The sequence below is a fragment of the Marinobacterium mangrovicola genome (assembly GCF_004339595.1).
In the GTDB taxonomy this organism is placed as follows: Bacteria; Pseudomonadota; Gammaproteobacteria; order Pseudomonadales; family Balneatricaceae; genus Marinobacterium_D; species Marinobacterium_D mangrovicola.
Window position 1 is genome coordinate 57,672 of sequence record NZ_SMFU01000013.1, and the last position, 57,671, is coordinate 115,342.

51 protein-coding genes, 2 tRNA genes and 1 other RNA gene (2 of these 54 cut by a window edge) are annotated in these 57,671 nt (G+C 54.7%); 16 read left to right on the forward strand and 38 right to left on the reverse strand.

What is annotated here, in order from left to right:
- A protein-coding gene (locus CLV83_RS19930; RefSeq protein WP_341540390.1) for a prepilin peptidase crosses the window boundary here: on the forward strand, nt 1-148 show its end. 725 nt of this gene lie to the left of the window's left edge; 148 of the gene's 873 nt are visible here — the last part of the coding sequence; the start codon falls outside the window, past its left edge; it ends in the stop codon at nt 146-148.
- Nucleotides 149-273: 125 nt separating this feature from the next.
- Here CLV83_RS19930 and CLV83_RS19935 read toward each other — a convergent pair whose 3' ends face one another.
- The 21 genes from CLV83_RS19935 to mraZ form a co-directional block, all read right to left on the reverse strand.
- A complete protein-coding gene (locus CLV83_RS19935) occupies nt 274-486 on the reverse strand; it encodes a DNA gyrase inhibitor YacG (protein WP_132296887.1) in 213 nt (70 codons plus the stop codon).
- A 58-nt stretch (nt 487-544) separates the two neighbouring features.
- The gene (gene coaE / locus CLV83_RS19940) at nt 545-1,174 is read right to left on the reverse strand and encodes a dephospho-CoA kinase (protein WP_243642453.1); all 630 of its coding nucleotides are present in this window, start codon (nt 1,172-1,174) and stop codon (nt 545-547) included.
- Complete coding sequence (locus CLV83_RS19945; RefSeq protein ID WP_132296890.1) at nt 1,171-2,157, reverse strand: Nudix family hydrolase; 987 nt, start codon at nt 2,155-2,157, stop codon at nt 1,171-1,173. Before CLV83_RS19945 ends, coaE begins: the two co-directional genes overlap by 4 nt.
- Nucleotides 2,158-2,175: 18 nt before the next feature.
- Nucleotides 2,176-3,390 carry a bifunctional glutamate N-acetyltransferase/amino-acid acetyltransferase ArgJ gene (argJ, locus tag CLV83_RS19950; RefSeq protein WP_132296893.1) on the reverse strand — a complete coding sequence of 405 codons (1,215 nt, stop codon included), beginning with the start codon at nt 3,388-3,390 and terminating at the stop codon, nt 2,176-2,178.
- 83 nt (nt 3,391-3,473) lie between these two features.
- A complete protein-coding gene (secA, locus tag CLV83_RS19955) occupies nt 3,474-6,230 on the reverse strand; it encodes a preprotein translocase subunit SecA (RefSeq protein ID WP_132296896.1) in 2,757 nt (918 codons plus the stop codon).
- A gap of 245 nt (nt 6,231-6,475) precedes the next feature.
- A complete protein-coding gene (gene lpxC / locus CLV83_RS19960; protein ID WP_132296899.1) occupies nt 6,476-7,393 on the reverse strand; it encodes a UDP-3-O-acyl-N-acetylglucosamine deacetylase in 918 nt (305 codons plus the stop codon).
- A gap of 180 nt (nt 7,394-7,573) precedes the next feature.
- Nucleotides 7,574-8,758: a cell division protein FtsZ gene (gene ftsZ, locus CLV83_RS19965; protein WP_132296902.1), complete on the reverse strand. Its 1,185-nt coding sequence runs from the start codon at nt 8,756-8,758 to the stop codon at nt 7,574-7,576.
- A 65-nt stretch (nt 8,759-8,823) separates the two neighbouring features.
- Entirely contained in the window at nt 8,824-10,092 is a 1,269-nt protein-coding gene (gene ftsA, locus CLV83_RS19970; RefSeq protein WP_132296905.1) for a cell division protein FtsA, read from the reverse strand.
- Nucleotides 10,082-10,906, reverse strand: a complete 825-nt coding sequence (locus CLV83_RS19975; protein ID WP_243642454.1) for a cell division protein FtsQ/DivIB — start codon at nt 10,904-10,906, stop codon at nt 10,082-10,084. The genes ftsA and CLV83_RS19975 overlap by 11 nt, the downstream gene beginning before the upstream one ends.
- A gap of 5 nt (nt 10,907-10,911) precedes the next feature.
- Nucleotides 10,912-11,868 carry a D-alanine--D-alanine ligase gene (locus CLV83_RS19980; protein WP_132296908.1) on the reverse strand — a complete coding sequence of 319 codons (957 nt, stop codon included), beginning with the start codon at nt 11,866-11,868 and terminating at the stop codon, nt 10,912-10,914.
- Nucleotides 11,861-13,267 (reverse strand): UDP-N-acetylmuramate--L-alanine ligase, encoded by a 1,407-nt coding sequence (gene murC / locus CLV83_RS19985; RefSeq protein WP_132297398.1) that lies wholly within the window; start codon nt 13,265-13,267, stop codon nt 11,861-11,863. The genes CLV83_RS19980 and murC overlap by 8 nt, the downstream gene beginning before the upstream one ends.
- 44 nt (nt 13,268-13,311) lie before the next feature.
- The gene (gene murG, locus CLV83_RS19990; protein WP_132296911.1) at nt 13,312-14,388 is read right to left on the reverse strand and encodes an undecaprenyldiphospho-muramoylpentapeptide beta-N-acetylglucosaminyltransferase; all 1,077 of its coding nucleotides are present in this window, start codon (nt 14,386-14,388) and stop codon (nt 13,312-13,314) included.
- The gene (gene ftsW / locus CLV83_RS19995; protein WP_132296914.1) at nt 14,378-15,682 is read right to left on the reverse strand and encodes a putative lipid II flippase FtsW; all 1,305 of its coding nucleotides are present in this window, start codon (nt 15,680-15,682) and stop codon (nt 14,378-14,380) included. The genes murG and ftsW overlap by 11 nt, the downstream gene beginning before the upstream one ends.
- The gene (gene murD / locus CLV83_RS20000) at nt 15,673-17,028 is read right to left on the reverse strand and encodes a UDP-N-acetylmuramoyl-L-alanine--D-glutamate ligase (RefSeq protein ID WP_132296917.1); all 1,356 of its coding nucleotides are present in this window, start codon (nt 17,026-17,028) and stop codon (nt 15,673-15,675) included. The genes ftsW and murD overlap by 10 nt, the downstream gene beginning before the upstream one ends.
- Before the next feature lie 9 nt (nt 17,029-17,037).
- On the reverse strand, nt 17,038-18,120 hold the full coding sequence (gene mraY, locus CLV83_RS20005) for a phospho-N-acetylmuramoyl-pentapeptide-transferase (RefSeq protein ID WP_132296920.1): 1,083 nt from the start codon (nt 18,118-18,120) through the stop codon (nt 17,038-17,040).
- 6 nt (nt 18,121-18,126) lie between these two features.
- Nucleotides 18,127-19,500: a UDP-N-acetylmuramoyl-tripeptide--D-alanyl-D-alanine ligase gene (locus tag CLV83_RS20010; protein WP_132296923.1), complete on the reverse strand. Its 1,374-nt coding sequence runs from the start codon at nt 19,498-19,500 to the stop codon at nt 18,127-18,129.
- Complete coding sequence (locus CLV83_RS20015; protein ID WP_243642455.1) at nt 19,497-20,993, reverse strand: UDP-N-acetylmuramoyl-L-alanyl-D-glutamate--2,6-diaminopimelate ligase; 1,497 nt, start codon at nt 20,991-20,993, stop codon at nt 19,497-19,499. Before CLV83_RS20015 ends, CLV83_RS20010 begins: the two co-directional genes overlap by 4 nt.
- A complete protein-coding gene (locus CLV83_RS20020) occupies nt 20,990-22,732 on the reverse strand; it encodes a peptidoglycan D,D-transpeptidase FtsI family protein (protein ID WP_132296926.1) in 1,743 nt (580 codons plus the stop codon). Before CLV83_RS20020 ends, CLV83_RS20015 begins: the two co-directional genes overlap by 4 nt.
- A complete protein-coding gene (gene ftsL / locus CLV83_RS20025) occupies nt 22,722-23,111 on the reverse strand; it encodes a cell division protein FtsL (RefSeq protein ID WP_132296929.1) in 390 nt (129 codons plus the stop codon). Before ftsL ends, CLV83_RS20020 begins: the two co-directional genes overlap by 11 nt.
- A complete protein-coding gene (gene rsmH, locus CLV83_RS20030; protein ID WP_132296932.1) occupies nt 23,108-24,046 on the reverse strand; it encodes a 16S rRNA (cytosine(1402)-N(4))-methyltransferase RsmH in 939 nt (312 codons plus the stop codon). Before rsmH ends, ftsL begins: the two co-directional genes overlap by 4 nt.
- Nucleotides 24,047-24,064: 18 nt before the next feature.
- Nucleotides 24,065-24,520 (reverse strand): division/cell wall cluster transcriptional repressor MraZ, encoded by a 456-nt coding sequence (gene mraZ, locus CLV83_RS20035; protein WP_132296934.1) that lies wholly within the window; start codon nt 24,518-24,520, stop codon nt 24,065-24,067.
- Between the two features lie 404 nt (nt 24,521-24,924).
- On the opposite strand from mraZ, the gene CLV83_RS20040 reads away from it, so the two are divergent.
- Nucleotides 24,925-25,758, forward strand: coding sequence for a tetratricopeptide repeat protein (locus tag CLV83_RS20040; RefSeq protein WP_132296936.1), 834 nt, complete (start codon nt 24,925-24,927; stop codon nt 25,756-25,758).
- Between the two features lie 88 nt (nt 25,759-25,846).
- Here CLV83_RS20040 and CLV83_RS20045 read toward each other — a convergent pair whose 3' ends face one another.
- On the reverse strand, nt 25,847-26,572 hold the full coding sequence (locus CLV83_RS20045) for a hypothetical protein (RefSeq protein ID WP_132296938.1): 726 nt from the start codon (nt 26,570-26,572) through the stop codon (nt 25,847-25,849).
- Nucleotides 26,573-27,027: 455 nt separating this feature from the next.
- Here CLV83_RS20045 and CLV83_RS20050 point away from each other — a divergent pair, with 455 nt between their 5' ends.
- The 5 genes from CLV83_RS20050 (at nt 27,028) to CLV83_RS20070 (ending at nt 33,291) form a co-directional block, all read left to right on the forward strand.
- Complete coding sequence (locus tag CLV83_RS20050; RefSeq protein WP_165900367.1) at nt 27,028-27,933, forward strand: HNH endonuclease; 906 nt, start codon at nt 27,028-27,030, stop codon at nt 27,931-27,933.
- Nucleotides 27,934-28,000: 67 nt separating this feature from the next.
- On the forward strand, nt 28,001-28,588 hold the full coding sequence (locus tag CLV83_RS20055) for a hypothetical protein (protein ID WP_165900368.1): 588 nt from the start codon (nt 28,001-28,003) through the stop codon (nt 28,586-28,588).
- A 695-nt stretch (nt 28,589-29,283) separates the two neighbouring features.
- Nucleotides 29,284-29,859, forward strand: a complete 576-nt coding sequence (locus tag CLV83_RS20060; protein WP_132296944.1) for a recombinase family protein — start codon at nt 29,284-29,286, stop codon at nt 29,857-29,859.
- Between the two features lie 174 nt (nt 29,860-30,033).
- Nucleotides 30,034-32,085 carry a DEAD/DEAH box helicase family protein gene (locus tag CLV83_RS20065; RefSeq protein WP_132296946.1) on the forward strand — a complete coding sequence of 684 codons (2,052 nt, stop codon included), beginning with the start codon at nt 30,034-30,036 and terminating at the stop codon, nt 32,083-32,085.
- A 183-nt stretch (nt 32,086-32,268) separates the two neighbouring features.
- Nucleotides 32,269-33,291, forward strand: coding sequence for a hypothetical protein (locus tag CLV83_RS20070; RefSeq protein WP_132296948.1), 1,023 nt, complete (start codon nt 32,269-32,271; stop codon nt 33,289-33,291).
- Nucleotides 33,292-33,480: 189 nt separating this feature from the next.
- On the opposite strand, the gene CLV83_RS20075 is transcribed toward CLV83_RS20070, so the two are convergent.
- The 3 genes from CLV83_RS20075 to rsmI all read right to left on the reverse strand — a co-directional run bounded on the left by CLV83_RS20075 (nt 33,481) and on the right by rsmI (nt 36,233).
- Complete coding sequence (locus CLV83_RS20075) at nt 33,481-34,902, reverse strand: site-specific integrase (protein WP_132296950.1); 1,422 nt, start codon at nt 34,900-34,902, stop codon at nt 33,481-33,483.
- 73 nt (nt 34,903-34,975) lie between these two features.
- Nucleotides 34,976-35,330: RNase P RNA component class A (rnpB, locus tag CLV83_RS20080), an RNA gene on the reverse strand.
- A gap of 72 nt (nt 35,331-35,402) precedes the next feature.
- On the reverse strand, nt 35,403-36,233 hold the full coding sequence (rsmI, locus tag CLV83_RS20085; protein WP_132296952.1) for a 16S rRNA (cytidine(1402)-2'-O)-methyltransferase: 831 nt from the start codon (nt 36,231-36,233) through the stop codon (nt 35,403-35,405).
- Nucleotides 36,234-36,267: 34 nt separating this feature from the next.
- Between rsmI and CLV83_RS20090 the strand changes: the two genes are divergently transcribed.
- From CLV83_RS20090 to CLV83_RS20105, 4 genes are read left to right on the forward strand one after another with little or no spacing between them, the layout of a single operon-like run.
- Complete coding sequence (locus CLV83_RS20090) at nt 36,268-38,094, forward strand: penicillin-binding protein activator (RefSeq protein ID WP_132296955.1); 1,827 nt, start codon at nt 36,268-36,270, stop codon at nt 38,092-38,094.
- Nucleotides 38,095-38,105: 11 nt separating this feature from the next.
- A complete protein-coding gene (locus tag CLV83_RS20095; protein WP_132296958.1) occupies nt 38,106-38,465 on the forward strand; it encodes a YraN family protein in 360 nt (119 codons plus the stop codon).
- Nucleotides 38,466-38,484: 19 nt separating this feature from the next.
- Nucleotides 38,485-39,072 (forward strand): SIS domain-containing protein, encoded by a 588-nt coding sequence (locus CLV83_RS20100; RefSeq protein WP_104004229.1) that lies wholly within the window; start codon nt 38,485-38,487, stop codon nt 39,070-39,072.
- 2 nt (nt 39,073-39,074) lie between these two features.
- Nucleotides 39,075-39,650 carry a BON domain-containing protein gene (locus CLV83_RS20105; RefSeq protein ID WP_132296961.1) on the forward strand — a complete coding sequence of 192 codons (576 nt, stop codon included), beginning with the start codon at nt 39,075-39,077 and terminating at the stop codon, nt 39,648-39,650.
- A gap of 15 nt (nt 39,651-39,665) precedes the next feature.
- Here CLV83_RS20105 and CLV83_RS20110 read toward each other — a convergent pair whose 3' ends face one another.
- The 10 genes from CLV83_RS20110 to CLV83_RS20155 all read right to left on the reverse strand — a co-directional run bounded on the left by CLV83_RS20110 (nt 39,666) and on the right by CLV83_RS20155 (nt 47,144).
- Nucleotides 39,666-40,082, reverse strand: a complete 417-nt coding sequence (locus CLV83_RS20110) for a ClpXP protease specificity-enhancing factor (protein ID WP_132296965.1) — start codon at nt 40,080-40,082, stop codon at nt 39,666-39,668.
- 82 nt (nt 40,083-40,164) lie between these two features.
- Complete coding sequence (sspA, locus tag CLV83_RS20115; protein ID WP_132296968.1) at nt 40,165-40,797, reverse strand: stringent starvation protein SspA; 633 nt, start codon at nt 40,795-40,797, stop codon at nt 40,165-40,167.
- Nucleotides 40,798-40,895: 98 nt separating this feature from the next.
- Complete coding sequence (locus CLV83_RS20120) at nt 40,896-41,669, reverse strand: cytochrome c1 (protein WP_132296971.1); 774 nt, start codon at nt 41,667-41,669, stop codon at nt 40,896-40,898.
- Nucleotides 41,669-42,925: a cytochrome b gene (locus CLV83_RS20125; protein ID WP_132296974.1), complete on the reverse strand. Its 1,257-nt coding sequence runs from the start codon at nt 42,923-42,925 to the stop codon at nt 41,669-41,671. The genes CLV83_RS20120 and CLV83_RS20125 overlap by 1 nt, the downstream gene beginning before the upstream one ends.
- On the reverse strand, nt 42,925-43,521 hold the full coding sequence (gene petA / locus CLV83_RS20130) for a ubiquinol-cytochrome c reductase iron-sulfur subunit (protein WP_132296977.1): 597 nt from the start codon (nt 43,519-43,521) through the stop codon (nt 42,925-42,927). The genes CLV83_RS20125 and petA overlap by 1 nt, the downstream gene beginning before the upstream one ends.
- Before the next feature lie 283 nt (nt 43,522-43,804).
- On the reverse strand, nt 43,805-44,197 hold the full coding sequence (gene rpsI, locus CLV83_RS20135) for a 30S ribosomal protein S9 (RefSeq protein WP_132296980.1): 393 nt from the start codon (nt 44,195-44,197) through the stop codon (nt 43,805-43,807).
- 13 nt (nt 44,198-44,210) lie between these two features.
- Nucleotides 44,211-44,642, reverse strand: coding sequence for a 50S ribosomal protein L13 (rplM, locus tag CLV83_RS20140; protein WP_104004237.1), 432 nt, complete (start codon nt 44,640-44,642; stop codon nt 44,211-44,213).
- A 192-nt stretch (nt 44,643-44,834) separates the two neighbouring features.
- Complete coding sequence (gene zapE, locus CLV83_RS20145; RefSeq protein ID WP_132296983.1) at nt 44,835-45,944, reverse strand: cell division protein ZapE; 1,110 nt, start codon at nt 45,942-45,944, stop codon at nt 44,835-44,837.
- 91 nt (nt 45,945-46,035) lie between these two features.
- The gene (locus CLV83_RS20150) at nt 46,036-46,686 is read right to left on the reverse strand and encodes an LrgB family protein (protein ID WP_341540392.1); all 651 of its coding nucleotides are present in this window, start codon (nt 46,684-46,686) and stop codon (nt 46,036-46,038) included.
- Between the two features lie 56 nt (nt 46,687-46,742).
- The gene (locus CLV83_RS20155) at nt 46,743-47,144 is read right to left on the reverse strand and encodes a CidA/LrgA family protein (RefSeq protein ID WP_243642458.1); all 402 of its coding nucleotides are present in this window, start codon (nt 47,142-47,144) and stop codon (nt 46,743-46,745) included.
- A gap of 139 nt (nt 47,145-47,283) precedes the next feature.
- On the opposite strand from CLV83_RS20155, the gene CLV83_RS20160 reads away from it, so the two are divergent.
- Nucleotides 47,284-47,360, forward strand: a tRNA-Pro gene (locus tag CLV83_RS20160).
- A 187-nt stretch (nt 47,361-47,547) separates the two neighbouring features.
- Nucleotides 47,548-47,624 (forward strand) — tRNA-Pro (locus tag CLV83_RS20165).
- 356 nt (nt 47,625-47,980) lie between these two features.
- On the opposite strand, the gene aceF is transcribed toward CLV83_RS20165, so the two are convergent.
- From aceF to pdhR, 3 genes are all read right to left on the reverse strand, one after another.
- Nucleotides 47,981-49,942, reverse strand: a complete 1,962-nt coding sequence (gene aceF, locus CLV83_RS20170) for a pyruvate dehydrogenase complex dihydrolipoyllysine-residue acetyltransferase (RefSeq protein ID WP_132296989.1) — start codon at nt 49,940-49,942, stop codon at nt 47,981-47,983.
- Between the two features lie 42 nt (nt 49,943-49,984).
- Nucleotides 49,985-52,633 carry a pyruvate dehydrogenase (acetyl-transferring), homodimeric type gene (gene aceE, locus CLV83_RS20175; protein WP_132297407.1) on the reverse strand — a complete coding sequence of 883 codons (2,649 nt, stop codon included), beginning with the start codon at nt 52,631-52,633 and terminating at the stop codon, nt 49,985-49,987.
- Nucleotides 52,634-52,926: 293 nt separating this feature from the next.
- The gene (gene pdhR / locus CLV83_RS20180; RefSeq protein ID WP_132296992.1) at nt 52,927-53,688 is read right to left on the reverse strand and encodes a pyruvate dehydrogenase complex transcriptional repressor PdhR; all 762 of its coding nucleotides are present in this window, start codon (nt 53,686-53,688) and stop codon (nt 52,927-52,929) included.
- Between the two features lie 207 nt (nt 53,689-53,895).
- On the opposite strand from pdhR, the gene CLV83_RS20185 reads away from it, so the two are divergent.
- The 3 genes from CLV83_RS20185 to CLV83_RS20195 all read left to right on the forward strand — a co-directional run.
- Nucleotides 53,896-56,742 (forward strand): FAD-binding and (Fe-S)-binding domain-containing protein, encoded by a 2,847-nt coding sequence (locus tag CLV83_RS20185; protein WP_132296995.1) that lies wholly within the window; start codon nt 53,896-53,898, stop codon nt 56,740-56,742.
- Between the two features lie 29 nt (nt 56,743-56,771).
- Nucleotides 56,772-57,260 (forward strand): universal stress protein, encoded by a 489-nt coding sequence (locus tag CLV83_RS20190; protein WP_132296998.1) that lies wholly within the window; start codon nt 56,772-56,774, stop codon nt 57,258-57,260.
- Between the two features lie 85 nt (nt 57,261-57,345).
- Nucleotides 57,346-57,671: the 5' portion of an AEC family transporter gene (locus CLV83_RS20195; RefSeq protein ID WP_132297001.1), read on the forward strand. 568 nt of this gene lie beyond the right edge of the window; the window shows 326 of its 894 coding nt (coding positions 1-326); its start codon is at nt 57,346-57,348; the stop codon falls past the right edge of the window.

Here is a 57,671-nt window from a genome sequence, read left to right on the forward strand (position 1 = left end):
TGTTGTTCTGGCTCTGGTACTGATGGCAACCAAGCGTCACCAAATGGCCAACCCTCTTCCCTTTGGGCCCTATCTGGCGATTGCCGGCTGGATAGCCCTGATCTGGGGAGAACAGATCAACGGTTGGTATCTGAGAATGCTGCTGTAGAAAGGGGCTCTCCGCCCCATCGTGCCGGGCACGACAGCGAATAGAAATCACAGCGGATAATCCCCATGGGAAAGCAGCCACCGCATAATTTTGTAGGAGGCCCACAACCTTTTGGGCCACCCGATTTAATGCCGAGTCGGAGTAAAAGGCTGCTCTTCCGGGTCCAGGCCGGTGCTGTAATCCTCCAGTGAGGGCTCTGCGGCGATCTGATAACCTTCGCTCGCCCACTCTCCCAAATCGATCATACGGCAGCGTTTACTGCAGAATGGGCGAAACTTGTTTTCCGGGCTGTAAACAGTTTCTTTGCCACATTGCGGACATTTAATCGCTTTACTCATATTTATAGTTGCTCCGCTTTGCTCTCGGTTTACAGACTAGCGTTTTACAGACTTCAGGTTACACAGGCTCGAGACCGACATAATCGCTCAGCTGACGATGCAGGGATTCCACCTGCGCTCTCAAATGCTCCAGGCTACCGCCGTTGTCGAGCAGGTAATCCGCCCTTCGGGTTCGTTCCACTCTGCTGCACTGGGATGCCAGGATCTTTGCCACCTGGTCGGCACTCACCTGATCCCTTTCAATAGTGCGGTCGATCTGAGTTTGCTTATCCACATCGACCACAATCACCCTGTCCACCAAATCGACCTGGCCCGACTCGATCAGCAGCGGTGACACCAGCATAACGTAGGGTGCGCCGGACGCTTCCAGACGCTCCCGAATCCGGTGGTTAATCAGTGGATGCAGCAGCTGCTCCAGCCATTCACGCTCGGAGGGTTCTGCGAATACACGCTCCCGCAATACCCTGCGATTGAGAGCACCGTCACCTTGAATCACTGCTTTCCCGAAATGCTGAGCGATAGACTCAAGCGCGGGCTCTCCAGGTTCAACCACCTCACGCGCTATCAGGTCCGCATCAACAACGGGCACGCCGAGACCGGCAAACATATCAGCCGCAGCACTTTTACCGCTACCGATTCCTCCGGTCAGGCCGACCTTTAAGGGCTTGCGGCCATCCACGTCACTCACCTTGGCCACCAATCCGAAATCGAAGCGATGCCCTGAGCTCCCTGTTCCCAGGCAAAAGGCAAATCTTGTCCAGTCACACCACCTAGCGCATAGACTGGAATTACGGCTTTCTCGGTAAGATCAAAAAAGCGCGGCCAGCCCAGCGTCTTGGCACCCGGGTGCGAAAGCGTCTGCTGCACAGGGGAGAGGGTTGTGAAGTCCAGGCCAAGCTCCGCAGCCCGGCGCAACTCAGATTCATCGTGACAGGATGCACTGAGCCACTCGCCTTTAAACTGCTTACGCGTTTCAAGAGCATTTAGCCGGGATGAGGTCAGATGCAGTCGCTCAGCTCCCAGCTCATTTGCCAGCTCAACACTGGCATTAAGAATCAGGGCCAAGCCCTGTTCTTCACACCAAGGTTTCAGCTGCTGAAAAAGCTCCCCCAACGACCGCTCATCAAGCTCAGGATCGCGCAGCATAAACTGGACAGCTCCGGGCTCCAGTTCCGCCCCTTCGATGGCTGAGCTGATTCGTTGCTTGAGTGACTCTGCGGTCTCCTTACCAAGACTACCGGCAATCCAGAGTCTCGAAGGCAACTGCGCCGCACTCACGATCGGCCGGTTGGCCGCCGGGAACTCATAGTCATTCAGCTGAGCCGGGCTAACCCAGCGCACCGGCTGCCCTTCGCGACCATGCGCTTTACCAGCAAAACCATCGACCTGCCACACATCAAGCAGCACCGACTTGTCCGGGTAATGATGGCTGATACGGATCAGCGGACGTGCCGTCTTCACCTGAATACCCAGCTCTTCATCCAGCTCCCGCGCAAGCGCGGCCTGCACAGGTTCGCCCGGCTCCACCTTGCCACCGGGAAACTCCCAGAGGCCACCTTGATGCTTGTCGCTCGAGCGTTTGGCGATCAGGATCTGGTCGGCCGCGTCAGTGATCACTGCCGCGGCCACATGGATCAAACGCTTTTCAGGCTGCTCACTCAACTCTCTCATCTCACAAAACAACCGCGATCAGCTGCGGTAGTCCGCATTGATATGCACGTAGTCAGTAGAGAGGTCAGTGGTCCAGACCGATTCGCGCACTTCACCACGGTTCAGAACCACATGGATCAGAATCTCTTCACCATTCATGACCGCCTGCCCCTGCTCTTCGGTATAGCTCGCAGCGCGCCCACCCTTTTCAACGATGCAGACATCGTTCAGGTAGATCTCGATAGCGTTGAGGTCCAGGTTCTCCACGCCAGCGCGGCCTACACAGGCCAGAATCCGGCCCCAGTTTGGGTCGGAAGCGTAAAGCGCTGTCTTTACCAGCGGAGAATGAGCAATGGTGTAAGCCACATCCAGCGCCTCACGAACACTGACAGCCTTCTCAACACGCACCTCGACGAACTTCGTGGCGCCCTCACCGTCGCGCACAATAGACTGCGCAAGATGCAGCATCAACCGGTTCAGGGCGCTGACAAACTTTTCGGCCGCCTCGCCGCTGCTTTCAACTTTCACACCACTACGACCGGTCGCAGCAAGAATGCAGGAGTCGTTGGTAGAAGTGTCGCCGTCTACGGTAATGCGGTTAAAGGATTGCTCAGTTGCCGCTGTCAGCCAATCCTGAAGCAGTGCCTGATCGACTTCAGCGTCTGTGGCCACATAACCCAGCATGGTCGCCATATTGGGCATGATCATGCCGGCGCCCTTGGAGATTCCCGTCAGGGTGACGGTTTTGCCTTCGTGCTCAAACTGTTCGCAACCCGCTTTGGCGCGTGTGTCAGTCGTCATAATGCCGTGAGCGGCATTAAGCCAGTTATCTTCGTTTAGATCAGCTTTGGCAGCATCCAAAGCTGAGACAATCTTATCCACCGGCAGAGGCTCGCCTATTACACCGGTCGAAAACGGCAGAATCGCTTCGACAGTAACACCGGCGCGCTCCGCCAGCGCTTCACAGCAGGCAGTCGCGTCACGCATCCCCTGCTCACCGGTACCGGCATTGGCGTTACCGGTGTTCACCAGCAGGTAGCGTGTGGCGCTGGCGGCAAGATGTTTCTTGCTCAACACAACCGGCGCTGCACAGAAAGCATTTTTGGTGAACACGCCTGCCACCGTTGCGCCTTCGCAGAGTTCCATCAATACGATGTCGCGTCGCCCCGGCTTCTTGATACCGGCGGATGCCACGCCAATCCGAAAGCCATCGACAGATTTAAGTTCAGGCAGGGTATCGGGACCAACAGCCATGGTGCTTCCTCGCTGATTGTGGGTAAAACGCCGGCAATTGCCGGCGTAAGTTTTTCGCGTCTACAGTGCATCAGGCTCTAAGGTCAGAGACGGCCATGGCACTGCTTGTATTTCTTGCCTGAGCCACAGGGGCAGGGGTCATTGCGCCCCACCTTAGGCTGATCGCGGACGACCGTCTGCTGTGCTTCAGCCACGGCCTGTTCACTCTCGTTTTCCGGCTCGTTCTGCTGCTCCGCTTCCACCGCTGAGCGCTGCTCATGCTGGAAGTTCATCTGCTGACGCTCAGCCTGTTCACGACGCTCCTGCTCCATCGCTTCTACATCTTCCGGCTGGCGGACTTTAACGTGGCTGAGGATACGGACCACATCGCGCTTGATGTTATCAAGCAGATTCTGGAACAGGTTAAACGCCTCGCGCTTGTACTCCTGCTTCGGGTTCTTCTGCGCGTAACCGCGCAGATGAATCCCCTGACGCAGCAGATCCATGGTCTGCAGGTGCTCTTTCCACAGGGTATCGAGTACCTGAAGCATCACCTGCTTCTCGAACATGCGCATGGTTTCGGCGCCAACCTGCTCCTCTTTCGCGCGATATTCGCCCAGAATGGTTTCCTGGATGCGCTCACGCAGAGGCTCTTCGTGCAGGCTGTTATCCTCATCCAGCCACTGCTGCACGGGCACCTTCACAGCAAAGTCTGTTTCGAGAGATTTTTCCAGACCAGCCACGTCCCAGGTTTCGGACAGGCTCTGCGGCGGGATAAATTCGCTGATCAGGTTATCGACAACCTCTGCACGCACCGCATCGACGGTTTCAGAGATATCATCCGCGGCCATGAGCTGATTACGCTGATCATAGATTGCCGAGCGCTGATCGTTGGCCACATCATCGTATTCAAGCAGCGTTTTACGGATATCGAAGTTACGGCCCTCGACCTTACGCTGGGCTTTCTCGATGGCGTTGCTGACCATCTTGTGTTCGATCGCCTCGCCCTTTTCCATGCCCAGAGCCTGCATGAACTGACGTACACGCTCGGAGGCGAAGATACGCATCAAGTCATCTTCCAGGGAGAGGAAGAAACGAGAGGAACCCGGGTCACCCTGACGACCGGCACGGCCACGCAGCTGGTTATCGATACGGCGTGATTCATGGCGCTCGGTACCGATGATATGCAGACCACCCGCCTGGATAACGACCTCGTGGCGCTGACGCCACTCTTCGGTCGCCTTGTCCACGGCGGCCTGATCACTGCCTTCAGCCAGGGCATCAAGCTCAGCCTCAAGCTTGCCACCCAGCTTGATATCGGTACCACGACCCGCCATGTTGGTGGCGATGGTGACCGCGCCGGGACGACCCGCCTCGGCGATAATATCCGCCTCACGTCCATGGTTCTTGGCGTTAAGCACGTTGTGCGGTACGCCCTCTTTTTTCAGCATGGCCGAAATCAGTTCGGAGGACTCCACCGACGCGGTACCGACCAGCACCGGACGGTTAGTCTCACGACAGTGTTTGACCTCTTTGGTGATCGCCTCGTACTTCTCCTGCATGGTGAGGTATACGAGGTCGTTGTAATCGATACGGGCAATCGGACGGTTGGTGGGGATAACCACCACGTCGAGGCCATAGATCTGACGCAGCTCGAACGCTTCGGTATCGGCGGTGCCGGTCATACCAGAGAGCTTTTCGTAGAGTCGGAAATAGTTCTGGAAAGTGGTGGAGGCCAGAGTCTGGCTTTCCTGCTGGATCTGAACCCCTTCTTTCGCTTCCACCGCCTGGTGTAGACCTTCGGACCAGCGACGACCCGGCATGATACGACCGGTGTGCTCATCGACGATCACCACCTGACCGTTCTGAACGATGTAATCCTTATCGCGCTGGAACAGGTAATGGGCACGCAGTCCCGCCAGCACGTGGTGCAGCAGGTTCAGGTTTTGCGGTGCATACAGGCTCTCACCCTCTTTCAGCATACCCGCCTCGATCAGCAAGTCCTCGACCAGCTGGTGACCCGCTTCGGTCATTTCAACGCTGCGGTTTTTCTCATCAACGGAGAAGTGCTCCTCGATCACCTGCTCAGTGTCTTTCGGGTCGATCTCACCGTGGAACTGTTTCAGCTGCGGAATCAGCTGGTTGATCGCCTGATAGGTCGCGGAACTGTCTTCGGCCGGGCCGGAAATAATCAGCGGCGTACGCGCTTCATCGATCAGGATGGAGTCAACTTCATCGACCACCGCGTAGTGGAAATCACGCTGCACCTTATCCTTGATGCTGAACGCCATGTTGTCGCGCAGGTAGTCGAAACCGAATTCGTTATTGGTGCCGTAGGTGATATCGGCGTTGTAGGCTGCACGCTTCTCTTCCGGACTCTGCCCGGAAAGGATCACCCCGACGCTGAGACCCAGGGCTTCATACAGCGGACGCATCCACTCGGCATCACGGCTGGCCAGGTAGTCGTTGACGGTTACTACGTGGACGCCACGAGCCGGCAGTGCATTAAGGTAAACCGCCAGTGTACCCACCAGGGTCTTACCCTCACCGGTTTTCATCTCAGCGACCTTGCCATCATTGAGACTCATACCGCCGACCAGCTGCACGTCGAAGTGACGCATGCCCATAATACGCTTGGACATCTCACGCACATTGGCGAAAGCTTCCGGCAGCAGCTTGTCCAGGTCTTCCCCATCAGCCAGCCGCTTGCGGAAGCTTTCAGTCAGTGCCTTGAGCTCTTCGTTGGAGAGTTTTTCGAACTCCGGCTCCAGCGCATTGATCTGTTTGACGATCCGTCCCATCCGTTTGAGTTCGCGATCGTTCTTACTTCCGAAAACTTTCTTAAGTAGTGATGTCAGCATAATTCGACTTTTAACCGGTTGAATGCAAAGCGGGTCGGGCTCATCCCGAGAGGGGCCTGCATGACAGGATTAACGCAGCATTCTACCTATATTGGGCCTCAGATTAGAATGCCAAGGGGCAATAAATAGTTTCAGATGGGTAACGAAGGGAGATACAGCGTAAAGCAGGAGACACAGGGGCGGTTTTCGCGACCGGAGAAACCGGTCGCGAACCCTGGGAAGAGCAAAAACGGGTCTATTCAGAATCAGACAGCCGCCGCTGCCGGGCGCTGATAGGAGATCGGCGCGGTCGCTTCGCTATCTTCGAAGGTGACGATCTCGTAGGCATCTTCATTAGCCAGCAGTTCACGTACCAGCTGGTTGTTCAGGTAGTGCCCGGACTTGTAGCCGTAGAATTCGCCAATCAGGCTCTTACCGAGCTGATACAGGTCACCCACCGCATCAAGGATCTTATGCTTGACGAACTCATCGTCATAACGAAGACCTTCATCGTTCAACACGCGGTAATCATCCACCACAATGGCGTTATCGAAGCTGCCGCCCAGCGCCAGGTTCTGCGAGCGCAGGTATTCGATATCGCGCATAAAACCGAAGGTACGCGCACGAGACACCTCTTTCACGAAGGAGGTGCTGGAGAAATCCAGGGTCGCTTCGCGGTTACCACTGGCAAACGCGGGGTGATCAAACTCAATGCAGAAGCCGACCTTGAACCCGTTAAACGGCTTGAAGGTCGCAGTCTTGCCATCGCTGCTGACGCTGACCTCTTTCTTGATTCGGATGAACTGCTTGGGCGCATCCTGCTCAAAAATGCCAGCCGACTGAATCAGGAACACGAACGGAGCCGCGCTACCGTCCATGATCGGCACCTCTTCCGCGCTCAGTTCCACAATGACGTTATCGATACCCAGGCCCGCCAGAGCGGACATCAGGTGTTCGATCGTCGCGACGCGCACTCCATTGCACGACAAGTTACTCGATAGCATCGTATCAACGATATTCAGACCACTGGCCTTCACCTCGGCTACCGGATCCAGATCGGTACGACGGAATACGATGCCCGTGTTAACCTCAGCGGGCTTCAGTGTCATGTAGACCTTCTGCCCGGTGTGAAGACCGATGCCGGTAGCTTTGATGCTGTTTTTAAGAGTGCGCTGTCTGATCATTCGTCGTGCCGTTATTTTATTCGGTCAAAATTAACGGGCTAGTGTAACAAAACCCTGCTAGCCCCACCACTTTCGATCACTCTTTACCCAACTGTTTTCCGAACTCTTATTCAAACTCTGCTCTTAAAACAAAGTCTGCTCTTAAAACAAAGTCTGCTCTTCAAACAACGTCTGCGCCGCTCAATCCGCCTGGCGACGCAGGAAGGTCGGGATATCCAGTGCACCGTAGTCGCTGTCGCCCCGGCTTTTTTCACCGGACTGACGCTCAGACGGCTTGTCTACCAAGGCTTCTTCACGCTGACGTCGCAGAATGGTGGGCAGTTCGATCTGGTCAAGATCCAGGGATCCGTCCGCTTTGCGGCCGTTACCTGATTTGGAGTGAACCACTTTCAGCTCCTGTTCCGCATCGCGGTCCAGGCCTGTCGCTACTACCGTGACCTTAATATCTTCGCCCAGTTCCGGATCGATGACGGTTCCGACCACAATAGTGGCATCTTCAGAGGCGTACTCCTCGACAATGTTACCCACTTCGGTGAACTCACCCAGGCTCAGATCTTCACCGGCCGCGATATTCACCAGAATGCCGCTGGCACCCTTGAGATCGATATCTTCCAGCAGCGGGCTGCGGATCGCCGCTTCAGCTGCTTCCTGAGCACGATTGTCTCCGCGGGCGACCGCGGTGCCCATCATCGCCATACCCATCTCGGACATGACGGTGCGCACGTCAGCAAAGTCGACGTTGATCATACCCGGACGAGTGATCAGGTCAGCGATGCCCTGAACAGCGCCCTTGAGGACGTTGTTGGCTGCATTGAAGGCGTTGATCAGCGAGCAGTTCTTACCCAGCACCTGCATCAGTTTTTCGTTCGGGATAATGATCAGCGAGTCCACGTTTTCACGCAGCTCCAGGATCCCCTGCTCGGCGATCTTCATGCGCTTCTTGCCTTCGAACGGGAACGGCTTGGTGACCACCGCCACGGTCAGAATACCGAGTTCGCGGGCGATCTCCGCCACGATCGGTGCCGCACCGGTACCGGTGCCGCCACCCATACCTGCGGTGATAAACACCATGTCGGCGCCATTCAGGGTTTCCGCGATACGCTCACGGTCTTCCAGTGCTGCGGTACGACCCACTTCAGGGTTAGCACCTGCACCCAACCCCTTGGTCAGCTCACCACCGATGTGCAAAGACACCCGCGATGCCATGCGGCCCAGCGCCTGGGCGTCGGTGTTGGCGCAGATAAACTCAACACCTTCCACCGTATTATCAACCATGTGCTGCACAGCGTTACCACCGCCGCCGCCAACGCCGACAACTTTGATAACTGCACTCTGCTGGATATTTTCAATCAGTTCGAATTCCATATTCTTTCCTCCCGTCAGGGCCTGCGACTACCTTCCGGCTCCTGACATTAACCGTTTCAAAAAATTCAGAAATTACCCTGCAACCAGGTCTTGATGCGTTGCAAAAAGCCCAGCCCTGGCTGATTCGCTCTCGTCACATCGGCCTCCTGTTGAATCAGTTGCGGCGCCGCCGGACCGTGGTCCGCACGGGCGTAATGCAACAGACCTATGCCGGTTGCATAGATCGGGTTGCCCAGCAGATCTTCCATGCCTCTCACTCCCTGTGGACGGGCCAGCCGCACCGGCATATGGAAGATCTCTTCCGCCAGTTCAACAGCCCCCTCCATTTTCGACGTACCGCCAGTCAGAACGATGCCCGCCGCCGCCAAATCCTCAAACCCGCTACGACGCAGCTCCGCCTGCACCAGCGTGAACAGCTCCTCATAACGCGGCTCCACCACTTCGGCCAACGCCTGGCGGGAAAGATCCCGTGCCGGACGGTCTCCCACGCTTGGCACCTTGATCATCTCCTCCGGGCGCGCCAGCTGGGCCAGCGCACAGGCGTACTTGATCTTCAGCTGCTCAGCATTAAGGGTCGGGGTCCGCAACGCCATGGCAATATCGTTGGTCACCTGATCGCCAGCGACGGGAATCACCGCCGTATGACGGATAGCACCGCCAGTGAATACAGCGATATCGGTGGTACCACCGCCGATATCCACCATGCACACACCCAGATCCTTCTCATCATCGGTCAATACCGAGTAGCTGGATGCCAACTGCTCAAGTACCACCGCATCGACCTCGAGACCGCAGCGTCGGATACACTTCTCGATGTTCTGCACCGCATTAATCGCGCCGCATACGAGGTGAACCTTGGCTTCCAGTCGCACACCGGACATGCCCAGCGGCTCGCGAATCCCCTCCTGATGGTCGATCAGGTATTCCTGCGGCAGGATATGCAGGATCTTCTGGTCCGCCGGAATCGCCACAGCACGGGCCGCATCGATCACCCGCTCCAGGTCGTACTCCGACACCTCGCGATCCTTCACCGCAACGATGCCGTGGGAGTTATGGCTGCTGATATGGCTGCCGGCGATCCCCACGGTAACCGAGTGGATCTTGCAACCCGCCATCAGCTCCGCTTCTTCCACAGCACGCTGAATCGAATGCACGGTCGACTCGATGTTCACCACCACACCGCGCTTGAGTCCTCGCGACGGATGCGAACCCACTCCGACGATTTCGATCGCGCCGGTATCGGTTATCTCGCCCACCAGACACACCACCTTCGACGTGCCTATATCCAGTGCGACGATCATGTTGCTCTGGCTTACTTCCCCTCTATCCTGCATTTTCACTCTTCTCTTCGGCTCGCCAGCGTACGGCGATGCCGTTGGTATAACGAATGTCGACCTGCTCAATATCGCCAGCTCTTTCGGCCAACTGGAGCTGATAAACAGTCAGAAAGCGCTTCAGTCGCGGTATCAACTTGTCGCGACCGGCAACCACTCGGATGCCGTTATCCAGTTCGATGTTCCAGGCGCCTCGCGGCTCCAGGGTCAAACCAGTGAGTTTCATACCCCGCGCCGCAAACATGCGGTTAAGGTCGTGGAACTGCTCCATGATCCTGACCGTTTCATGGGCCGGTCCGTTCAACATCGGCAGGCTGGCATACTCGGGTTTCAGCTCCGGCCAAAAAATATCGCCCTGATTGTTGAGCAGTCCCTTATCACTCCAGCGCGCAACGGGAACTTCCTCCACCAGGTTCACCTTCAGCGCCGGAGGCCACTGACGGCTGATGGTCGCGTCATGAACCCAAGGGTTAGCGATCACTTGCTCACGCAGAGGTTCCAGATCCAGCTCAAGCATCGGCCGGTCCAGCGTTGCCGCGATCTCATTGGCGATCGCCTGCTTATCCAGATGCCGCGAGGCCCCCTCGATCTGAATCTCAGCCACCGGACCATCCAGCCAGCGCCAAAGATCCCGGGTCGCGGAGCTGAGAATTCCGCAGAACACCACCAGCAGCGTGATCAGCACCAGCGGCCGCCAGTACCAGTCACCATCTGCAGGCGCAGGTGCCGGTTCCGCTGCGCGAACAGCACCGCGCGCGGGCGCTGTTTCTAGCGCCTCCGGCGTACGGTTCTTCCACGGCAGCGTCATCAGCATGGTTGTTACCCCTGATCCCTGTTGGCGCCACGCAGTATGCGCACCACCAGTTCTTCAAAGCTGATACCGGCCCGCTTCGCAGCCATCGGCACCAGGCTGTGATCGGTCATCCCCGGTGCCGTATTCACTTCCAGCAGTTGGAAACAACCCTGCTCGTCAAGCATCACGTCGACACGTCCCCAGCCGCGGCAGCCCACAACCTGAAAGGCGTTTTCGACCAACTCTTTCAGTTCAGCCTCTTCGTCACTGCTCAGTTGCGTGTCGAACAGATAACGGGTGTCATCCGCTTCATACTTGGCATTGAAGTCGTAAAACTGGTGCGGCGTTTCAAGACGGATGATCGGCAGCGCCTGACCATCCAGCACCGCGACCGTGTATTCAGGACCGCTCACCCAGCTTTCCGCCAACACCGTGCTGTCATATCGCTGGGCATCGGTCACTGCTGCTACCAGCTCTTCCTCTGAGGTCACTCGCGCCATGCCGATGCTCGAGCCCTCATGGACCGGCTTGATCATCAGTGGAAAACCGAGCTGTTCTTCAACCTGCTTAAGGTCCGTATCGCTGTTGATAACGGCAAAAGCAGGGGTAGAAAGGCCTGCACCGCTGCACAGTTGCTTGGTACGCAGCTTGTCCATACCGATACCGGACGCGGTCACGCCACTGCCGGTATAAGGCTTGCCCAGCATCTCCAGCACGCCCTGGATCGTGCCATCCTCGCCACCGCGGCCATGCAGAATCAGGAAAGCGCGATCAAAATCTGCACTTACCAGTTGCTGCAGCGGGTCATGTCCTTCTCCACCCAGGTCGATGCCAAAGGCGTTCACTCCTGCGGCCTTCAACCCACGCAACACTTCCGCGCCGCTTTTGAGCGACACCGGGCGCTCGGCGGAAAGGCCGCCATATATCACTGCGACCCGACCAAACTGTTCAGCCTCAGCCGAATCGATGCGGAACTCACTCATGCGCACCTCCTGTGGATGACAGATCCCGCTTCGACAGATCATGGGAGATAGTCGTTACATTCCCCGCGCCCTGGGTCAGCAGCAGGTCGCCGGGCTGAAGCAGGGTTCGCAACGCATCCGGCAGCTCGTCGATATTTTCGATAAACACCGGCTCCTTGCCCCGCTGACGGATACTGCGGCACAGACTGCGGCTGTCAGCGCCTGGAATAGCCTCTTCACCCGCGGCGTAGACATTAAGCATCACCAATTGATCGACACCCTGGAGCACCTGCACGAAGTCCTCGTAAAGGTCACGGGTACGGGTATAACGGTGCGGCTGGTACACCATCACCAGGCGACGGCCCGGCCAGCCCTCGCGCACGGCGTTGATCACCGCCTGCACCTCACGAGGGTGGTGGCCATAATCATCGACAAGCGTTACCTCACCACCATCAACGGGTACCTCTCCGAGTACCTGGAAGCGACGCCCCACACCCTGAAACTGCTCCAGCGCCCGACAGATCGAGGCATCGTCGACACGCTCATCACTGGCAACGGCGATAGCCGCCAGCGCATTCAGCACGTTATGACGGCCCGGCATATTCAGCGTGACCTGCAGGTCTGCCTGCCCATCCGGGCGACGAACCCGGAAGCGGCTGCGAAACCCATCCTGCTCCAGATCCAGCGCCTGAAAATCGGCCTCGTCATGAAAGCCATAGGTCAGTACCGGACGGCCCACATCGGGCATTAGCTCCCGCACCACCGGATCATCGGTACACATCACTGCCAGGCCATAAAACGGCAGGTTGTGCAAAAAACTGATGAACGTCTGCTTCAGCTTGTTGAAGTCGCCATCGTAGGTGTCCATATGATCGGCATCGACGTTGGTAACGATCGCCACCATCGGCTGCAGATGCAGGAAAGACGCATCGCTTTCATCCGCCTCTGCCACCAGATAACGGCTGCTTCCCAACTGAGCATTGGTACCGGCACTGGTCAGACGACCACCGATAACGAAGGTGGGATCCTTACCCGCTTCCGCCAGGATCGATGCCACCAGACTGGTGGTGGTGGTCTTACCATGCGTTCCGGCTACGGCAATGCCATGGCGGTAACGCATCAGTTCCGCCAGCATTTCGGCACGGCGAACCAGCGGTATTCGGGACTCACGAGCAGCAACCACTTCCGGGTTGTCACCACCTACTGCCGTAGAGGTCACAACCACATCAGCACCATCGACATTTTTCTCGCCGTGGCCGATAAAGACCTGCACACCGAGACTCTCAAGATGCTTGGTGACCGCAGACTCACGCATGTCCGAACCGGTGATTCGGTAGCCCTGGTTCTGCAATACCTCGGCAATACCGCACATACCAACACCGCCAATCCCGACAAAATGGATCTGACGGATACGCCGCATTTCTGGCACTTCGTACTGCTTGATAGCTGCCGCTTCTGCCGGTTTCACTTCATTACCTCCACGCAGACCCGCGCCACCGTTTTACTGGACTCGGGTCTCGCCTGTGCCCTGGCGGCACTGGCCATTTTCAAAAGATTGTCTCGGTCGCCTAATTTTTTAAGCAGTTCCAGCAAGCTATCGCCGGTCAGCTCCGACTGGCGCACTCGAATACCGGCGCCCGCGTCGCTGAGAAAGCCTGCATTAGCGCTCTGGTGATCGTCGATAGCATGGGGCAGCGGCACCAGAATCGATGCGATTCCGGCGATCGCCAGCTCACTGACCGTCAGCGCGCCAGCACGACAGAGCACCAGATCGGCCCAGGCATAGGCCTCGTCCATTCGATCGATAAAAGGGACCACCCGGGCTTCAACGCCCTCTTTTTTGTAGGCAGCACTTAGCTCATCAATATTGCGCTTGCCGCTCTGGTGCCAAATCTCCGGCCGTTCGTTAACGGGCAGTTTTGCCAGGGTTGGTGGCAGCAGATCGTTGATCGGCTTGGCCCCCAAGCTTCCGCCCACAACCAACAGACGAAGCGGCCCCGTGCGCCCCGCAAAACGGGTTTCAGGCGACGCCACATTAAGGATCGGTCCACGTACCGGGTTGCCGACCACCTCGCCACGATCCTTGCCGTTGAAAGCACCGGGAAACGCCTGCAGCACCCTGGTCGCAAACCGCGCCGAAATCCTGTTCGTCGTGCCGGCTACCGCATTTTGCTCGTGAATCACCAGCGGTTTGCGCATCAGCCAAGCCATCAAGCCACCAGGACCAGAGGCAAAACCGCCCATACCGAGCACCGCATCCGGTTTGACCCGGTTAACCACCTTTAACGCTTGCCAGAGCGCCAGCATCAGACCGAACGGGGCCAGCAGTTGCTTGAGCCGACCTTTACCCCGAACACCACGCACATCGATGCAGTGCAGTTTGATACCCGCCTTGGGGACCACTTCAGCTTCTATGCCAGCGGCAGTACCCAGCCACTCAACGTCGATACCCTGGCTGCGCAGCTCGTCCGCCGTTGCCAGCGCGGGGAATACATGGCCACCGGTACCACCGGCCATAATCAGCACACGTTTAGCGGCCATGGTGAACCTCCCGACGAACTCGGTTTTCACCCGTCTTTGACCTCTGCCCCTTAGGGGCAGGCATATTCACGCGCATCCGCTTTAATTCGTAATCCACCCGCTGCACGATCGCGATCATGCCGCAGCACGCCAACAGGCTACTGCCGCCGTAGCTCAGCAGCGGCAGCGTCAGCCCCTTGGTAGGCAAAGCGCCCACGTTGACGCCGATATTGATCATCGCCTGTCCGGCAATAATGAAGCCGAAGCCATAGCTGATATAAGCCATGAAAAACTGTTCCTGCTTCTCTGCCTGACGACCGATCAGAAAAATACGTGCTACCAGCAGCGCGTAAAGCCCGCAGATCAGAAGTGCGCCGATCATTCCGAGCTCTTCGGCCAGCACCGAATAAACAAAGTCGGTGTGAGCCTCCGGCAGGTAGAACAATTTCTGCACGCTGTTACCCAGACCTTCGCCAAACCAGCCGCCACGCCCAAAGGCGATTTGCGCCTGAGACAGCTGGTAACCGGCACCGAAGGGATCAGCCCAGGGATCGGTAAAACTCTGCAGACGCTCAAGGCGGTATGGCTGCGCCACAGCGAGCGCGCCCACCAGCACGCCGGCAACGGCCACCAGAATAAAGAACTGGAAGGCACGCATACCGCCGAGGAAGATCATCCCCATAACCGTTCCCATCAGCACAACCGTGGCACCGTAGTCCGGCTCCATAATCAGCACGAACACGTACAGCGCCAGCGGGAACGCCGGCTTGATAACGCCCCACCAGCTGGTGCGCACTTCACCCAGACGACGCACCAGGTAGCCGCCGAGGAACAGCACCATGCACACCTTGGCGATCTCCGAAGCCTGAAGGTTGATCGGCCCCAGTCCGATCCAGCGGCGGCTGCCGTTAACTTCGCGGCCAATCCCGGGGATCAGCACCAGCGTAAGCAGAACAAGCCCTACGAACAGCAGAGCTACGCCGTATTTTTCCCAGAAACGGATCGGGATCATCGCGGTGACCAGCGCCCCGATCAGCGCCAGCACCATGAAGCTGCCGTGACGGACAATAAAGAAATCCGCCGAACCAAAATTCTTTGCCGCCACATCCATGGATGCGGAGGTAATCATTACAAAGCCGGTCAGCACCAGTGCTACCGTCGCCAGAAGCAGCCAGGGATCAAACGGCAGCGTCGCGCCGGTCTTGTGCGGCTGCGCGGAGTGGTCGCTGCTGAGCTGATCCACCAATGTGCTGACGCTGAACTTTTTCAGATCAACAATTTTCGGCACGGGCGGACGTGGCAGACTCAGTCGCATGTCAGCTCCTCCACCGCGGCCACGAAGGCATCACCCCGGGCGGGATAACCGGAGAACATATCAAAGCTCGCGCAGGCCGGTGACAGCAGCACGACGTCTCCCGCCTGAGCGATCTCATTCGCCTGAGCAACAGCATCCGCCATGCTGGTGGCAAAGCGATGCGGTACGCTATTTATCGCAGCCGCAATGTTGGGGCCATCCTCACCGATCAGAACCAGCTCACGACCAAACAGCCCCATCGGCTTTTCGAGCTCATCAAAGCTCTGGCCCTTACCCACGCCGCCAGCGATAAGAATGATCTTTTCGTCGCCCGCCAGCGTAGCGCCCAGGCCATTCAATGCGGCCAGTGTCGCACCCACGTTGGTGCCCTTGGTGTCGTTGTACCATTGGGCACCGCATTTGCTCGCTACCCACTGGCAACGGTGCTTCAGTCCGGCGAAGCTTTTCAGTGCCTCAAGCATCGACGCCATCGGCAGCCCCACGGCTTCTCCCAGTGCCAGCGCGGCCAGCGCATTGGCCTGGTTATGACTGCCGCGAATTTTCATCTCGCGCACATCCAGCAATGGCTGCATACCTCGAGCCAGCCAGGTAACGCCCTGATGCTCCATCAGACCGAACTGATTCAGGTCCGGCTTGGACAGACCAAAGCTGCGGATCTTGGTCCCGGTGGCGACCAGGGGCTGGGTCAGCGCATCGTCACGGTTAGTAACTGCGCAGCCGCAGCCCCGATAGATACGATGTTTCGCCGCGTGATAACCCTGGATCGAATCGTAGCGATCCAGGTGATCGGGGCTAATATTCAACACCGTTGCCGCCGCTGCACGCAGATCGTTGGTGGTTTCCAGCTGAAAACTGGAAAGCTCAAGCACGTAGAGTTCCGCGCTATCATCAAGCAGATCCAGCACCGGCGTACCCAGGTTGCCGCCAACCCTTACATTGAGGCCGGCGGCGAGAGCCATTTCTCCCACCAGGGTGGTCACCGTGCTCTTCGCATTAGAGCCGGTAATGGCGACGATCGGTGCCTTCGCCTGCTGGCAGAACAGATCAATATCACCGCTCAGGCGCACGCCACGCTCAACGGCCTGCCGAATCGCGGGATCAGCCTGACCGACGCCCGGACTCAACAGCATCTCCGATGCCTGACTGAGAAGGTCCGCATCCAGGGCACCGCAGTAGAGCGGAACACCCGGAAACTGACGACGAAACTCTTCCGCTGCCGGCGGATTGTCGCGGGTGTCACAGGCAAAGAAGGCCAGGCCACGGGCAAACAGATAGCGTGCGCATGCCATCCCGGTCTGTCCCAGACCGATGACCACACGTTTGTTATCTGTCGCTATCAGACTCATCTTCTTGCCCTATCGAATTTTCAATGAAGCCAGACCGATCAGCACCAGCACCACGGTGATGATCCAGAAACGCACGATAACGCGCGGTTCAGGCCAGCCTTTAAGCTCAAAATGGTGATGGATCGGCGCCATACGGAAGATGCGACGTCCGGTCAGTTTGAACGACGCGACCTGCAGAATCACCGAGACTGTTTCCATCACAAAGATGCCACCCATGATCACCAGGACCAGCTCCTGACGCACGATGACGGCGACCACACCCAAGGCGGCCCCCAGGGCCAGAGCACCGACGTCACCCATAAACACCTGGGCCGGATAGGTGTTAAACCAGAGGAAGCCAAGTCCCGCGCCGACGATGGCGCCGCAGAAAATAATCAGCTCGCCGGCACCGGCGACATAAGGAATATTCAGGTAGTTGGCAAACTGAACATGGCCGCTGAGATAGGCAAATACGGCCAGCGCACCACCGACCATGACCGTGGGCATGATCGCCAGACCATCAAGCCCGTCCGTCAGGTTGACCGCGTTGGAACTGCCGACGATGACAAAGTAGGTAAATACGATGAAGCCGATACCCAGCTCCAGCGTAAACTCCTTGAAGAAGGGTACGATCAGCGTGGTTTCAACCGCACTCTGGGAGGTCATGTAGAGCAGAATCGCAGCCCCCAGGCCACCCACCGATTGCCAGAGGTACTTCCAGCGGGCCGGCAGGCCGCGGGGATTTTTCTCGACCACTTTGCGCCAGTCATCGACCCAGCCGACAGCACCGAAGATCAGCAGCACACCCAGGGTGATCCAGACGTAACGGTTGCTAAGATCGCTCCACAGCAGGGTGCTGATCGCGATCGATAGAATAATCAGTGCACCGCCCATGGTCGGCGTACCCGCTTTGCTCAAGTGGGTCTGCGGACCATCGTCACGCACCGCCTGACCAATCTGCTTCAACTTGAGCTGACGGATCAATCGCGGGCCAATAAACAGAGACAGGCCGAGCGCCGTCAATACACCCAGGATGCCGCGCAGCGTGATATAGCCGAATACGGCAAACCCGCTGTAGAACTGGGACAGAAACTCGGTCAAAAGGAGCAGCATGTGTCGTTATTCTCCAGTCATGAGGGCTTTTACCGCCCTCTCCATACCGGCACTGCGTGAGCCCTTGGCCAGCAGCGTTCCGGTGGTCAAATCCAATTCTTCAAGCTCAACGAGCAGGTCTTCAAAGCAGGCAAAGTGCTTGGCTTCACTACCCTGTTCTGCGGCAGCAGCCGCCGCCTGCTGCGACAGGCTTCCGCTAGTCAGCAAGCGCTCGACACCGGCTTCGCCCGCGTAACGGCCAACTTCGGCGTGCAACTCTGCCGCCTCATCTCCCAGCTCCGCCATATCGCCCAATAGCAGGGTGTGCGGACCGGGCTGATCCATCAGCACATCGATCGCTGCTTTAACGGCTCCCGGATTGGCGTTGTAGCTGTCATCAATCAGCAATGCGCCCTGTGGCAGAATATGCGGACAGAGGCGCCCAGGGACGGCACGAAAAGCCTCCAGCCCGGATACGGCCTCGTTCAACGGCAGGCCGGCCGACACCCAGGCTGCAGCGGCAGCTGCTGCGTTAGCCAGGTTATGACGGCCCATAACTGCCAGGGATACAGCGACGCTTTCGCCGCGGTAATGCAGTTCACCGCCCCAGGTACCGCGGGCTCCGACCTTCGCATTGGCAACATTCAGGTCAGCTCCGGGATTATCGACCCCGAAAGTGACCGCATCCCTTCCCAATTCGTTCAGTTTTTTTAACCAGAAAGCGGCATGCGGATCATCAAGGTTAACTACGCCGACGCCACCTTCGGTGAGACCTTCGTAGATTTCGCTCTTCGCCCGAACAATATTTTCCAGGCTGCCAAAGCCCTCCAGGTGCGCTCCCTGAGCATTCGTCAGGATCGCCACCCTGGGTTTTGCCAGGCTGGTGGTATAAGCGATCTCACCAAGCCCACTGGCACCCAGTTCGATCACTGCGTACTCATGTTCAGGCTCGATCTCCAGCAGTGTCAGCGGCACACCGATCTCGTTGTTAAGGTTGCCACGGGTAGCCAGTGTGCCCCCCCGCGTTGCCAGCATGGTCGCCAGCATCTCCTTAACGGTGGTTTTGCCACTGCTACCGGTCACAGCGAATAGCAACCCCTGGAAAGCCAGGCGGTTGTAGCCACCCAGTTTCCCAAGGGCCTCTAAGGTGTCGGCGACCACCAACTGCGGCACATCAGCGTCGACACCATGGTCAACCACCGCTGCCACAGCCCCCTTCCCACTGGCGTCGCCGACATAATCGTGGGCATCGAATCTGGGGCCTTTCAGCGCCAGAAAAAGATCACCCGATTCCACTTTTCGTGTATCCGTACACAGTCGTTTGCAGGTCAGCTCTGGCTGATCAACGCTGTCCACATCCAACACTCTGGCGAGCGCTTCGAGGGAGAAATCAGCAATCATTGCGCGCCCCTCTTTTCAAGTGCCTCGCGGACCTGCTGCTGATCGCTGAACGGATAACGTACAGCCTCAATTTCCTGATAGGTCTCGTGACCTTTTCCTGCCACAAGCACGGTATCTTCATCACGGGCATGAGCGATGGCCCAGGCAATAGCCTGGGCTCGATCCGCATCGATATGCACGGACCGTTCGGCGGGAATACCTTGTTTAATCATCTGCAAAATACTGAGCGGATTTTCGGAGCGCGGATTATCGCTGGTCAGCACCAGTTCGTCAGCCCCTCTCGATGCGATCTCGCCCATTACTGCGCGTTTGGCGTTGTCTCTGTCACCACCGCAACCAAACACCACCCACAGCCGTCCCTTTTCGTTGAGATGAGCTCCGGCCGCCTGCAACGCTTTATCCAATGCATCCGGCGTATGTGCGTAATCAACGATAACGCTTGGGGAGCCGCCCACATTGACCACTTCCATGCGCCCACTGACGGGCTTCAACGCCGCCAGCGCCGAGGAGATACTGCCGGTCTCATAGCCCATCCCGCCGAGAACAGCAGCCACCAGCAGCAGATTCGACACATTGAACTCACCGAGCACCGGCGAAGCCACCAGCGTCTCGCCCCAAGGCGTATGCAGCTCGAACATCAGCCCCTGCGAGCGCATTTCAAGTGCATCCGCATAAACCTGGGCATTACTGTCACGCGTAGAAAAGCCGATACGCTCACCGCCAGCCGGACAGCGCTGACCCAGCAGACGCTGGCCCTCCGCATCATCAGCGTTAAGAACCTGAATGGGCGCGCCATACTCGGTGAACAGGCGCGCCTTAGCCTCCGCGTAGGACTCCATGCTACCGTGATAGTCCAGATGGTCATGGGTCAGGTTGGTATACGCGGCCACATCAAACTGCACACCGGCCACCCTGGCCTGATCTAGCGCATGACTGGAAACTTCCATCACGACCGCTTCTGCCCCTTCGGCGCGCAAACGCGCCATCTCCGCATGCAGACGAATAGGATCCGGGGTCGTATGCGTTGCCTCACGCAACTGTCCGGGAAAACCATTACCTACGGTGCCGATCAGTGCAGCCTTGAGACCGCAGGCGTTCAACGCCTGAGCCAAGTAATGGGCGCAGGAGGTTTTTCCGTTGGTGCCGGTAATTCCGATCACCCGCATCTCACGGGTCGGCTCACCATAGAAGCGGCTGGCGGCAACGCCTATCTGGCTATTCAGACCCGCGACACGAATCACCGGAAGCTCCTGGCTCTGAGCCTGTTCTTCGGTGACTTCCAGTTCATCGACAACCGCGGCTACCGCGCCTTTACGCGCGGCTTCAGGGATAAAATCGCTGCCCCGGTGCTGCCCACCGGAGCGGGCAAAGAACAGGTCTCCGGGGCGCACACAACGGCTATCCTGGCAAAGCCCGGAAACGCGCAATGCCGCAATACGCTGCGGCACCTGAGGCAAGAGCTGTTGCAGTTGCATTTCGGTTGCGCTGCTCATTTCGCCACCACCTGCTGCTTATCGGGTTGAGGCCATTTATCCGGCGGAACATTGAGCAGCCTTAGCGCTCCTGTTGCTATCCGCGAGAACACCGGCGCCGCCACTGCGCCGCCGTAGTATTCCTGCCCCTTGGGGTTATCGATCATGACGGCCATGACAATGCGCGGGTTCGACACCGGCACGATGCCGGAGAACACGGAAAAATAGCGGTCGGCCGCATAGCCGCCACCACTGGCCTTGTGAGCAGTGCCGGTTTTGCCAGCCACGCGGTAGCCATCTACGGCAGCCCTGCGCCCGGTGCCCTGATCTGAGATAACGGTCTCCATCATCGCCAGCACTTCGTCGGCAATGTTTTCCGGCATCACCCGCTTACCCGTCGGCACTTCGCCATCTTCCAACTTCAACAGAGAAACCGGCCGCTGCATGCCGCCATCGGCAAGCGGGATATAGGAGTGAGCCAGTTGCAGCGCCGTCACCGAGAGGCCATAGCCGTAAGATACGGTTGAGCGCTCAACCGTCTGACGCTCACTCAGGAACGGCAGGGTACCGCTGCGCTCGCCAGGGAAGCCTGTGCCACTTACCTGACCAATTCCCAGATTGTGCATCACGTTGCGGATCGCATCCGGCTCCATATCCAGCGCCAGCTTGGTCACGCCGACGTTACTCGACTTGGTGATAATGCCGGTGAGGCTAAGCTCGCCGTAATTTCGGTGATCCCTGATCGTCGCGTTACGCACGCGGATATACCCCGGCGTGGTATCCACTACGGTGTCCGGGGTGTAACGGCCGGTCATCAGCGCCGTCGCTACGGTAATCGGCTTCATGGTAGAACCGGGCTCAAAAATATCGGTCATCGCCCGGTTACGCAGCGCCGATGTCAGCAGGTTGCTGCGATCGTTGGGGTTGTAAGAGGGTTGACTGACCATCGCCAGCACCTCGCCGGTGTGTGCATCCATAACCACAGCAGTGCCAGAATCCGCCTGATGGGTGTTTACGGCATCTTTGAGCTCCCGGTAGGCCAGGTACTGCAGACGCAGATCGATGCTCAGCGTCAGATCTTTGCCCGGCTGAGCCGGCGCCAGAGAGCGAATATGTTTGATCGTACGCCCGGTACGGTCCTTCATGACCAGCTTGCGCCCCGGCTCACCCCTGAGCCAGTCGTTATAGGCCAGTTCAAGCCCTTCCTGCCCTTCACCATCCACATTGGTGAAGCCGACGAGATGGGTAGCCACTTCCGCCGCCGGATAGTAACGTTTGTATTCCTGATCCACGTGGATACCGGCTATATTCAGCCCGGATACGCTCTTCGCCAGCTCCGGTGTCACCTGGCGTTTCAGGTAAAGGAAACGGCGCTCACGGTCCTTGTTAAGATCGCGCAGTAACTCTTCCCGCGACATATCCAGCAGCTGCGCCAGCTGTCGCAGGTTAGGGTCGCCCACGTTGGTCATTTTCGGGTCCGCCCAGATGGTCGCCACCGGCGCACTGACCGCCAGCGGATCACCATTGCGATCGGTAATCAGGCCGCGATGAGCGGGCAGCAGCATGGTTCTCAGCGAGCGTGCGTCACCCTGACTCTGCAGAAATGCCTGGTCCTCGGTCGACAGGGAGAGCATTTTCGCGAGAATACCCACCGCAATCAGCGCCAGCAGGACGAACACCAGCCACAGGCGCCAACCTCGTGCCGCCAGAGCCTGGGCTACGCCTCCCTTGACCTGCTTGTCAGTTGCCTTATCGCTCATGCCGCACTATCTCGATGTTGTCCCTTTCCGGCGTTGTCATCTGAAGCTTTTTGTCCGCCAGGGTTTCCACCCGGTTGTTTGAACTCCACGCACTCTCTTCGAGCAGTAACTGCCCCCATTCCACCTGCAGATCCTCGCCCTGAGAGCTGAGTACCTGATGCTGATTGAACAGGCGCCGATATTCGTAGGCGGAGTAGATCACCAGCATGGCCGAGGCGATCACCAACAGCACTGCCAGAAAAAGCGTTCCGGCCGGGCGTACCAACTCGGCCGCCCCAAGAATCCTCAGCTCTTCACTGCTCGATGGCGCTACCGACTGCGAAGCCGGCTTTGACCAGATGCGAAGCAGCTGCCCGAGCTTCGACCTCAGGCCGTTCATGCCTTTTTCACCGCCACTCGCATCACTGCACTGCGCGAGCGTGGGTTGGCATCAACCTCAGCCTTGGATGCCTTGATCGCTTTACCGCCACTGGTCAGACGCTGGTTAAGCATGTCATCGGTAACCGGAATACCCGGAGGTAGATGCTCGTCACCCTTCACGTATTTGCGGATAAAACGCTTCACCAGACGGTCTTCCAGCGAATGGAAGCTGATCACTACCAGGTGACCGCCCACGGCCAGAGCATCAAGGGACTTCTCCAGCACCTGCTCGATATCTTCCAGCTCACGGTTCACATGAATTCGAATCCCCTGAAACGCACGCGTCGCAGGGTTTTTGCCCTTCTCCCAGCGCGGATTTGCCTCAGCGATAATCTTCGACAGCCTGGCGGTTGTCGTAATCGGCTCCTCTTCGCGGGCCGCTACAATCGCTTTCGCCATACGACGGGAGAACCGCTCCTCACCGTAGTGATAAATGACATCAGCGATCTCTTCTTCCGCTGCGCGATTGATCCATTCGGCAGCACTTTCGCCACTACTGGTGTCCATGCGCATATCCAGCGGACCGTCGTTTAGGAAGCTGAAACCGCGCTCGGGATCATCAAGCTGTGGAGAACTTACACCGAGATCAAGCAGAATGCCGGATACCTTGCCGGCCATGCCGGCATCAGCAACGAATCGATCCAGCTCAGAGAAAGAACCGTGGCAGATGGAAAAGCGCGGCTCATCGGCGAAACGTTCACGCGCATGGGCGATCGCTTCGGGATCCTTATCGATGGCAAGCAGACGGCCGTGCTCATCGAGTTCACGCAGAATTCGTTCGGAATGCCCACCACGTCCAAAGGTTCCATCGACATAGAACCCGGAGGGGTCGGCAACGAGTGAGGTTACAGCCTCCTCCAGCAGTACCGTTGTGTGGCTGAACGCTTGTGGCATGATGCCCGGGCCCTTTACTTATAATGATAGTGTTTTCACTTCCTCAGGCAGCTCCGCACCCACAGCTTCATCCTGCAGATACGTATCCCGGGTCGCATTCCAGAGATCCTCACTCCAGATCTCGAATTTCTTGCCTTGCCCCAGCAAAACGATGCGTTTTTCCAGAACCGCGTATTCTCGCAGAGGCGCCGGCAGCAGCACCCTGCCAGCCGAATCCATATCCAGATCCGTCGCGTGTCCGATCAGCAGGCGCTTTACGCGCCGCGCACCAGGGTCATAGCTGGGCAACTGTTCCAGTTGTTCCTGAATACTGTCCCATTCGGGCTGTGGATAAAGCAGCAGGCATTTTGTTTCGGTATCGATGGTCACAACCATGCGCCCGTCGCAGTGATCCGAAATCGACTCGCGATAGCGCGAAGGGATCGCCAGGCGCCCCTTGCCGTCGAGATTGATCGGATTCATTCCGCGGAACATGATTCCCACCGGACACCCCAAAATTAACCACTTTTACCCACTTTGTACCACTATGCGACACTATAGGTATCAACACTACCCAAATCAAGGTTATCTGGGGTGAGTAAGGCTGTGGAAAAGGTCTCAGCGTTGAGCTGTAACAAAAACGGAACAGAGATTGGATGAACGCTTAAACAGTGGCAGTTCCGATCTAATCGGCAGCAGTTTCGTCAGTGCGAAATCCGGGACTTTAAGGAACCTAGAATTACTGTTTAAAAAACAACCACATCGCCAAAATAGATCAACTTCGAACACGCCCGGCAGGCAAACTTCACGCCCGCGTGTGGATATTTGACCAGGGCTTCGCTAGCTTTCTAGCAGGGCACTGAACGATAGAAAAATTCAAGTTGGGGAGTGAACGACCTATGCGACGATTGGCACTGTTTTTCACAGCCGGTGCGTTCATAACGCTGGGTGGGTGCACTCAAATCGGTTTGATCGGCTCCTCCACCCCCACTCGCGATATTGCCGAAAAGGCAAGCCAGGGGGACGCCGATGCTCAGTATCAGATGGGATTGCGCTTCACCAACGGCGCCGATGTATTGCAAGACTATACGATGGGCCTTCGATATTTCACCGACGCTGCAGAGCAGGGCCACAGCAACGCTCAATACATGCTGGGCATGGCGTATTACCTGGGCCGCGGAACCCATGTTGATTATGAAGAAGCCCGTCACTGGCTAAAGCCCGCAGCACAACAGCACCACCGCGAAGCGATGCATTATCTGGGTGAAATCTATTTCAACGGTTATGGCACAGACAGAGCTCCCGCCTGGGGAGTTCAGTGGAGCGGCCAGGCTGCCGAGCGCGGATACCCGGAAGCCCAGTATCTGCTCGGAGTCAGCTATTTATCCGGTTTAGGCAGCCCAAGAAATAAAAACCTGGGAATGATGTGGCTCAGCAGCGCCAGCAAGCTGGGCAGCTTGAGGGCCACGGAGTTAATTAACAACCTGGATCAGAAGCGCCAGAGACAGGCGCCTCCTCAGAGCACACTCAGAAACCTGCCGCTCAACAAGAAATACCGCATAAGGTACGCCCAGATACGCCTAAACGAATTAGGCCACCCTGCGGGCTACCCCGATGGAATCTGGGGACCCAGCACAGAACGCGCGGCAAACAGCTTCATGAGGAAAACCGCGTTTTCACTGGATAGCCTGATTGAGGCTCTGCGGAAAGTAAAAGAGCCAATCAGCCCATAAACGCGAGCCCTCTCACCAAGCCAGAGCCGACTTTCCTTTATTTTTTTTTGGGCGGGCGGGCAGCCAACCCTCTGTTAAATAACACCTGCTAGAGAGTTTCGCCACTCACTTTATCCGCGACCTCATCGGCAACAGCTGATTCTATGCCCAGCAGAGAGTTAACCTCGGCAACAACGCTCGGTGACAGGGTTTTATTGGCCGCTTCCGCTAACGCCGTCACTTCGGCCTGCGCCTGGTTATTCAAACCATCAGTGGTTGCACCATCCAGATCGGAGCGAGCCCTGCTTAGCTCCGCCTCTACATCCGCATAGGCCTGAGTCCCCTCTTCAAGCGTTTCCAGTTGATCTTCGAGCTGTTCGATCCTTTCGGTCAGAGAATCCACTTGTTCGGACAGCGCGATCCCATCTTCCACAACCCGCTCATAAGCCGCGATCAATCCGACCCGGGAGTTGGGCGCCGCATTAAGTCGCGCAGTGGGTGACGCATGGGCCGCATTCAATGCGCCCAGGGCACTGGCGACCTGCCCACGATTATTACCCAGACCGCGCCCCCGATTACCCTTACCCTCTGTCGCGACACCCAAACCCCTTGCGCCAAGGCCGCCCGCGTTACCCTGGCCTTTTCCATTACCACCGGCGTTACCATTTCCTCCGCCATTTCCTCCGCCATTTCCACCTCCATTACCGCCACCGTTTCCACCTTTGGCGTATACCTGAGCCCCCAGATCGACGGGCGCAAGCGACTGCACCAGGACAGGACTCAGTGAGAGTGCGGAAACAGTAAATATCGAGACGACCATAGACTTGAGCTTCATGACAACCTCCCAACAACAACTGAGGTCAGTCTAGCAAATGAAGTGATCGACATTAGCGCAGCGGCCCCGCTAATGAGCAGGTCTCAAGAAGAGCCAAAGGAACTGCAGGACAATATAGAAGGAAGAAGTGGGAGTCAGCCGATAAGCCGGGTTTTGTCGTGGACAATCATTCATCTAGGATCTGCGTCACCACAGACCTCCAGCAACCTACCCGGACCCAGCGCGGGCCACGCCTTAAGGGTCCCTATTTGGTCTTGCTCAGTACGGTTAATAAATCATTTCGAATTGAGGCTAGTGTAGTCCAATTTGTAGTCCAAACAGGAAAGGAATTTACAAATCAGCGTGCTAACCTAATGCAACCTCCTGAAAGTTGGTGGAATAGGTTCTGGCGTGCATCGGGAGTGATTTCTTCTAGACTGAAATCAGCTAGCTTTTTGCGACCAAGGAGGGCAAGTATGAGTAGGAAAAAGCGAGGTTGGAAGCCAACAAAAATGGAGACAATGGCACTCAACCACCAGCCCAAATCGGGGCTTGTTAAATCACCGCGCCAGAGCCATGGCCCCCTAGCTTCTCTTGATATTGAAAAATACATGCGAGAGAAGCTAGGACACCACCTAACTCATGAACGCCCAGTAGAGCCTCATGAAGCAGTTTCCACTAACCAAGAAGGAAATAACCAGCCAATACAAGAAGTCCAGTTCCTAACCCGAGAAGCAATAGGTGAGATTCTTCAGAATGCTGAGTTAGAGGAATTAGAATCGCTATGGTCTGACCGAAAGCAGAAGATTCAGTACAAAGAAGACGCCTATGCGGTGTTTTCAAAGATTCGGTTCTTAGAAGGGATAGACTCTATCATTCGTCCTTATGAAGACCTAGCAGACTCCCCCCTCCTATCCTCTTTTGAAGAATATGGCGATGACCTTCATGGACCGACAATCACACCTGAACCCTCTCAAGAGTACACATTGGAAGGCGACAAACGTTTACGCTTAACTACTCTGACAGCAAGAGACGGACAAGCGCGTTTTAGGAACGAACTAATACAACACTATGATTTAAGGTGTATGGTTACCGGTGAGGCAATCGAAGCGATAGTCGAAGCAGCACACATAATGCCGTATGACGGAAATAAGTCTAATCATATAAGCAATGGGCTGTTACTTAGGGTCGATATTCACCGTTTGTTTGACAACCACTTGCTAACCATCGAACCGCACACCTTCAAGATCCACCTACATCCCTCTTTAGAGAAAAGCAGTTACTCCTACCTCCAAAACCAGCCTTTAAGGCTTCAGCATGAAAACTTAATTGACAATGAAGCATTGGCTAAACGATTCAAAGAAGCATTGTATATCAACTAGTTATATTCATAATCTTAAAGATAAACAACTACTTTCATTACAAGGAATAGGGCCAATCGAGAAAGCCATGGATAATTGGATTGGGATTATAGGTACATTGCTTGGTGGGGTTATCGGAGCAGGCACCACCTACTTTACTGCAAACGCTCACGCCAGGCGACAGATGAAGTGGGAGTCAGTAAAGCTAACTCAAAGTAAACTTGAGGAATTGGCACAAGTGCTCGACGAGTTTGCACACCGTTATAGAGACATAAGCGGGCAAGCCTTGATGCAAGTACAGTTTGGGGAGCGGATTGCGTCAGATGGACAAAGAATCCCCCACAGCCGTTTAGCAATGCTGGTGCACTTTTATGCGCCTGAATTACGTCCCGACCTAGAATTACTCATGACATTGGTCGAGAAGTACGGTGAAGTCTTAGCTGAGGTTATTCAATCTGCTGAACTAAACACTCCACAGAAACAGAACCTGAACGTTAGACTTCTTACTGGAGCAACGGCAATAGAAAAGAAGTGCGAGGAAATGAGCAGAAAGGCGGCAGAGGTTGCCACCGCGCACATTGAACGATTAACCGCTGAAAAACCGTTAAACAGAAAATGTTGCCTATCTGCCATTATTACTTTCGCTAAAGACACTTTCAGCCACAAGCACCGCTGAGTTCCTCGCATTGCTCAAATCGAGCATTCCACTCCAGCCCCTCTAACTTGGCTGAAACCATACGAGTACAGTTTTTGTACTTAAAGCTTCGCCCAACAAGCCAATATGCAACAATTTTTTCACTATTGGCTTGTTACCCAACCGCTCCCATCGCACTTATAGCACCCCCGGTGACGCCACCATCGCCTCCGCAAATCGGGCATAACTCATGAATTACCTTTTCTCTTTTTTTAACCCTAGGCTTCTTTTAACCCTAGGCTTCGGTTTGGACTTAACATCAGGCGGTTGAACATGACTAAAGCCATATAGAGAACTGTGAGCTTCGTGAAGATGACTACGAAGCTTATCGGGTTCAATCCGCGCACTACATCGTGGGCACTGCAGAAGAGTCGGCTTAGCCATGAACCTTCCTTGATAGTGGCATTTAAAAGTTTGTTGTGGCTTTCCTAAAACCATAGGCTACTGGAGCAATTCAATTCATACCAGAGCATGGTCAAACCATTGCCAAAGCGAACGTGTGACTTGGTCCCTAGCACACGATGGAGGACCTGCCTCATGCTTTGGGTCATCAATCGTTCGTTTTATGACACCAGAAAAACCCCTCGTCTAGTAGTGTCAACAAAATAGCGTTGACACTTAATGACACCAAATGAATAATGACACCACATTAGATGATACCAGCAAGGATCAACGCCATGTCACGCATCTTCGCTTACTGCCGTGTCAGCACCAACGAACAGACGACCGCCAACCAGATTCACGCAATTGAATCAGCAGGCTACAAAGTAGAAGAGCAACGCGTTGTTTCTGAGACCATCTCAGGATCTGTTGAGGCAATGAAACGACCGGCATTCTCCACCTTGGTTAATCACAAGCTGGAATCAGGAGACACCTTGGTAGTGCTGAAGTTGGACAGGCTGGGAAGAGATAACATTGACGTTCAGCAGACCATCACAATGCTAATGGACAAAGGCATCAGCGTTGTATCACTAGATCTACCCTCTAAAGATTTGGCATCAGCAGAAGGCAAGCTGATCCTACAGATGTTTACGGCTTTTGCAGAGTTTGAGAGAAACCGAATCAAAGAGCGCACACGTGAAGGGCTGAAAAGGGCTAAGAGCGAGGGTAAAAAACTAGGGAGGCCTGTAGCAACAGACACAACCAACGCAGTGCAGAAAGCAAAGCAAGAAGGCTTAAGCCAATCTGAAACAGCTATCCACCTTGGTATCAGCCTTGCCACTGTAAAGCGACACTGGAATAAAGCAGCCTAACCCTGACGCATGGCCCCCTAGGGGGTATTTTCTGACAGTTCTACAAAGGTACCCTGTCTACTGATTCTTGTTTGATAGTCACCGCTCACACTCACATAAAATTCAAAATGACTTTATGCTCTCGCCACTTGAGCATCAACAAGAGCCCTAACTAACCATACAAGGAGGTAGTAAATGATTTCTTTGCCGGATCCTTCAGCTCTTGCACAAGAGTTTTCTGATGCAGTTTGGACAAAAGAGTTCTCCAACGTATCGTCACCAAAATTGATTGAAGCTTGGAAAACACTTTTCCACACCTACAACGACTCTATAGAAAACAATCAATCTTGCACTCAGCCTGTCCGTAAGAAAGTCGTTTCCATGCCAACAGGTACCGGAAAATCTCAGGCAACCATCCATTACCTAAGAAAGTTTTATGATTTGGAGGAGCTTGAAGATATAGGCGTTTTAGTAATAACTTTTTTCACTGCCGAAGCTGAACAAGCTTGCGACTCAATCAACAAAAGCGAAATAGCTCACACAGCTAACTACCATAGTGCAGATCACAATTTATCTGATACTCTTCTCGGAAACACCCAAGTTCTCTATATAACGCACGCACAGTACCTTTTAGCTCTGCAAGACTCTGAAAGGTTAAAAAAGCTGAATACATATAGGAAAAAGCCTAGGTCACTCATCATCATTGACGAGTCAATAAGTCAAATCAACGACCACAGAATAACTTTAGATGATTTCCGGACAGCAACCAGCAAAATAACTGAGTTACTCGAAGCTGATAACCTACTCCAAGACAGTGACAAGAAGAAACTAAAAGAGGAAAAAGATTACTTGAACTCCATTATGAAACTAATGGATAGCCTTGAAAATAAAATAACTCGTTCTTCTGGTGTTTACGCATCGAATGAGCAAATTGAAACAATTAAAAACCCGTTGGCTTCATTAAACTGTCTAAAGTCGTTCTGCTCTGGTGATAAAGCAAAGATTCTTAAGAGGATCGATAGCTCAACAAATTTTCTTGAGCTTAAGGAATTAATTGATACTCTTATCGCGATTCAGACCCAAGATATTTGCTACTTCAGTAAAGGACTCTATGGGCTGGCACTAAACACTGTTAGCTGGATAGATATCCAAGATAAAAATACGGTTATTCTAGACGCCACAGCCGACATAAACCAGATATATAAACTACATAAAAATATTGACGTTGTCTCTATACCAAGCAAATTGAGACGTTATAAAAATGTTACTCTACACGTGTCCGAGCAAATCTATAACCTAGGTCGTAAGCAACTTGATGAATGGTCAACACTAGAAAATATTAGAGACCATTTCAATCAGCTAATTGAGTACTTATCTCCTTTCAAGGAAGAATACGCGTTAGAAGTTCTTTCTGCAGAATTTGATAAAAGAAAACCAAAAAATGAGCTAGAAGATAAAATATTAATTGTTACGCATGCAAACGTAGCGAAAAAAATAAGAGATTTTTTAAATATTATAAAAAATGATTATCGATACCCTACACATCCAGGGATTGAAATAGGGCACTGGGGTAACTTAACCGGTAAGAACGATTTTAAAGACTACAACAAGATTGTCATAATCGGTTTTTTCAACAAACCTGAAACACATACTACAAATTTACACATAACTAGTGATACTGGACTATGTGCAATTCGCAAATATAACCATTCAGATATTGCTGAAGAAATAGAATCTGAGCGCACTGAAATTAAACACTCAGATTTGGCCGCAGAAGTCATCCAAGCCATTAACCGAATTCGATGTAGATCTGTTATTGACAAAGAAGGAAATTGTTCTAAAAGTGATATTTACCTGCTCAATACCAGTGATCGAAACTCTTTCAATTATGTACTGAATAAAATTGAAAAACACATGCCTGAAATCCAGATATTAACAGACTCAAATCTTGTTTTGTCTGATGGGCTAAAGCATAACAGCGAAGGTCGCACGGGAAGACCCACTGATGAATACGACAATATGTTTATAAATTATGTCGTCACCCTTCCAGATGGAACCTACAAAACAAGTGATATCAAAAGAGGCTCAACTGTGAGTGAACGTCCAATGAAACGTATTTGGAAGTCCATCCAAGATGCTCAAAACAACTATGATGATAGCAATACCCTTCATGCATTCTGCAAGGAGCATGGCATCAGCCTTCGTGGAAGCGGTAGAGGAAAGATGATGGTCAAATCCAAGAAGTGACTTTCCGGTACGTATATCCCTATTAATATTATATAGGACTTATGTACCGGAAAAATAATCATTAGATATGAATGGACTATGTCATATTTGTGTTGATAGATACGCTAACAATAAGGTTCTATTATGCAAAACCATAGCATCCTATAAGAATTTTATATATCTAAGACATAGGTTACCTAAAGCATGGATTCACTAATCACCCCACTTATCTCAAGCGACAAGGATGTTTACTTTAGGTGTGAGAGATGTGACGGACCTGTCAAAGTCAGTACAGAAAGTCAAAAACTATTAGCTCAAGATAAAGGCATTGGACACAAATGCAATGGCTGTGGTGACTACTACATAATAATGTCTTGTCCAAAATGTGATGAAACTCACATTCTAAATAACATTAAGTGGGACCAATATAGGAACGGGAAAGAGTTTAAATGCCATAAATGCGAATCAATATTTTATAAAACTCTGTTAGTATTTGGTCTCAAGATGAGTGATGCCATCCTAAAAAACACGAATGCATCCTCTAAAAACTTCCACTTAGAAACCGAATTTATAACTTATGCAAAAAGTAAACTAGACGATGACAAAGCAGAGGAATTAGCACAAATTCATGGTGCTTTGAATGTTAGAGTAAACATTGTAAGAAAAAAGCTAGATGAAATTAATAAAATCGGTTTCAGCGGCTGGGAAGCTTATAAAACTACTAACAATCTAATCCCTACTGGAAAGTTAAACCCTGAAGAGTCTGCATTTATTATTTCTAATGCTCTAACTTCTATTTTAGACATTTTCTCACAAGAACTAGCATTAGCCTGCAGGTTAAAAATAAGCAGTAGAGACTCCAGCTTTAATAGGATTATAAGCAGAAACCTTTTGTGTGATAACCATCAAAGTTTACACATAGTCCTTACTGAATTCAAAAAAACATTTAGCTACGATTACATATGCAGTCTGCGTAATTGCTTGCAGCACAGATATAGCATTCCACTAAGGGTACAGTCTAGTTACAAAATAGAGTCACCAAGCGCAATAGATAAGTCACACTACCCGTCAACTCATAAAGTCATACTTCCTGACAACCCAGACAAACCCATCAAAAAAATCACTTTTGATAACTCATTTTATCTGGAAATTTTATTTAAAGAAATATATGACGATATTATCAGCCTTATTTCTAACTCTTACAAAGAGCTATTAAAACAAACTTAAATATAAAAACAATTTTTCCCCTTATTGGGCGTACCACCTAGCCTGACGACCTTTTATAAAAAAGCAAATTTAATTACTGTGGACTACCCTTACCCCCCTCACAACATAGCCTCAAGATCTTTTCCTTTCGTTTTAATAGTGACTTACTCGTTTTCACTACCAGGAGTACGAGTCTGACATATTTGACTCTTATAATGATTTAAAATCCAACACATCTACTACTTGAACCAGATCCTTGACTTCAAACCCATGAGTGTAGATATCAGTAATTCCCATATTAGTACGTCTATGGCCAACCACTGCTTGAATAGCAACTTCATTAATTCCTTTTACCCTACGCAATAGAGTGACAACAGAGTGCCTGAATGAATGGAAGTCGCGTTTTCTACCTAGATCATCATACTGCTCAACGCCCACGCTTTCCTGAAGCCTATAAAGCCACCGGGTCATCTTTTGACCATAACACCGAGGAAACAGTAACACATCCTTACGATTATCCACGTAGTCAATGAAACCAAGCTCAATCAGTCGTTTATGTATAGGGACAAGCCTATTGCTCTCCTTGGTCTTCGTTGAACCTGCAGCTTCAGTGATCACCATGTACCAACGCCCTGACGCTAAATCTCGCTTAACGTCTTGTTTCCTCAATTGAGTGATCTCACCAGCACGACACCCGTGATATAGCGCCAGCAACCCCACCCACTTCTGTTGGTCATTTTTCCAACCCACAAGACCAGACTCAATCTTCAGGGCTTCATTCGCTCTGTAGTACCCTCGACCGGATTCCAGATCTAGGTTTAGATTAAGTTTCGTGACAGGGGATACCAATAGAAGCTCCCCCTCAACTGCATAAGCAAAAACACCCTGCAACCACTTCCTGAAGTTATCTGCAGTCTTGCCAGCTTGAAGGTCGTCAACAGGGATCTCATTTTCATCCTTGTACTCTAGCAACTCTAACCATGAAAGCTGCTTATACGGATTCTTATTACGCTTGGGTAACCTCAGATAGTCCATCACGACTGACTTGACCATCTTTCTAGTAATACGGTCTATAGGTAGATCTGCAAAATCAGGCCTAACGTGGCGCACGAAGTCCATGTACCTCTCGTATTCCTTTTGCAGCCTCTCTGTCAGAGGCTTAGCCGCATCATCAACTTTGCACCTTAGAAACGTCTCAACTAGCTCTCCGAACGCTATTCCACTAACGTCAACTTTGTCTTGTAGTTCTTTGGCTGGGTTACTGTGCACCAACCCAAGATCGTCAACCTGCAGTCTTGGATCATTCTGAAGCTGCTCAGTCAAAACAGTCATATCTTTTTCACAACGGTCCTCAAGCCGCACAGAGAGTTCTGAGCGACTTTTTGCCAAGACTTGATGGTCATACTCTGAAGATGCTTTTTCGTGCTCAGCGGCGATTTTGCGGGCTAGAGCCTTAAGTTCTGAACCACGTAGACGCCCTGAACGAAAAGCCAAAATTGATCCGAAGAGGCGACCAACAAGCATTCTGGCGACTAATCTGCTCTCCGTTCGTAATGAGACACGTACAGGATGACCTTTAGGCTCTCTAGCTTGCAGGTAATAGATACGATTTCGAAGGGTAATGTAGTCCACTCTGTAGTCCACCTTGACGATCCAGTGGTACTGAGCAAACCTATAACTGAATAAGAACAATCAGTTAGAGAGAAGTGGGAGTCAGCCGATAAGCCGGGTTTTGTCGTGGACAATCATTCATCTAGGATCTGCGTCACCACAGACCTCCAGCAACCTACCCGGACCCAGCGCGGGCCACGCCTTAAGGGTCCCTATTTGGTCTTGCTCCGAGTGGGGTTTACCATCGCCGTGGAATGTTGCCACCCACGCGGTGCGCTCTTACCGCACCATTTCAACCTTACCGGCAACCCTAGGGCCGCTTAGGCGGTATACTTTCTGTTGCACTTTCCGTCGGCTTTCGCCGCCCAGACGTTATCTGGCACCCTGCCCTACGGAGCCCGGACTTTCCTCCCCTGCGCGAACGCAGCAGCGATTGCCTGGCTGACTCCCGCGGCGGAGTATAAACATCGCCACGGGGATAGCAAGCACAGAAAGTGCTGAGCCGATGCCCCGCAGCGAAATCAATCAGCGATCAGCACCTGATACAGCATATTCTTTTTCAAACCGGTAATTTCGGCGGCCAGACCTGCGGCTTTTTTCGGCGGCAACTCTGCGGCAAGCAGGCGCACTATACGTTCTGCCTCCGGATCGATAACCGCTTCCTTCTCAGGAGCCCCATGCACCAGCACAACAAACTCACCTTTCTGCTGCATCGGGTCTGCACGCATCCAGTCGATCAATTCTCCAAGACTGGCGCCATGTATCGTTTCAAAGGTTTTCGTCAGTTCCCGCGCCACTACGGCATAACGCTCCACACCAAACTGCGCAGCCATATCCTCAAGACTGGCAAGAATACGGTGTGTGGATTCATAAAAAATCAGCGTTGGCACCTCTGCCTTCAGCTGCGACAGACGCTGCTGGCGGGCACCACTTTTGGCAGGCAGAAACCCCTCAAACAGAAACCGATCCGACGGCAACCCCGAAGCACTGAGCGCAGCAATAAACGCGCAACAGCCCGGCACGGGAGAAACCTTGAAGCCAGCCTCACGTACAGCCCTGACCAGATAAAAGCCTGGATCAGAGATCAGCGGCGTACCCGCATCGGAAACCAGCACAACCTGCGCCCCGTTCTGCAGGTGCTGAATGATCAGTTCAGCGCGTTGACGCTCGTTATGATCGTGAACTGATATCATCTCCGCTTTAATGTTAAAGTGCGCGAGCAACCGACCACTGTGGCGGGTATCTTCGGCTGCGACCAGGTCAGCACTCGCCAGTACCTCAAGCGCACGCGAAGAAATATCGCCAAGGTTGCCGATAGGTGTCGCGACTATATAGAGAACAGGTTCCGACATCGTTATCCATCCATACTTCCGGGTGTCCGAGTATATGACGAATAAAACCAGACTGCCTCTTTGTATCCTGTTGATATCTTTGCTAAGCGCCTGCGCTGGCCCGATATCTACCAGCCGTACATCGTCCCAAGGAGGGGAAATAGAGCAAATACTGGCCAGAGCGGACAGCGCTCCCCCCATCGAAGCCGCCCAGTTGCGCCTGCAGGCTGCACAGTCGCTGATGCGCCAGGGCGAAACCAAACGCGCGCTTTCTCTACTGGAAGGCATCGATACCAAAAACCTGCCCCCAAGCCTGGCGTTCGATATTGCGCGACTGCGTGCTGATGAAGCCTTGAGGGATAACGACAGCGACCGCGCCCTGCGCGTACTCGACACCCGCGCCCTGCCCAGCCTGTCACAGCCGCAGCAATCGACACTGGGCTCCATGCGAGCTGAAGCATTCAGCCTTCAGAACCAGCCCATTGATGCAGCACGTGAGCTGATCGCGATCGCGCAACTGCAGCAGACTTCAGAACAGACACAGGCCACGCATGATCAGATTTGGAGCCTGCTAAAGCAGACACCGATCTCCACACTGCGTCAGGCCGCCACAGATCCGCACAACGACTTCTACGAGCAGGGCTGGTTTGAATTGGCTCTCGCTGCTACCCAAACCGGTGACATCACCCAGGGCAGCAGCGCCATGACCGAATGGCAGACCCTGTGGCAAAACCATCCCGCCTACACCCTGCCCCCGCAGGGCCTGCAGTCGAAGCGGGTGGAAATTATGGATGTAAGCCGAATCGGCCTGCTGCTGCCACTGAGCGGCCAACTGGCGGAGCCTGCCCGGGCTATCAGCGAAGGCTTTTACAGCGCGATGATGACCTCCAACTCAGGCATGGCGCAGCCCGAAATCATCTCTATCGACAGCACCCGGGTATCAACCCCGGCGCAGCTGGCCAGCCTTGCGCAGCAACAGCAACTTGATCTGATTATCGGGCCGCTGTCCCAGGACTATGTCGCCCAGCTTGGCAGCATCAACAACTTTCCAGTACCGGTACTCGCACTTAACAGAGGCCCTCAGAACTCAAGCCTGTACCAGCTTGACCTCTCCTCCGAGCAGGAAGCCCAGCTGGTTGCGCAAAAAGCCTGGCAAGATGGCCACCGACGCGCCGCTCTGATCATCCCTGCCGCCGAATGGGGGCAGCATCTAGCCTCCAGCTTCGAACAGGCTTTCAACGCCCTCGGCGGCCAGGTTACCGCCCGCCTCGATTATACCGGCAGCAACGAGCTGTCCAGCCAGATAAGCCAGCTGCTACTGACCAACCAGAGCCAGGCACGCGCCCAGCAGGTACGCCGCACCATCGGCCAGAGCGTTGATTTTAATGAGACCCCGCGCAGCGATATCGACGCCATCGTGATGACCGCTCTACCCCAGGATGCAAGGCAGATTAAACCGATGCTCGCCTTCCACTTTGCTGGCGATATTCCGGTCTATGCCACCTCCCATATTTACGAAGGCACTCCAGACTCAACCCGCGATGTGGACCTGAACGGCATCAACTTCCTAGATCTACCCTGGGTACTGGAGCCGGCCAGCGAAGCACACCGGGCGCTGCAGCAGACCCGCAACGACACCGAAAATCGTTTCGGCCGACTCTATGCTCTCGGCATTGACGCCTACAAGCTCTATCCGTACCTGACCGGGTTGAGCCAAAACCCGAGCGCCTTCGTTGAGGGCGAAACCGGCCTGTTGCGCCTGGATAACCAGGGGCGTGTTAAACGCACCCTGCCCTGGGCCAGGTTTAACGACGGCGTCCCCGTGCTTCAAACACCTTCACTGCCGGAGCAACCACAGCAGACGATACCAACCAGCGAATAACCGGAGCCGCGATGGATCGCAAAGCCAAGGGCAAGGATGCCGAAAAGGCCGCCGAGATATTCCTTAAAAAACAGGGACTGCGCAGCCTGCTAAGAAACGCAGGCTGCCGCATGGGCGAGATCGACCTGGTGATGAACGAAGGCGAAACCATCGTTTTCATTGAGGTCCGTCAGCGCTCTTCCCGCCACTTCGGCGGTGCAGCCCAATCTGTGGACAGTATCAAGCAGCGAAAACTGATTCAGACCGCACAACTGCTACTGCAACAGCACCCCGAATGGAGCTCACGACCCTGCCGGTTCGATGTAATCGCCTTTGAATCCGGTTCGGCTCGAGAGCCCCCGATATGGTATAAAGACGCCTTCCGCCCATGACTACCGGATACAAGAGCGAATGGAACTAGAAGACCGCATCGTCAGCCAGTTTCACAACTCAATGGAAATTAACGCCCAGACCATTGAGCACTACACCCCGCTGATTGCGGAAGCCAGTGAACTTCTCCTGCACAGCCTGGTCAACGAGAGCAAGATTCTCTGTGTCGGCAACGGCGGCGCCGGAGCCCTGGCCCAGCATTTTTCGTCACTGCTGTTAAGCCGCTTCAGACATGAGCGCCCAGGCCTTCCGGCACTGGCACTTAATGCTGACAGCGCTGCCATGAGCGCCATTACAGAAGACAGCAGCTTTGCGGAAGTTTATGCCAAACAGATACGCGCCCTGGGACAGCCCGGCGACATTCTGCTGGCAATCTCGCCTGACGGGCGTGGCACCAGTATGGTTCAAGCCATTCAGGCGGCACACGACCGCGAGATGCTGGTCATTGCACTGACAGGCGGCGATGGTGGCAACATGACCGCCCTGCTGGCACGGGACGAAATCGAGATCTGCGTTCCGAGTGATGACGAGTCACTCGTTTACCATACTCAACTACTCGTTCTGCACTGCTTGTGCGATTTGATCGACTACCAACTATTCGGAGCCTGATAATGAAACGATCCGCTGTAGCTCTTTCACTGCTAATGGGAACCGCGCTGCTAAACGGCTGCGCAAGCATCGTTAGCGCCACCCGTGAAGGGCCGATCGAAGAAGAGAGAGGCAGCCGCACCTTCGGCAACTACGTCGAGGATGAAATGATCGAGACCAAGGTTCTGGTCAATATCAGCAAGGGATCCGCCGCGCTGTCGCAGTCCCATGTGAACGTGACCAGCTTCAACGGACAGGTACTGCTTAGCGGCCAGGTCCCCGACCAGAACATCAGTCGTGAAGCTGAAACCGTTGCCGCCGGCGTCAGGGAAGTGCGCAAGATCCATAATGAACTGGAAATTGCCGGCCCCACTTCCGCCATCGTTCGCACCAATGACGTTTATCTGACCAGCCGCGTCAAACTTCAGCTACTGACCGACGCCAACGTCCCTGGCAGCCGCATCAAGGTGGTTACGGAGAACGGTACGGTTTTCCTGATGGGCCTGGTCAGCCGCAATGAAGCGGACACCGCCGTAGCCGTTGTTCGCAGCGTCACCGGCGTCCGCAAGATCGTAAAAGTCTTCGAATATATCGACTGAGCTTTTATCTAGCGTTTATTTCACGACACGCAAAGACGGCCGACCACCACCGCCCGGACCCGGTTCGGGCGGTTCCGGGTCTGGCTGATTTTTTGCTGCAGCCAGTACATCGGCACCAGGCTCCATGCCAAAACCCATCCCCTGCCCATTCTCTCGAGCATAGATAGCCAACACAGCCTCGATAGGCACAAACACATCCATCGGCACGCCACCAAAGCGGGCATTAAAGCTTACGCCCACATTATCCAGCAACAGGTTACGCACAGCCCCCGGCGAAATATTCAGCGTGATCTGACCATCCTGCACATAATCAAGCGGCACAATCACACCGGGAAGACCTGCATCCACGACGATATGCGGCGTCAGCTCATTGTCGTTAAGCCATTCAAACAATCCACGCAGCAGGTATGGCCTGCTCGGCGAAACGGACATTTCTACCTCCTTTCAATAACAAAAAAGGGATGAAGCACCACTTCATCCCTTTTCGTAAACTCGGGTTCAGGCACCCGCTAACTCAGTCACGCATCTCGCGTTCAGCGTCAGACAGGCTGGCCTGGAAGGATTCACGCTCAAACAACCGATCCATGTAAGCGATCAGCGGTTTGCACTGCGCTTCCGGCAGCTCGATACCCATGACAGGCAAACGCCAAAGCAGCGGAGCGATACAGCAATCTACCAGGCTGAACTCGTCGCTCATAAAGAACGGCTTTTCAGCAAAAATCGGCGATACTGCGACCAGACCATCACGCAACTCTTTGCGCGCTTTTTCGATCTCAGCATCGGATCCCTTACCCGCAAGGATCACATCAGCCTGATCACACCAGTCCTTCTGGATACGGTGAACAAACAGTCTGCTCTCCGCACGTGCAACGGGGTAAACCGGCAGCAGCGGCGGATGCGGAAAACGCTCGTCGAGGTATTCCATCATCACGTTCGGTTCGTAGAGCACCAGCTCACGATCCAGCAGTGTCGGCAAGCTGTTATACGGGTTCATCGCCGCAACATCTTCCGGCAGGTCGCTCTCCTTGCAGTCCACGATGTCCACTGCGACCCCTTTCTCAGCCAGGACAATGCGCACACGATGGCTGTAATGATCATCGCCATTCGAGTAAAAGGTCATGGAAGAACGCTTAGCCACTACGCCCATCTACTATATCCCCATAAAATTTAAGTCGGATGCTTAAACAAAAAATCTACGCGGCCCGAAGACCGCGTAGTTTCTGTGTTCACTTACCACCCGAGTGTTTAGTGAACGTCTTTCCAGTACTCTTTCTTCAGAGCAAAAGCGAACACGAACAGGATCGCCAGGAAAATCAGTACGTAAGTACCAATCTTACCAGAGACCATCTTCGAAGGCTCAGCCATGTAAGCCATGAAGTTGACCAGGTCGTAAACGTAACGGTCAAATTCATCTTCGCTCATGGAACCGGTCTCCGGCTCGACTGACATGCAGCCGCCGATTCGAGTACCGGTCAGCGGGTCAACCTTCTCATGACCGCCAGCGTGCAGCTCTTCCGGAGTACAGTGGTTAACCACAGTACCCTGCAGGTGCTCGAGAACGTTCGGCATACCCACATCAGGGAATACCGTGTTGTTCACACCCCAAGGACGGGACTCGTCCTTGTAGAAGCTGCGCAGGTAGGTATAAACCCAGTCCGGACCACGCAGACGCGCTTCCAGAGTCAGATCCGGCGGAGGATTACCAAACCAGTTCTGAGCATCTTCTTTCGGCATGGCGATGGTCATCTGATCACCAACCTTTTTGTTGGAATCGAAGATCAGGTTTTCCACAACCAGCTCGTTCGGCATCTCCAGATCAGAAGCAGCGCGTTCGAAACGCTGATACTGAGCCGAGTGGCAGCCCATGCAGTTGTTGACGAACGCAGCCATACCACGCTGCAGCGAAGCCTTGTTTGTCAGGTCGACATTCATCTCATCCAGCGGCACACCGGCGCCGCCTGCAGCGCTGGCCGTAACCGGGGCCAGCACCATCATCAGAGCAATAAGATACTTTTTCATTATCCTGTAACCCTCTCCGGTACCGGTTTAGTTTTTTCCATCCTTGTGTAGAACGGCATCAGGATGAAGAACGCGAAGTACAGTACGGTACAGATCTGAGACACCATGGTGCGTCCCGGAGTAGAAGGCAGCGCGCCCAACACACCCAGGATAACGAAGCTCACAGCGAAGATAAGCAGCCACAGCTTGCTCAGCATGCCTTTGTAGCGAATCGACTTAACCGGGCTACGATCCAGCCAGGGCAGCACAAACAGGATAGCGATTGCCGCACCCATGACGACTACGCCCCAGAACTTCGCATCCACACCGAACAGCGGGTAGGTTACCGCACGCAGCATTGCGTAGAACGGAGTGAAGTACCAGACAGGTGCGATGTGATCAGGCGTCTTCAACGGGTTAGCCGGCTCGAAGTTCGGCTTCTCGAGGAAGTAACCACCACCTTCCGGGAACCAGAAGACAACGGTACAGAAAACGAACAGGAAGACGACGACACCAACGATATCTTTGACGGTGTAGTACGGGTGGAACGGAATGCCATCCAGCGGTACGCCGTTTGCGTCTTTCTTATCCTTGATTTCAACGCCGTCCGGGTTGTTGGAACCCACTTCATGCAGCGCGATGATGTGCAGCACAACCAGCGCCAGAATGACGATCGGCAGCGCAATAACGTGCAGCGCGAAGAAGCGGTTCAGCGTGATACCTGATATCAGATAGTCACCACGGATCCACTGCTGCAGATCCGGACCGATTACCGGAATCGCACCGAACAGGGAAACGATTACCTGGGCACCCCAGTAAGACATCTGCCCCCAGGGCAGAAGGTAGCCCATGAAGGCTTCCGCCATCAGCGCCAGGTAGATGGTCATACCGAAGATCCACACCAGCTCACGCGGCTTACGGTAAGAGCCGTAAAGCATGCCGCGGAACATGTGCAGATAAACAACAACGAAGAACGCAGATGCGCCGGTGGAGTGCAGATAACGAAGTATCCAGCCGTATTCCACATCACGCATGATGTATTCGACAGACGCGAAAGCGCCTTCGGCACTGGGGTTGTAGCTCATGGTCAGCCAGATACCGGTCAGAATCTGGTTAACGAGAACGAGCAGCGCCAACGAACCAAAGAAGTACCAGAAGTTGAAGTTCTTCGGTGCGTAATATTTGGAGAGATGATCTTCCCACATGGCCGTAGCCGGGAAGCGGTCGTCGATCCAGCCCATCAGGCCGGGATTACCTTTGTTGCGAGAACCAGCCATTATCCTGCCTCCTGATCGACACCAACAACGAGCGTGTTATCGTCTTCGTACATGTGCGGCGGAATCACCAGATTGGTCGGTGCAGGCACACCCTTGAAGACGCGACCGGAAAGGTCAAACTTGGAGCCGTGACAGGGGCAGAAGAAACCACCCAGCCATTCGGGACCAAGATCTTCCGGCGCCACTTCCGGACGGTAGGTCGGAGAACAACCCAGATGGGTACAGATACCCACCATTACCGCGATCTCCGGGCGAATCGCACGGGCCGGGGTATTCGGGATGTAATCAGGCTGCTGCGGCTTTTCGGAGGTCGGATCCGCGAGACGGTCGTTCATCTTTTCCAGATTTGCCAGCGCATCCGGTCCGCGACGAACAACCCACACAGGCTTACCGCGCCACTCTACAATCATCTGCTGACCCGGTTCCAGCTTACTGATATCCGCCTTTGCAGGTGCACCGGCAGCTTTCGCCTTGGCACTCGGATTCCAGGAAGCCACGAACGGGACAGCAGCTCCAACGGCACCCACTGCCCCTACGGCAGAGGTAGCTCCAATCAGGAGCCGGCGCCGACCCTTATTCACGCCGTCATTGCTCATTAACTTCATCTCCCCTCAATCGACGAACTGCTTTCGCACACACAAAAGATCAGCCGCCTTTTCAGTCATGAAAATCACTAAATCAGGATTTTTCAAATGGCGCAAATGGTAATTAAATTACCCTATAGATACAAGGTAAAAAGGCCCCATGCGACCAAATATCAACTGTTTACTGACCTGAAACAGGGGAGGGAACAATGCACACAAAAAAGCCCGCAACCACTGATGGCCACGGGCTTTTTCGATGTTCTGACACTGCGGACCGAAGCCCGCAGCCAGCGAATTAACGCTTGGAGAACTGAGGACGCTTACGCGCTTTACGCAGACCGACTTTCTTACGTTCAACTGCACGAGCGTCACGGGTAACGTAACCCGCCTGACGCAGAGTCGGACGCAGAGCTTCGTCGTAGTCCATCAGCGCACGGGTGATACCGTGACGGATAGCACCAGCCTGACCGTTACCGCCACCACCAGCAACAGTGATGTAAACGTCAAACTTCTCAACAGTTTCGGTCAGTTCCAGCGGCTGCATGACGATCATGCGCGCGGTTTCACGGCCGAAGTACTGCTCAAGTGAGCGCTGATTGATAGTGATTTTGCCTGTACCCGGACGCAGGAAGACGCGTGCGGTAGAGGTTTTGCGACGGCCAGTGCCGTAGTACTGAGTAGTAGCCATTATTCGCCTTCCCTTAGATGTTCAGTTCTTTCGGCTGCTGTGCCTGATGCGGATGCGCAGCACCAGCGTACACTTTCAGCTTGGTGTACATGGCACGACCCAGCGGACCCTTCGGCAGCATGCCTTTAACGGCCAGCTCGATAGTACGCTCAGGGAAGGTATCAACCATCTTGTTGAAGTTGGCTTCCTTCAGACCACCCGGAAAACCGGAGTGACGGTAGTACATCTTGGCGTTACGCTTGTTACCGGTAACGTGTACCTTCTCAGCGTTAACAACAACGATGTAATCGCCGGTATCAACGTGCGGAGTGTATTCCGGCTTATGCTTGCCACGCAGACGACGTGCGATTTCAGTCGCCAGACGACCCAGGGTTTTGCCCTCGGCGTCAACAACGTACCAGTCGCGTTTTACTTCGGCTGGCTTAGCGCTAACAGTTGTGCTCATTGATCTATACCTTGAACCTTTAAGCCTCGAAACCGAATCAAGTTCGCTTTCCGACTTACCTTATAGTTATTGGTTGTCGCCCACGCCAGGCGCCTGCGACAACGTACACTATCCTCTACCCCTTGCAGAGGAGCGCGAATTATAGACAAGTCATATTGCGAAATCCAGCGCAAATATCACTGAATCCACAGGTCATCCAGCGCGATGTTCACGCACCAGGTACTCATGTGATTGCATCTCCAGCAGACGGCTCTGGGTACGCTGAATCTCAAATTCCAGACGCCCTTCGGTGTAAATCTGCTCGATCGAAACCGCAGCTGAAATAATCAGCTTCACACCACTGTCGTAGAACTCATCGACCATATTAATAAAGCGGCGCGCAGCATCGTCATTGGAGCGCCCCAGCTGCGGCACATTGCTCAAGATCACTGCATGAAACATTTTCGCCAGTTCAATATAGTCATTCTGGGACCGCGGCCCTTCGCAGAGCGCTTTAAAATCAAACCAGACCACATCCTCACAGGCCCTGCGACTCGGAATACCACGACCGTTCACCTCGATCATCTCACCTTCTACGATCTGCTCACAGTCTGACGCCAACCCACGGAAGCTTTTCTCCAAACTTTCGTCAGCACCGGCATCGAGCGGCCAGTGATACAGCTCCGCCTGCTCCAGAGTACGCAGACGATAATCAACGCCGCCATCCACATTAACCACATCGGTATACTTGTTCAGCAGATCGATGGCCGGCAGGAAGCGCGCGCGCTGAAGTCCGTCTTTATAGAGGCCGTCCGGAACGATATTGGAAGTTGCCACAAGGGAAACTCCATTACCAAAGAGCTCTTCCATCAGACCACCGAGGATCATCGCATCGGTAATATCGGATACGAAGAATTCATCAAAGCAGATAATGCGCGCTTCTTCGGAGTACTTTTTCGCGATCGCTACCAGCGGGTTCTTGGTGCCATCCAGCGCACGCAACTCCTGATGCACTCGCTGCATGAAGCGGTGAAAGTGCGTACGCATCTTGCGTTCGAACGGCAGACTGTCATAGAAGGTGTCCATCAGATAGGTCTTACCTCGACCCACCCCGCCCCAGAAATACAAACCCTGAACCGGTTCCACCTTGGCGCCGCGCAGTTTGCCACTCAGGCGCTGCATCAACCCGGGCTGAGGTGCATTCTCCGCCGCCACAAGATCGTCATACAGACGCTGCAGATGCCCCACCGCCATCTCCTGGGTCGGATCGTAGGCAAAATCATCCCGTTGCAGGTCCTGTTTATAACGCTCCAGTGGTGTCATTTAGACGCTTTCTCCCGACATAGATTGCAGCAAACGCAGAAACGCGCAACTTTACTGCCACGCAACATTTTTATCAAACCAACAACCCCGGTTAAAAACCGAACAGAGAAACCAGCAAAGGCAACAAAAACGAGGTCAACAGCCCCGCAATCCCCATGGCCAGACCACCAAAAGCCCCTGCTGCGGCACTGATACCGAACGCATAAGCCGTTCCGATACCGTGCGCCGACATCCCCAGCGCAAAACCCCGCGCCACATCATCCTCGATACGAAACAAACGAAACACGAACGGCGCCAGCACACAGCCGAGAATTCCGGTCATCAGCACCAGGCCCGCAGCCATAGAAGGGTATCCACCGATTTTCTCGACTATCCCTATAGCAATAGGAGAGGTCACCGACTTGGGCGCCAGGGTTAGAATTGTTTTATCACCCGCGCCCAACAGCCAGGCGATTCCACTGGCACTGATGATGGCGGTAATCACGCCGCAAAGAGAGGCCACGAGCACCGGCAACCAGATCTGCCGCAGCCGGTCGAAGTAATCGCATAGAGGAACCGCCAGCGCCACCGTAGCCGGCCCCAGCAGAAAATGAATAAACTGGGCACCTTCAAAATAGGTATCGTAGTCCGTCCCCGTCAGTGAAAGCAGCGCAACCAGGACCAGAATGGAAATCAACACCGGATGAAAAACGGACAAACCACCCAGACGCTTATGTAACCAGCGCGCAAAGATAAAGACCACCAGCGTCAAAACGATCCACAGCAGAGGCCGCGCAGCGAAATAAACCCAGAACGGAGTCACTCTCCCCTTCCCCTTTCGAAACGGCGCATCAACCGGACCAGCACCCAGCCAGTCACCCCCATGGTGATCGCCGTGCTGAACACCAGAGTTACACCAAATACAAACCACTCCCGCACCATCAGATCCAAATGAACCATCAGCCCCACTCCGGCAGGGACAAACAAAAGGGCGAGATTTGATAACAGGGTATCAGCCACCTGCCGCAGGTATTCCGAAACACCCCGCTTTGCCACCAGCAGGAACACCGCCATAAACAGCATACCCATCACGGGTCCGGGCACCGGCAGAGAGAGAGAAACCACGAACAGCTCACCCGCGAGCTGAAACCCCAGCAAGATTAAAAGTCCAACTAACATCCAATTTCCGGCCCCCAAGCCGCCGACATAATCTCGTTGCAAAGAATCTCTACCATTTTTCCCTTTATCCTCTTGGCATGCCAGAGGCAGCTCACTATAATGCGCCGCGTCGCTTGAGCAAGAGGCTTACCCGCCATCGCTTAGCGGCCGGAAGGACCTTACCGGGTACTTCCATTTGAGTCGGGGTGTAGCTCAGCCTGGTAGAGCACTGTCTTCGGGAGGCAGGGGTCGTAGGTTCAAATCCTGTCACCCCGACCAACACAGATTCGGCGGTTATCCACACCAATAAATCTGGCGCATGTTATTGACAGGCAAAGAAAAAGCCTTATAATTCGCGCTCACTTGAACAGCGGATCGGTTTCCCAGACCATCAGTAAAACGCTGAACAGGTTGCACAAGCAGTACCAGAGTCATTTCGCATTTCAACTGCGAAATTACAGCAAGTCGGGGTGTAGCTCAGCCTGGTAGAGCACTGTCTTCGGGAGGCAGGGGTCGTAGGTTCAAATCCTGTCACCCCGACCATTTCTTCGCTTGATCCGCTTCTAATCGTTTTACTCTCTTAACACACGATCACTCAATACGCGACCAGATCCTAGAACCCCGCTTATCGATTCTGACATCCCTGTCGAGCAATACCACTCTTCCCATTTTGATCCCTTACCGCTTCTTGCCATATCGGCAGCACGAGAGCTTAGTTTCACTTAGCCTTCCCCAGCACTGCGGATATCAGATAAAAGCCAGCAGGAAACCAGCACCTGCAATTCAGCGCTCTATAACTGCATTACGCCCGCCCGGCACGCCCAATCAATACCCGCGCCCAGCAGATGAGCACAAAAAAAAGCTCCCGAAGGAGCTTTTTTATCGATCTAGCGATCAGATCAGAGCAGCAGGCGACGGATATCGCTCAGCAGCCCGTTCAGATCAGTCAGGAAGCGACCCGCGTCACCACCATTAATTGCACGGTGATCGTAGGACAGGCACAGCGGCAGCATCTGACGCGGCTCAAACTCCTTGCCGTTCCAGCGCGGTTTGATATCCGCACGGGAAACACCCAGGATAGCCACTTCAGGCGCGTTCACGATCGGCGTAAAGCCGTTACCACCGATGCCACCGAGGCTCGAGATCGTGAAGCAGGCACCCTGCATCTCGTTCGGCTTCAGCTTGCGATCCTTGGCCTTGCCAGCCAACTCCAGCGCTTCTTTGGACAGCTCGTAGATGCTCTTTTTGTCAGCATCCTTGATCACCGGCACCATCAAGCCGTTCGGCGTATCAACCGCGATACCGATGTTCACATATTTCTTGTAGACGATATGTTCGCCATCGGAGTGCAGCGATGCATTGAACTTCTGATGACGGGTCAGCGCAATCGCAGCAGCCTTGATCAGGAACGGCAGCGGGGTCAGCTTAACGCCAGACTTGGCCGCTTCATCCTTCATCGACTTACGGAAAGCTTCCAGCTCGGTGATATCCGCATCGTCGAACTGAGTCACGTGCGGAATGTTCAACCAGCAGCGCGACATGTTGTCGCGAGTGATCTTGTCCACCTTGCTCAGCTTGACCATCTCGGTCTCACCGAACTTGCTGAAGTCCACCGCCGGGATCGGCGGAATGCCGGAACCACCGGTGACAGCCGCGGCTGCACCACCACCCTGCTCAACCTGCTTCATCACGGATTTCACGTAGGCCTGAACGTCTTCTTTGACGATACGACCTTTACGGGCAGAACCTTTAACCTTGGTCAGATCGACACCGAACTCACGCGCAATCGCACGTACCGCGGGACCCGCATGAACAGACTTGTTCTTCTGGTCCATAGCCGCGATGTCCGCACCGGAAGCCGGAGCCACCGCTGCTTTCTGCGGGGCAGCCGCAGCAGGCGCTGCAGACTTAGGTGCTTCCTGGGCCGGCGCAGCAGCGGGGGCCGGAGCCGCACCACCAGAGACTTCAAGCTCAAGCAGCAGATCGCCTTCGTTGACCTTGTCGCCTTCGCTGATCTTCATGGACTTGATGACACCCGCTTTCGGCGCCGGCACTTCCATGGAGGCTTTGTCGGTTTCCAGCGTGATCAGGCTGTCGCCCTCTTCTACGCTATCGCCATCCTTAACCAGAACTTCGATTACGTCGACATCGCTGGCACCGCTCAGGTCCGGAATCAATACCTGTTCAACACCACCGCTCGCGGCAGAGGCCGCAGCCGGTGCCGGAGCAGCCGCTTCAGCAGGAGCCGCTTCCGCCGCCGGAGCAGCTGCCGGAGCAGCGCCGCCATCGGAAACTTCGAGCTCAAGCAGCAGATCACCTTCGTTGACCTTGGCGCCTTCGCTGATCTTCATGGACTTAACCACACCCGACATCGGCGCAGGCACTTCCATGGAGGCCTTGTCGGTCTCCAGCGTGATCAGGCTATCGCCCTCTTCGACGCTATCACCGTCTTTTACCAGGACTTCGATAACATCAACGTCGCTGGCTCCGCTCAGATCCGGAATCAACACTGACTCGATACGACTACCACCGCTTGCAGCAGGCGCAGCAGCGGGTGCAGGCGCAGCCTCTTCAGCAGGCTTCTCTTCTGCAGGCGCCTCGGCGGCCGGCGCTTCAGCAGCACCCTCCGCTTCCACTTCGACAATCACGTCGCCTTCGCTGCAGGTACCGCCTTCGCTGACGAGAACCTTTTTGATAACGCCGCCAACGGTCGCCGGCACTTCCATGGAAGCTTTGTCGGTCTCCAGGGTGATCAGGCTATCGCCCTCAGCGATGGTATCACCCTCTTTCACCAGGACTTCGATGATATCAACGTCATCGTAACCACCGATATCCGGCACTGTAATGTTTGTTGTGCTCACAATACTGTCCTCTCGTTAACCTTCAGATGTTCAGTTGCCGGTTTACACGGTCCAGGGGGCCGGTTTTTCCGGGTTGATATTGAACTTCTGCATAGCCTTGGCTACGTCGGCAGGCTTGAGCTTGCCCTCTTCCTGCAGCGCCTTCAGTGCAGCGATGCAGACGTAGTAGCGGTTAACTTCGAAGAATTCACGCAGCTTGCTGCGGGTATCGGAACGGCCGAAACCATCTGTACCAAGCACCTTGTAACGACGCGGAATGTACTCACGCAGCTGGTCGGCGTACATGCGCATATAGTCGGTAGATGCAACCACCGGACCTTCATGCCCTTCCAGGACCTGCTGAACGTAAGGTACACGCTGCTCGTCTTCCGGATGCAGCAGATTCCAGCGCTCAACTTCCTGGGCTTCGCGGCGCAGTTCGTTGATGGAGGTTGTGCTCCAGATATCCGCTTCAATGCCGAACTCTTCACGCAGCAGGGTCGCCGCTTCACGAACCTCGCGCAGAATAGAACCGCAACCGAACAGCTGGACGCGCAGGTCGGCCTTGCCACCTTCCTCGAGCAGGTACATACCCTTGACGATACCTTCCTCTGCGCCCTGCGGCATGGCCGGGTGCTGGTAGTTCTCGTTCAGAGTAGTGATGTAGTAGAACCGGTTTTCCTGGTTCTGATACATGCGCTTCAGACCGTCCTGAACAATAACAGCCAGCTCGTAACCATAGGTCGGGTCGTAGCTGACGCAGTTCGGGACCATCTGCGCCATCAGATGGCTGTGACCATCCTGGTGCTGCAGACCTTCACCGTTCAGCGTGGTACGACCGGAGGTGGCGCCGATCAGGAAGCCACGGGCCTGCATATCGCCAGCAGCCCAAACCAGGTCCATCACACGCTGGAAGCCGAACATCGAGTAGAAGATGTAGAACGGCACCATGGTGCAGTTGTTGTTGGCGTAGGAGGTCGCCGCCGCGATCCAGGCAGACATGGAACCGGCTTCGTTGATGCCCTCTTCCAGGATCTGACCGGTCTTGGACTCCTTGTAGAACATGATCTGGTCGGAGTCGTGCGGTACGTAACGCTGTCCCTGGGATGAGTAGATACCCAGCTGACGGAACATACCTTCCATACCGAAGGTACGCGCTTCGTCAGGTACGATCGGCACCAGACGGTTACCCATCTTCTTGTCTTTCGCCAGAGTGCTGAGAACACGGTTCAGTGCCATCTGGGTAGACAGGGTGCGCTCGCCGGATTCTTTCAGCTGACCGGAGAAGGCCTCCAGCTCAGGCGTTTCCAGCTTTTCAAACTCGGTACGGCGCGCCGGGTAGAAACCGCCCAGCTTGCTGCGACGATCCAGCATGTACTTCATCTCCGCGGAATCCGGAGACGGACGGTAGTACGGAACTTCTTTCAGCTGATCATCAGACAGCGGGATGTTGAAACGATCGCGGAACGACTTGAGGTCGTCCATCGCCACTTTCTTCAGAGAGTGGGTATCGTTCTTCGCCTGACCGGACTGACCAGTACCGTAACCTTTTACGGTCTGCGCCAGAATGACGGTCGGCTGCCCCTTGTGGTTCATCGCTGCATGGTAAGCCGCGTAAACCTTGTAAGGATCGTGACCACCGCGGTTAAGGTTCATGATCTCTTCGTCGGACATATCCTTGACCATCTCGGCCAGTTCCGGATATTTGCCGAAGAAGTGTTCACGCGTGTAAGCACCGCCGTTGGCCTTGTAGTTCTGCAGCTCGCCGTCACAGACTTCGTCCATGCGCTTCTTCAGCAGACCCTTGGTGTCTTTCTCGAACAGCGGATCCCAGTGGCGACCCCAGAGACACTTGATGACGTTCCAGCCGGCGCCGCGGAAGATGCCTTCGAGCTCCTGCACGATCTTGCCGTTACCACGAACCGGGCCGTCCAGACGCTGCAGGTTACAGTTGATCACGAAGACCAGGTTTTCCAGTCCTTCACGACCCGCCAGAGAGATGGCACCCAGAGATTCCGGCTCATCACACTCGCCGTCACCCAGGAAAGCCCAGACCTTACGGTCGCCGCGCTTGACCAGGTCACGCGCAGACAGGTAACGCATCATGTGCGCCTGGTAGATCGCCTGAATCGGCCCCAGCCCCATGGATACGGTCGGGAACTGCCAGAAGTTCGGCATCAGCCAGGGGTGCGGGTAAGAGGACAGACCGTTACCGTCTACTTCGCGACGGAAGTTATCCAGCTGCTCTTCAGTGAGGCGACCTTCCAGGTATGCACGGGCATAGATACCCGGAGAGATGTGACCCTGGAAGAAAACCATATCGGCATCACGATCGCCTTCGGCGCCGTGGAAGAAGTAGTTAAAGCCGATATCGTAGAGTGTGGCGGAAGAGGAGAAGCTGGAGATGTGACCACCCAGTCCCTCGTCGTTATCGTTGGCACGCATGACCATCGCCATGGCGTTCCAGCGGATGAATGAGCGGATGCGACGCTCCATGAACAGATCACCGGGCATACGTACTTCGTCGCTCGGCGAGATGGTGTTCACGTAGGGCGTGCTAAGAGTGCCTGCACTACCGATGCCGATTTCTGCGGCACGGCTGCCCAGCTTGGACAGCAGGTAACGCGCACGCTCGTTACTATCGTTTTTGGCGACAGACTCAAGCGCTTCCATCCATTCGTGAGTTTCGATTGGATCGATATCTTCAATCATCTCATCATGCACTGTGCTTTCTCCGATTCCATAAGCCGTCAGTTTGCAGAGAAAAGCGCCCGATACGCAGATCATGCGTTTCGAGCGCTTTCCAATCGCACCTCTGAGTATGTAATTTTCTTATACTTGCGCCCTGAATGCTGCATCGCACAAGGGTTTCGGGTGCTTTGATTGTGTGTAAATATACTACACAGAGTATTTCAATCAGTCTACAAAACCGCATAAAACGCAAAACTGATTAGATTTTAACCAGGAATGCATGTAATTTTTGTACATAACTCTTACAAGAGACGCTACGGCGCGTGATTGAAGCGCCGCAACGCCCGCTGAACACGGGACTCTTCCCGCCCCTGTTCCAGCAACGCTTCTTCAACATAGACCAAATGATCGTGCGCCGCATTACGAGCCACCTCAGGTTCACCAGCACAGATCGCATCCATCAGCACACGATGCTGCTCATGAATTTTCTGCCGTACATCCGCCTTCGGATAGATGTTGCTGAGGTTATCCCCAATATGCTGATGCAGAAGGTTAAACAGCGCCCTCATCATATGTAGCAGCACCACATTATGCGCAGCGCCGGCAATCGCCAGATGAAACTCCACATCGGCCGCCACCTCTTTATCGAACTCTTTGCGATCGTGGTAATGCTGCAGATCATCCAGGCGCGCCTGTAATAACTCCCGATCCGCCGGCGTCGACCTGAGCGCTGCGTAATAGGCCGATACGCCCTCAAGCGCGTGACGGAACTCCAGCAGGTCATACTGGGATTCCGGATGGCTGCGGAATAGATCAAGCAGCGGATCAACAAGACTGTTGCCAATATTGTCAGCGACATAAGTACCACCGCCCTGGCGACTCACCAGCAACCCCTTGGCCGCGAGCTTCTGCAACGCCTCCCGAAGTGACGGCCTGGATACTTCAAACTCCGTCGCCAACTCTCTTTCCGATGGTAGCCGCTGGCCCGGCCTCAGAGCGCCTTCCATGATCATCTCTTCGATGCGTTGCATGATGATGTCAGAGAGTTTCGGCTGTTTCACACTGCGATAGTTCATTCCATATCCACCCACAAAACACAGTTGCCAGCATACCGCCGACCAATTCGCGCTGGAATTGACAAGTATCGATCAAAAAAAATACAGTACCCCATCAGCGATGGTAAATTGGTATGACCAATTTTTCAATCGCTCCAATAATTAAAGAAAAAGCATCCGCCAGCTACAGATTCCCGAGCTTGCGGGCCAACACGAGGTAGCGACCCCATGCGTCAAGAGCACCAGGCATTTCTCGCCACGCTAGAGCAGTTCATTCCGGCGAAGCGACTGATTACCGATCCGCTGCGAACACTGGCCTACGGTACCGATGCCAGCTTTTATCGCCTGCTGCCGCAACTGGTCGTCAAGGTCGAAACCGAATCGGAGGTCGCACGCATCATCAGCGCTGCCCGCCAGCAGGAAATTGCGCTGACGTTCAGAGCCGCCGGCACCAGCCTCTCTGGCCAGGCGATCACCGATTCCGTCCTGTTGATACTGGGCGATGGCTGGAGCGGCCACGAAATTCTGGACGATGCACAGCGCATCAAGCTGCAACCTGGCGTCATCGGCGCCCAGGCGAACCTGTACCTGGCCCCTTTTGGCCGCAAAATCGGCCCGGACCCGGCATCGATCAATGCCGCTAAGATCGGCGGTATTGCCGCCAACAATGCCAGCGGCATGTGCTGCGGCACCGCGCATAACAGTTACCGCACCCTGGATTCCATGCGCCTGATCCTGGCCGACGGTACACAGCTCGATACCGGCGATACCAACAGCGTTGATGCATTCCGCAACAGCCACCAAAGCCTGCTCGAAGCCCTGGATTCATTGGCGCGACTTACCCGAGCCAATGAACAGCTTTCTCAGCGGATCACCCATAAGTATCGGCTAAAAAACACCACCGGGTATGCGCTTAACTCCCTGATCGATTACACAGACCCGATCGACATCCTCCAACATCTGATGATCGGCTCAGAGGGCACGCTCGGTTTTATTTCAGAGATCTGCTATCGCACAGTGCCAGAGCACCCCCATAAAGCTTCAGCACTGGTATTTTTTGATCAACTACAGACTGCCTGCGAAGCTGTAGCGCTGGTCAAACCCACTCCCGTCGACGCAGTGGAGCTGATCGACCGGGCGGGATTGCGCTCTATCGAGGATAAACAGGCGATGCCGGAAATTATTCGACAGCTTCCTGCGGATGCCGCCGCACTGCTGATAGAAACCCGCGCCGCCGACAAGCAAAGCCTCGGCCAGCAGATCGAACAGATCCTGCAGGCGATTTCTGCGCTGCCAACCAGTGAACCTGTGCAGTTCACCAGCGATGCGGATACCTGCGCCCAGTACTGGGCGATCCGCAAGGGCCTGTTCCCGGCAGTCGGCGCTGTCCGTACGACGGGCACCACCGTGATCATCGAAGATATCGCCGTTCCCGTTCCGCAACTGGCCAGTGCCGTTGCTGACCTCCACCGGCTGTTCGAACACTGGGGTTACTCCGAAGCGATCATCTTCGGCCACGCACTCGAGGGTAACCTCCATTTCGTCTTTACCCAGGCGTTCGATAGCGATGAAGAGATCCGTCGCTACTCGGGACTTATGGATGATGTAGCCGAGCTGGTCACCGCTCGCTACGAAGGGTCCTTGAAAGCCGAGCATGGCACCGGGCGCAATATGGCACCCTACGTTGAGCTGGAGTGGGGCAAAGAAGCCTACAACCTGATGTGGGAACTCAAACGCCTGCTCGATCCTCAAGAGATCCTCAACCCAGGCGTGATCCTCAACCGCGACCCTGGGGTCCACCTGAGCAACCTCAAACCTATGCCTGCGGCGAATACACTCGTCGATGCCTGCATTGAATGTGGCTTCTGTGAACCCACCTGCCCCTCCCGCGCTCTGACGACCACTCCACGCCAGCGCATTGCACTCTGGCGGGAAATTTCCCGCCTCGAACGCAGCGCTGAAGATCCTGCACGCCTTACCAGCCTGCGCGGTGATTACACCTACCAGGGAGAGGAAACCTGCGCAGCCTGCGGTCTGTGCTCTACCGCCTGCCCTGTTGGTATCAACACCGGCGATCTCACCCGAGCCATTCGCCATGAACGACACCCCGAAGGTAGCCGTAGCGCCGACTGGGTTGCCAACCACTTTGGCGGCGCCAGCAAGGCCGGCAGCCTGCTCTTGAACAGCGCCGACAAAGCTCACGGCCTGATCGGCACAGCCAATATGCGCCGACTGACCGACAGCGTCAGAAAGCTCTCCGGCAATCGAGTCCAGCAATGGACCCCGGCAATGCCGACAGGCAATCCACAACGGCACAAAGATCTACCGGTCGCGGACAATTCAAGGGACAAGGTGGTGTATCTGCCAAGCTGCGCCAGCCGGGTCATGGGTCCACAGCGGGGCGCCGCTGACAGCACTCCCCTTATGGAGGTCACCGCCACACTGCTGGAACAGGCCGGCTACCAGGTGATCTACCCCAACAACCTGGAATCGCTCTGCTGCGGCATGCCGTTCCAGTCCAAGGGGCTATTTGATACCGCGGCAAACAAAGCCGGTGAACTGAACAGGGAATTGCTGCACATCACGGAAAATGGCCGCATCCCGGTCTATTCTGACACCAGTCCCTGCAGCCTGAGGCTCGGCGAACAGCTCGACCCGGCAATACGGCTTTATGACAGCATAGAGTTCATCGACCGCTTCCTTCTGGACCGTCTCGATATCAAGCCGGTGGACGAGGAGATCGCCCTGCACATCACCTGCAGCGCAACCCGCATGGGGCAGGCCACAAGCCTTACGCGCATCGCGTCGCGACTGGCCCGCAAGGTTGTCATTCCCGAAGGCATCGGCTGCTGCGGTTTTGCCGGTGACAAGGGGTTCAGTACGCCGGAACTAAACGCCAGCGCACTGCGCAACCTGAAGCCCCAGGTGGAACACTGCAGCGGGGGGTACTCCAGCAGCCGCACCTGTGAAGTTGGCCTGAGCCACCACAGCGGCATCGAGTATCGCTCCATTGTGTATCTGCTGGACCAGTGTATTAAGAACAACAACCCAACGACGGACCGGGTCAGAGGTTAAAACAACCTGCGCCGGCTGAGGAGAACGCCATGTCATTACCTGCAATCAAGACCATCCTTTATACCTCTTCGCTGGGAGAGCACACCCGCCCGGTATTTCGCCAGGCCGTTCAACTGGCGAACAACCTCAATGCGCGCCTGCTGATGCTGCATGTGGTAGAACCGGTAGGAGAAATGGGGCGCGCTCTGATCCACACCTACCTCCCCGATGACGTGATCACTCAGATGCACGACGAAGGGATCGCCCGCGTTATGGAGCAGATGAAGACTCGCGTTGAGAAGTATCGCGATGAGGAACTAAAAGAGCTGGATCAGGAGATCAAGTTCGATGTAGAGCCCATCATTGCCGAGGGCCAGCATGCTGACACCATCCTCGCGCAAGCGGAAAAACTCGGTGCCGACCTGATCGTAATGGGCCAGGAAAACACCTTTGGCCATCACAGCGCCACTACACATCAGGTGGTAAGAAGAGCTAAGATCCCGGTCTTTGTCGTTCCCACCGGCAAGAAGTACATGTAACTTACAGACGCCTGCCGGTCGACGCCCCAGGGCGTCCCGGCACCGGCAGTTTCACCCGCGCGGCGCCCAATAATAAGGACTTTGGATGGACGCTTCGCTTTCGCTGTTGCTTGACCGCATCTTTCAAACCGTTTTCCCGCTGGTTGCCATCGTTGGCCTGGGCTATTTCTGTGCCCGCCGCACCCACACCGACATGTCAGTGGCAAACCGACTCAATATCGATATCTTTGCACCGGCACTGATCTTTTCGGTAATGTCGGCCAAGTCTTTCAACCCACTGGAGCACGTCGACCTGGCACTCGGCGCGTTAATCGTTGTACTTCTTTCCGGGCTGCTGGTCTGGCCTGTCTGCCGTCTGATCGGCGTATCGCCGCGCACCCTGATTCCACCCGTCATGTTTAACAATAGCGG

What these genes read in the sequence shown, in the direction of transcription:
- CLV83_RS19935 (WP_132296887.1), bottom strand. Translation starts at nt 486, where the DNA reads ATGAGTAAAGCGATTAAATGTCCGCAATGTGGCAAAGAAACTGTTTAC.
- CLV83_RS19945 (WP_132296890.1), bottom strand. Translation starts at nt 2,157, where the DNA reads ATGAGAGAGTTGAGTGAGCAGCCTGAAAAGCGTTTGATCCATGTGGCC.
- argJ (WP_132296893.1), bottom strand. Translation starts at nt 3,390, where the DNA reads ATGGCTGTTGGTCCCGATACCCTGCCTGAACTTAAATCTGTCGATGGC.
- secA (WP_132296896.1), bottom strand. Translation starts at nt 6,230, where the DNA reads ATGCTGACATCACTACTTAAGAAAGTTTTCGGAAGTAAGAACGATCGC.
- lpxC (WP_132296899.1), bottom strand. Translation starts at nt 7,393, where the DNA reads ATGATCAGACAGCGCACTCTTAAAAACAGCATCAAAGCTACCGGCATC.
- ftsZ (WP_132296902.1), bottom strand. Translation starts at nt 8,758, where the DNA reads ATGGAATTCGAACTGATTGAAAATATCCAGCAGAGTGCAGTTATCAAA.
- ftsA (WP_132296905.1), bottom strand. Translation starts at nt 10,092, where the DNA reads ATGCAGGATAGAGGGGAAGTAAGCCAGAGCAACATGATCGTCGCACTG.
- CLV83_RS19975 (WP_243642454.1), bottom strand. Translation starts at nt 10,906, where the DNA reads ATGCTGATGACGCTGCCGTGGAAGAACCGTACGCCGGAGGCGCTAGAA.
- CLV83_RS19980 (WP_132296908.1), bottom strand. Translation starts at nt 11,868, where the DNA reads ATGAGTGAGTTCCGCATCGATTCGGCTGAGGCTGAACAGTTTGGTCGG.
- murC (WP_132297398.1), bottom strand. Translation starts at nt 13,267, where the DNA reads ATGCGGCGTATCCGTCAGATCCATTTTGTCGGGATTGGCGGTGTTGGT.
- murG (WP_132296911.1), bottom strand. Translation starts at nt 14,388, where the DNA reads ATGGCCGCTAAACGTGTGCTGATTATGGCCGGTGGTACCGGTGGCCAT.
- ftsW (WP_132296914.1), bottom strand. Translation starts at nt 15,682, where the DNA reads ATGCGACTGAGTCTGCCACGTCCGCCCGTGCCGAAAATTGTTGATCTG.
- murD (WP_132296917.1), bottom strand. Translation starts at nt 17,028, where the DNA reads ATGAGTCTGATAGCGACAGATAACAAACGTGTGGTCATCGGTCTGGGA.
- mraY (WP_132296920.1), bottom strand. Translation starts at nt 18,120, where the DNA reads ATGCTGCTCCTTTTGACCGAGTTTCTGTCCCAGTTCTACAGCGGGTTT.
- CLV83_RS20010 (WP_132296923.1), bottom strand. Translation starts at nt 19,500, where the DNA reads ATGATTGCTGATTTCTCCCTCGAAGCGCTCGCCAGAGTGTTGGATGTG.
- CLV83_RS20015 (WP_243642455.1), bottom strand. Translation starts at nt 20,993, where the DNA reads ATGAGCAGCGCAACCGAAATGCAACTGCAACAGCTCTTGCCTCAGGTG.
- CLV83_RS20020 (WP_132296926.1), bottom strand. Translation starts at nt 22,732, where the DNA reads ATGAGCGATAAGGCAACTGACAAGCAGGTCAAGGGAGGCGTAGCCCAG.
- ftsL (WP_132296929.1), bottom strand. Translation starts at nt 23,111, where the DNA reads ATGAACGGCCTGAGGTCGAAGCTCGGGCAGCTGCTTCGCATCTGGTCA.
- rsmH (WP_132296932.1), bottom strand. Translation starts at nt 24,046, where the DNA reads ATGCCACAAGCGTTCAGCCACACAACGGTACTGCTGGAGGAGGCTGTA.
- mraZ (WP_132296934.1), bottom strand. Translation starts at nt 24,520, where the DNA reads ATGTTCCGCGGAATGAATCCGATCAATCTCGACGGCAAGGGGCGCCTG.
- CLV83_RS20040 (WP_132296936.1), top strand. Translation starts at nt 24,925, where the DNA reads ATGCGACGATTGGCACTGTTTTTCACAGCCGGTGCGTTCATAACGCTG.
- CLV83_RS20045 (WP_132296938.1), bottom strand. Translation starts at nt 26,572, where the DNA reads ATGAAGCTCAAGTCTATGGTCGTCTCGATATTTACTGTTTCCGCACTC.
- CLV83_RS20050 (WP_165900367.1), top strand. Translation starts at nt 27,028, where the DNA reads ATGAGTAGGAAAAAGCGAGGTTGGAAGCCAACAAAAATGGAGACAATG.
- CLV83_RS20055 (WP_165900368.1), top strand. Translation starts at nt 28,001, where the DNA reads ATGGATAATTGGATTGGGATTATAGGTACATTGCTTGGTGGGGTTATC.
- CLV83_RS20060 (WP_132296944.1), top strand. Translation starts at nt 29,284, where the DNA reads ATGTCACGCATCTTCGCTTACTGCCGTGTCAGCACCAACGAACAGACG.
- CLV83_RS20065 (WP_132296946.1), top strand. Translation starts at nt 30,034, where the DNA reads ATGATTTCTTTGCCGGATCCTTCAGCTCTTGCACAAGAGTTTTCTGAT.
- CLV83_RS20070 (WP_132296948.1), top strand. Translation starts at nt 32,269, where the DNA reads ATGGATTCACTAATCACCCCACTTATCTCAAGCGACAAGGATGTTTAC.
- rsmI (WP_132296952.1), bottom strand. Translation starts at nt 36,233, where the DNA reads ATGTCGGAACCTGTTCTCTATATAGTCGCGACACCTATCGGCAACCTT.
- CLV83_RS20090 (WP_132296955.1), top strand. Translation starts at nt 36,268, where the DNA reads ATGACGAATAAAACCAGACTGCCTCTTTGTATCCTGTTGATATCTTTG.
- CLV83_RS20095 (WP_132296958.1), top strand. Translation starts at nt 38,106, where the DNA reads ATGGATCGCAAAGCCAAGGGCAAGGATGCCGAAAAGGCCGCCGAGATA.
- CLV83_RS20100 (WP_104004229.1), top strand. Translation starts at nt 38,485, where the DNA reads ATGGAACTAGAAGACCGCATCGTCAGCCAGTTTCACAACTCAATGGAA.
- CLV83_RS20105 (WP_132296961.1), top strand. Translation starts at nt 39,075, where the DNA reads ATGAAACGATCCGCTGTAGCTCTTTCACTGCTAATGGGAACCGCGCTG.
- CLV83_RS20110 (WP_132296965.1), bottom strand. Translation starts at nt 40,082, where the DNA reads ATGTCCGTTTCGCCGAGCAGGCCATACCTGCTGCGTGGATTGTTTGAA.
- sspA (WP_132296968.1), bottom strand. Translation starts at nt 40,797, where the DNA reads ATGGGCGTAGTGGCTAAGCGTTCTTCCATGACCTTTTACTCGAATGGC.
- CLV83_RS20120 (WP_132296971.1), bottom strand. Translation starts at nt 41,669, where the DNA reads ATGAAAAAGTATCTTATTGCTCTGATGATGGTGCTGGCCCCGGTTACG.
- CLV83_RS20125 (WP_132296974.1), bottom strand. Translation starts at nt 42,925, where the DNA reads ATGGCTGGTTCTCGCAACAAAGGTAATCCCGGCCTGATGGGCTGGATC.
- petA (WP_132296977.1), bottom strand. Translation starts at nt 43,521, where the DNA reads ATGAGCAATGACGGCGTGAATAAGGGTCGGCGCCGGCTCCTGATTGGA.
- rpsI (WP_132296980.1), bottom strand. Translation starts at nt 44,197, where the DNA reads ATGGCTACTACTCAGTACTACGGCACTGGCCGTCGCAAAACCTCTACC.
- rplM (WP_104004237.1), bottom strand. Translation starts at nt 44,642, where the DNA reads ATGAGCACAACTGTTAGCGCTAAGCCAGCCGAAGTAAAACGCGACTGG.
- zapE (WP_132296983.1), bottom strand. Translation starts at nt 45,944, where the DNA reads ATGACACCACTGGAGCGTTATAAACAGGACCTGCAACGGGATGATTTT.
- aceE (WP_132297407.1), bottom strand. Translation starts at nt 52,633, where the DNA reads ATGATTGAAGATATCGATCCAATCGAAACTCACGAATGGATGGAAGCG.
- pdhR (WP_132296992.1), bottom strand. Translation starts at nt 53,688, where the DNA reads ATGAACTATCGCAGTGTGAAACAGCCGAAACTCTCTGACATCATCATG.
- CLV83_RS20185 (WP_132296995.1), top strand. Translation starts at nt 53,896, where the DNA reads ATGCGTCAAGAGCACCAGGCATTTCTCGCCACGCTAGAGCAGTTCATT.
- CLV83_RS20190 (WP_132296998.1), top strand. Translation starts at nt 56,772, where the DNA reads ATGTCATTACCTGCAATCAAGACCATCCTTTATACCTCTTCGCTGGGA.